The sequence below is a fragment of the Enterococcus ureilyticus genome (assembly GCF_001730315.1).
Classification (GTDB): domain Bacteria; phylum Bacillota; class Bacilli; order Lactobacillales; family Enterococcaceae; genus Enterococcus_L; species Enterococcus_L ureilyticus.
Map to the genome: position 1 here is coordinate 1 of NZ_MIKC01000002.1, position 57,671 is coordinate 57,671.

At 36.3% G+C, this 57,671-nt stretch carries 57 protein-coding genes, 1 riboswitch and 2 other annotated features (1 of these 60 running past the window's edge); of the genes, 42 read left to right on the forward strand and 15 right to left on the reverse strand.

The window, feature by feature from the left end; all coding sequences use genetic code 11:
* The 8 genes from BCR24_RS16335 to BCR24_RS01745 form a co-directional block, all read left to right on the forward strand.
* Window positions 1-179: family 1 glycosylhydrolase (locus BCR24_RS16335; protein WP_141707025.1), on the forward strand; the 179-nt coding region annotated here is incomplete at its 5' end.
* Between the two features lie 15 nt (window positions 180-194).
* Window positions 195-1,007 carry a histidine phosphatase family protein gene (locus tag BCR24_RS01715; RefSeq protein WP_069638839.1) on the forward strand — a complete coding sequence of 271 codons (813 nt, stop codon included), beginning with the start codon at window positions 195-197 and terminating at the stop codon, window positions 1,005-1,007.
* A gap of 127 nt (window positions 1,008-1,134) precedes the next feature.
* A complete protein-coding gene (locus BCR24_RS01720; RefSeq protein WP_069638840.1) occupies window positions 1,135-1,896 on the forward strand; it encodes a tyrosine-protein phosphatase in 762 nt (253 codons plus the stop codon).
* 24 nt (window positions 1,897-1,920) lie between these two features.
* Window positions 1,921-2,403, forward strand: coding sequence for a nucleoside deaminase (locus BCR24_RS01725; protein ID WP_069638841.1), 483 nt, complete (start codon window positions 1,921-1,923; stop codon window positions 2,401-2,403).
* 161 nt (window positions 2,404-2,564) lie between these two features.
* A complete protein-coding gene (locus BCR24_RS01730) occupies window positions 2,565-2,921 on the forward strand; it encodes a cupin domain-containing protein (protein ID WP_069638842.1) in 357 nt (118 codons plus the stop codon).
* Window positions 2,905-4,542 carry a peptide ABC transporter substrate-binding protein gene (locus tag BCR24_RS01735; RefSeq protein WP_069638843.1) on the forward strand — a complete coding sequence of 546 codons (1,638 nt, stop codon included), beginning with the start codon at window positions 2,905-2,907 and terminating at the stop codon, window positions 4,540-4,542. Before BCR24_RS01730 ends, BCR24_RS01735 begins: the two co-directional genes overlap by 17 nt.
* Before the next feature lie 81 nt (window positions 4,543-4,623).
* Entirely contained in the window at window positions 4,624-5,145 is a 522-nt protein-coding gene (locus tag BCR24_RS01740; RefSeq protein WP_069638844.1) for a GrpB family protein, read from the forward strand.
* A gap of 23 nt (window positions 5,146-5,168) precedes the next feature.
* Window positions 5,169-5,603 (forward strand): GNAT family N-acetyltransferase, encoded by a 435-nt coding sequence (locus tag BCR24_RS01745; protein ID WP_069638845.1) that lies wholly within the window; start codon window positions 5,169-5,171, stop codon window positions 5,601-5,603.
* Between the two features lie 74 nt (window positions 5,604-5,677).
* Here BCR24_RS01745 and BCR24_RS01750 read toward each other — a convergent pair whose 3' ends face one another.
* The gene (locus BCR24_RS01750) at window positions 5,678-6,253 is read right to left on the reverse strand and encodes an NAD(P)H-dependent oxidoreductase (protein WP_069638846.1); all 576 of its coding nucleotides are present in this window, start codon (window positions 6,251-6,253) and stop codon (window positions 5,678-5,680) included.
* A gap of 18 nt (window positions 6,254-6,271) precedes the next feature.
* Window positions 6,272-6,712, reverse strand: a complete 441-nt coding sequence (locus BCR24_RS01755; protein WP_069638847.1) for a MerR family transcriptional regulator — start codon at window positions 6,710-6,712, stop codon at window positions 6,272-6,274.
* A gap of 449 nt (window positions 6,713-7,161) precedes the next feature.
* On the opposite strand from BCR24_RS01755, the gene BCR24_RS01760 reads away from it, so the two are divergent.
* A complete protein-coding gene (locus BCR24_RS01760; RefSeq protein WP_069638848.1) occupies window positions 7,162-7,593 on the forward strand; it encodes a hypothetical protein in 432 nt (143 codons plus the stop codon).
* A gap of 152 nt (window positions 7,594-7,745) precedes the next feature.
* On the opposite strand, the gene BCR24_RS01765 is transcribed toward BCR24_RS01760, so the two are convergent.
* Window positions 7,746-8,084 carry a hypothetical protein gene (locus BCR24_RS01765; protein WP_069638849.1) on the reverse strand — a complete coding sequence of 113 codons (339 nt, stop codon included), beginning with the start codon at window positions 8,082-8,084 and terminating at the stop codon, window positions 7,746-7,748.
* A gap of 338 nt (window positions 8,085-8,422) precedes the next feature.
* Between BCR24_RS01765 and BCR24_RS01770 the strand changes: the two genes are divergently transcribed.
* From BCR24_RS01770 to BCR24_RS01825, 12 genes are all read left to right on the forward strand, one after another.
* The gene (locus BCR24_RS01770) at window positions 8,423-9,115 is read left to right on the forward strand and encodes a winged helix-turn-helix domain-containing protein (RefSeq protein WP_069638850.1); all 693 of its coding nucleotides are present in this window, start codon (window positions 8,423-8,425) and stop codon (window positions 9,113-9,115) included.
* Window positions 9,116-9,452: 337 nt separating this feature from the next.
* Window positions 9,453-12,809, forward strand: a complete 3,357-nt coding sequence (locus BCR24_RS01775) for an isopeptide-forming domain-containing fimbrial protein (protein ID WP_069638851.1) — start codon at window positions 9,453-9,455, stop codon at window positions 12,807-12,809.
* Window positions 12,810-12,831: 22 nt separating this feature from the next.
* Window positions 12,832-13,182: an LPXTG cell wall anchor domain-containing protein gene (locus BCR24_RS01780; RefSeq protein WP_069638852.1), complete on the forward strand. Its 351-nt coding sequence runs from the start codon at window positions 12,832-12,834 to the stop codon at window positions 13,180-13,182.
* Window positions 13,179-13,988, forward strand: a complete 810-nt coding sequence (locus BCR24_RS01785) for a WxL domain-containing protein (protein ID WP_069638853.1) — start codon at window positions 13,179-13,181, stop codon at window positions 13,986-13,988. Before BCR24_RS01780 ends, BCR24_RS01785 begins: the two co-directional genes overlap by 4 nt.
* Window positions 13,989-14,037: 49 nt before the next feature.
* Window positions 14,038-14,823 carry a WxL domain-containing protein gene (locus BCR24_RS01790; protein WP_069638854.1) on the forward strand — a complete coding sequence of 262 codons (786 nt, stop codon included), beginning with the start codon at window positions 14,038-14,040 and terminating at the stop codon, window positions 14,821-14,823.
* Window positions 14,824-14,939: 116 nt separating this feature from the next.
* Window positions 14,940-16,010, forward strand: a complete 1,071-nt coding sequence (locus tag BCR24_RS01795; RefSeq protein WP_069638855.1) for a WxLIP family cell surface protein — start codon at window positions 14,940-14,942, stop codon at window positions 16,008-16,010.
* 49 nt (window positions 16,011-16,059) lie between these two features.
* Window positions 16,060-16,722, forward strand: a complete 663-nt coding sequence (locus tag BCR24_RS01800; RefSeq protein ID WP_069638856.1) for a hypothetical protein — start codon at window positions 16,060-16,062, stop codon at window positions 16,720-16,722.
* A gap of 12 nt (window positions 16,723-16,734) precedes the next feature.
* Window positions 16,735-17,436 carry a signal peptidase I gene (gene lepB / locus BCR24_RS01805; RefSeq protein WP_239574276.1) on the forward strand — a complete coding sequence of 234 codons (702 nt, stop codon included), beginning with the start codon at window positions 16,735-16,737 and terminating at the stop codon, window positions 17,434-17,436.
* 150 nt (window positions 17,437-17,586) lie between these two features.
* A riboswitch (SMK box riboswitch) is annotated at window positions 17,587-17,726 on the forward strand.
* On the forward strand, window positions 17,724-18,911 hold the full coding sequence (metK, locus tag BCR24_RS01810) for a methionine adenosyltransferase (RefSeq protein ID WP_069638857.1): 1,188 nt from the start codon (window positions 17,724-17,726) through the stop codon (window positions 18,909-18,911). Its footprint overlaps the riboswitch before it by 3 nt.
* Window positions 18,912-19,740: 829 nt before the next feature.
* Window positions 19,741-21,201 carry an MDR family MFS transporter gene (locus tag BCR24_RS01815; RefSeq protein WP_069638858.1) on the forward strand — a complete coding sequence of 487 codons (1,461 nt, stop codon included), beginning with the start codon at window positions 19,741-19,743 and terminating at the stop codon, window positions 21,199-21,201.
* Window positions 21,202-21,351: 150 nt separating this feature from the next.
* Window positions 21,352-21,984, forward strand: a complete 633-nt coding sequence (locus BCR24_RS01820) for a LysE family translocator (protein ID WP_069638859.1) — start codon at window positions 21,352-21,354, stop codon at window positions 21,982-21,984.
* Between the two features lie 251 nt (window positions 21,985-22,235).
* Window positions 22,236-23,024, forward strand: a complete 789-nt coding sequence (locus tag BCR24_RS01825) for an alpha/beta hydrolase (RefSeq protein ID WP_069638860.1) — start codon at window positions 22,236-22,238, stop codon at window positions 23,022-23,024.
* Between the two features lie 53 nt (window positions 23,025-23,077).
* On the opposite strand, the gene BCR24_RS01830 is transcribed toward BCR24_RS01825, so the two are convergent.
* Window positions 23,078-23,725, reverse strand: a complete 648-nt coding sequence (locus tag BCR24_RS01830) for a TetR family transcriptional regulator (RefSeq protein ID WP_069638861.1) — start codon at window positions 23,723-23,725, stop codon at window positions 23,078-23,080.
* A gap of 218 nt (window positions 23,726-23,943) precedes the next feature.
* On the opposite strand from BCR24_RS01830, the gene BCR24_RS01835 reads away from it, so the two are divergent.
* The gene (locus BCR24_RS01835) at window positions 23,944-25,665 is read left to right on the forward strand and encodes an ABC transporter ATP-binding protein (protein WP_069638862.1); all 1,722 of its coding nucleotides are present in this window, start codon (window positions 23,944-23,946) and stop codon (window positions 25,663-25,665) included.
* Entirely contained in the window at window positions 25,658-27,427 is a 1,770-nt protein-coding gene (locus tag BCR24_RS01840) for an ABC transporter ATP-binding protein (RefSeq protein ID WP_069638863.1), read from the forward strand. Before BCR24_RS01835 ends, BCR24_RS01840 begins: the two co-directional genes overlap by 8 nt.
* Before the next feature lie 630 nt (window positions 27,428-28,057).
* On the opposite strand, the gene mnmM is transcribed toward BCR24_RS01840, so the two are convergent.
* The 5 genes from mnmM to BCR24_RS01865 form a co-directional block, all read right to left on the reverse strand.
* Window positions 28,058-28,621, reverse strand: a complete 564-nt coding sequence (gene mnmM, locus BCR24_RS01845) for a tRNA 5-(aminomethyl)-2-thiouridylate-methyltransferase MnmM (RefSeq protein WP_069638864.1) — start codon at window positions 28,619-28,621, stop codon at window positions 28,058-28,060.
* A complete protein-coding gene (gene mnmL, locus BCR24_RS01850) occupies window positions 28,621-29,589 on the reverse strand; it encodes a tRNA modification radical SAM protein MnmL/YtqA (protein WP_069638865.1) in 969 nt (322 codons plus the stop codon). Before mnmL ends, mnmM begins: the two co-directional genes overlap by 1 nt.
* 14 nt (window positions 29,590-29,603) lie before the next feature.
* Window positions 29,604-30,254, reverse strand: coding sequence for a phosphatase PAP2 family protein (locus tag BCR24_RS01855; protein WP_069638866.1), 651 nt, complete (start codon window positions 30,252-30,254; stop codon window positions 29,604-29,606).
* A 142-nt stretch (window positions 30,255-30,396) separates the two neighbouring features.
* A complete protein-coding gene (locus BCR24_RS01860) occupies window positions 30,397-31,428 on the reverse strand; it encodes a DUF4097 family beta strand repeat-containing protein (protein ID WP_069638867.1) in 1,032 nt (343 codons plus the stop codon).
* Window position 31,429: 1 nt separating this feature from the next.
* Window positions 31,430-32,086 carry a DUF1700 domain-containing protein gene (locus BCR24_RS01865; RefSeq protein WP_069638868.1) on the reverse strand — a complete coding sequence of 219 codons (657 nt, stop codon included), beginning with the start codon at window positions 32,084-32,086 and terminating at the stop codon, window positions 31,430-31,432.
* 296 nt (window positions 32,087-32,382) lie between these two features.
* Here BCR24_RS01865 and BCR24_RS01870 point away from each other — a divergent pair, with 296 nt between their 5' ends.
* The 10 genes from BCR24_RS01870 (at window position 32,383) to wrbA (ending at window position 46,097) form a co-directional block, all read left to right on the forward strand.
* On the forward strand, window positions 32,383-34,473 hold the full coding sequence (locus BCR24_RS01870; RefSeq protein ID WP_069638869.1) for a muramidase family protein: 2,091 nt from the start codon (window positions 32,383-32,385) through the stop codon (window positions 34,471-34,473).
* Window positions 34,474-34,520: 47 nt separating this feature from the next.
* Window positions 34,521-34,797 (forward strand) — a binding site (T-box leader).
* Between the two features lie 187 nt (window positions 34,798-34,984).
* Window positions 34,985-37,498: a leucine--tRNA ligase gene (gene leuS / locus BCR24_RS01875; RefSeq protein ID WP_069638870.1), complete on the forward strand. Its 2,514-nt coding sequence runs from the start codon at window positions 34,985-34,987 to the stop codon at window positions 37,496-37,498.
* A gap of 162 nt (window positions 37,499-37,660) precedes the next feature.
* A complete protein-coding gene (fosX, locus tag BCR24_RS01880; protein WP_069638971.1) occupies window positions 37,661-38,050 on the forward strand; it encodes a FosX/FosE/FosI family fosfomycin resistance hydrolase in 390 nt (129 codons plus the stop codon).
* Between the two features lie 429 nt (window positions 38,051-38,479).
* Complete coding sequence (gene abc-f / locus BCR24_RS01885) at window positions 38,480-40,084, forward strand: ribosomal protection-like ABC-F family protein (protein ID WP_069638871.1); 1,605 nt, start codon at window positions 38,480-38,482, stop codon at window positions 40,082-40,084.
* A gap of 374 nt (window positions 40,085-40,458) precedes the next feature.
* Complete coding sequence (locus BCR24_RS01890; RefSeq protein ID WP_069638872.1) at window positions 40,459-43,104, forward strand: fibronectin type III domain-containing protein; 2,646 nt, start codon at window positions 40,459-40,461, stop codon at window positions 43,102-43,104.
* 10 nt (window positions 43,105-43,114) lie between these two features.
* Complete coding sequence (locus BCR24_RS01895) at window positions 43,115-43,654, forward strand: hypothetical protein (protein WP_069638873.1); 540 nt, start codon at window positions 43,115-43,117, stop codon at window positions 43,652-43,654.
* Between the two features lie 64 nt (window positions 43,655-43,718).
* Window positions 43,719-44,375 carry a hypothetical protein gene (locus BCR24_RS01900; protein WP_069638874.1) on the forward strand — a complete coding sequence of 219 codons (657 nt, stop codon included), beginning with the start codon at window positions 43,719-43,721 and terminating at the stop codon, window positions 44,373-44,375.
* 24 nt (window positions 44,376-44,399) lie between these two features.
* The gene (locus tag BCR24_RS01905) at window positions 44,400-44,723 is read left to right on the forward strand and encodes a hypothetical protein (RefSeq protein ID WP_069638875.1); all 324 of its coding nucleotides are present in this window, start codon (window positions 44,400-44,402) and stop codon (window positions 44,721-44,723) included.
* 275 nt (window positions 44,724-44,998) lie between these two features.
* Window positions 44,999-45,316, forward strand: coding sequence for a rhodanese-like domain-containing protein (locus BCR24_RS01910; protein ID WP_069638876.1), 318 nt, complete (start codon window positions 44,999-45,001; stop codon window positions 45,314-45,316).
* 175 nt (window positions 45,317-45,491) lie between these two features.
* Window positions 45,492-46,097 (forward strand): NAD(P)H:quinone oxidoreductase type IV, encoded by a 606-nt coding sequence (gene wrbA / locus BCR24_RS01915; RefSeq protein WP_069638877.1) that lies wholly within the window; start codon window positions 45,492-45,494, stop codon window positions 46,095-46,097.
* A 140-nt stretch (window positions 46,098-46,237) separates the two neighbouring features.
* Here the strand turns inward: wrbA and BCR24_RS01920 are convergent, their stop codons facing one another.
* The 3 genes from BCR24_RS01920 to BCR24_RS01930 all read right to left on the reverse strand — a co-directional run bounded on the left by BCR24_RS01920 (window position 46,238) and on the right by BCR24_RS01930 (window position 48,477).
* Window positions 46,238-47,056 carry an amino acid ABC transporter substrate-binding protein gene (locus BCR24_RS01920; protein ID WP_069638878.1) on the reverse strand — a complete coding sequence of 273 codons (819 nt, stop codon included), beginning with the start codon at window positions 47,054-47,056 and terminating at the stop codon, window positions 46,238-46,240.
* A 13-nt stretch (window positions 47,057-47,069) separates the two neighbouring features.
* Window positions 47,070-47,705 carry an amino acid ABC transporter ATP-binding protein gene (locus tag BCR24_RS01925; RefSeq protein WP_069638879.1) on the reverse strand — a complete coding sequence of 212 codons (636 nt, stop codon included), beginning with the start codon at window positions 47,703-47,705 and terminating at the stop codon, window positions 47,070-47,072.
* Between the two features lie 130 nt (window positions 47,706-47,835).
* The gene (locus tag BCR24_RS01930) at window positions 47,836-48,477 is read right to left on the reverse strand and encodes an amino acid ABC transporter permease (RefSeq protein WP_069638880.1); all 642 of its coding nucleotides are present in this window, start codon (window positions 48,475-48,477) and stop codon (window positions 47,836-47,838) included.
* A 549-nt stretch (window positions 48,478-49,026) separates the two neighbouring features.
* Window positions 49,027-49,257, reverse strand: a binding site (T-box leader).
* Window positions 49,258-49,511: 254 nt separating this feature from the next.
* Here BCR24_RS01930 and BCR24_RS01935 point away from each other — a divergent pair.
* The 6 genes from BCR24_RS01935 (at window position 49,512) to BCR24_RS01960 (ending at window position 53,750) form a co-directional block, all read left to right on the forward strand.
* On the forward strand, window positions 49,512-50,234 hold the full coding sequence (locus BCR24_RS01935; RefSeq protein WP_069638881.1) for a gamma-glutamyl-gamma-aminobutyrate hydrolase family protein: 723 nt from the start codon (window positions 49,512-49,514) through the stop codon (window positions 50,232-50,234).
* 35 nt (window positions 50,235-50,269) lie between these two features.
* Window positions 50,270-51,916 carry a peptide ABC transporter substrate-binding protein gene (locus BCR24_RS01940; protein ID WP_069638882.1) on the forward strand — a complete coding sequence of 549 codons (1,647 nt, stop codon included), beginning with the start codon at window positions 50,270-50,272 and terminating at the stop codon, window positions 51,914-51,916.
* Between the two features lie 249 nt (window positions 51,917-52,165).
* The gene (gene amaP / locus BCR24_RS01945; protein WP_069638883.1) at window positions 52,166-52,729 is read left to right on the forward strand and encodes an alkaline shock response membrane anchor protein AmaP; all 564 of its coding nucleotides are present in this window, start codon (window positions 52,166-52,168) and stop codon (window positions 52,727-52,729) included.
* A 13-nt stretch (window positions 52,730-52,742) separates the two neighbouring features.
* Complete coding sequence (locus BCR24_RS01950; RefSeq protein WP_069638884.1) at window positions 52,743-52,958, forward strand: DUF2273 domain-containing protein; 216 nt, start codon at window positions 52,743-52,745, stop codon at window positions 52,956-52,958.
* 36 nt (window positions 52,959-52,994) lie between these two features.
* Window positions 52,995-53,465 (forward strand): Asp23/Gls24 family envelope stress response protein, encoded by a 471-nt coding sequence (locus BCR24_RS01955; protein WP_069638885.1) that lies wholly within the window; start codon window positions 52,995-52,997, stop codon window positions 53,463-53,465.
* Window positions 53,466-53,501: 36 nt separating this feature from the next.
* A complete protein-coding gene (locus tag BCR24_RS01960; protein ID WP_069638886.1) occupies window positions 53,502-53,750 on the forward strand; it encodes a GlsB/YeaQ/YmgE family stress response membrane protein in 249 nt (82 codons plus the stop codon).
* Window positions 53,751-53,816: 66 nt separating this feature from the next.
* Here BCR24_RS01960 and BCR24_RS01965 read toward each other — a convergent pair whose 3' ends face one another.
* Both BCR24_RS01965 and BCR24_RS01970 read right to left on the reverse strand, forming a co-directional pair.
* Window positions 53,817-54,137, reverse strand: a complete 321-nt coding sequence (locus BCR24_RS01965; RefSeq protein WP_069638887.1) for a DUF960 domain-containing protein — start codon at window positions 54,135-54,137, stop codon at window positions 53,817-53,819.
* Window positions 54,138-54,299: 162 nt separating this feature from the next.
* The gene (locus BCR24_RS01970; protein ID WP_069638888.1) at window positions 54,300-54,911 is read right to left on the reverse strand and encodes a 50S ribosomal protein L25/general stress protein Ctc; all 612 of its coding nucleotides are present in this window, start codon (window positions 54,909-54,911) and stop codon (window positions 54,300-54,302) included.
* Window positions 54,912-55,428: 517 nt separating this feature from the next.
* On the opposite strand from BCR24_RS01970, the gene BCR24_RS01975 reads away from it, so the two are divergent.
* Together BCR24_RS01975 and BCR24_RS01980 are read left to right on the forward strand one after the other, a co-directional pair.
* Window positions 55,429-56,184 carry a 16S rRNA pseudouridine(516) synthase gene (locus BCR24_RS01975; protein WP_069638889.1) on the forward strand — a complete coding sequence of 252 codons (756 nt, stop codon included), beginning with the start codon at window positions 55,429-55,431 and terminating at the stop codon, window positions 56,182-56,184.
* Window positions 56,174-56,857 (forward strand): YjjG family noncanonical pyrimidine nucleotidase, encoded by a 684-nt coding sequence (locus tag BCR24_RS01980; protein WP_069638890.1) that lies wholly within the window; start codon window positions 56,174-56,176, stop codon window positions 56,855-56,857. Before BCR24_RS01975 ends, BCR24_RS01980 begins: the two co-directional genes overlap by 11 nt.
* Before the next feature lie 122 nt (window positions 56,858-56,979).
* Here BCR24_RS01980 and BCR24_RS01985 read toward each other — a convergent pair whose 3' ends face one another.
* On the reverse strand, window positions 56,980-57,429 hold the full coding sequence (locus BCR24_RS01985) for a GNAT family N-acetyltransferase (RefSeq protein WP_204638615.1): 450 nt from the start codon (window positions 57,427-57,429) through the stop codon (window positions 56,980-56,982).
* A 165-nt stretch (window positions 57,430-57,594) separates the two neighbouring features.
* Here BCR24_RS01985 and BCR24_RS01990 point away from each other — a divergent pair, with 165 nt between their 5' ends.
* Window positions 57,595-57,671, forward strand: the 5' end (the start) of a protein-coding gene (locus BCR24_RS01990; RefSeq protein ID WP_100630402.1) for a hypothetical protein. It continues 403 nt past the right edge of the window; 77 of the gene's 480 nt are visible here — the first part of the coding sequence; its start codon is at window positions 57,595-57,597; the stop codon falls past the right edge of the window.

The following is a 57,671-nucleotide window of genomic DNA, read 5'->3' on the forward strand; positions in this document are numbered from 1 at the left end:
CATGGGGCTGTATCGATCTTGTTTCAGCTGGAACTGGCGAAATGAAAAAACGCTATGGATTCATTTATGTCGATCGCGATAACGAAGGAAATGGCACTTTGAAACGTTCGAAGAAAAAATCATTTGACTGGTATAAAAAAGTCATTGCGACAAATGGGGAAGATTTGACGAACGCATAATGAGGAGACAATCAAATGAAAAAAGCACTAAAATTGTTTGGAATTTTAATGTTAGGATTGTTAGTCGTTGCCGGTTGTGGCAACGAAAAGAAAGAAGAATCATCAACCGCTAAAAAAAGACCAGAAGAGTTGACTCTATATATTGTCCGTCATGGTAAAACCATGCTAAATACGACTGATCGGGTTCAAGGGTGGTCAGATGCAGTTTTAACTAAAGCAGGTGAAGATGCCGTAACAGCTGCAGGGGTTGGCTTAAAAGATATTGATTTCCAAAATGCTTACAGTAGTGATAGCGGTCGAGCAATTCAGACAGCTAATTTGATCGTAAAAGAAAACAAAAAATCATCTGATTTAAAAGTGATTACAGATGAACGTCTAAGAGAATTTAATTTTGGAACATATGAAGGTGACTTAAACTACACAATGTGGCAAGATATTGCCGATGATCAAGGAGTCACATTAGAAGAATTTTTAAAGAATATGACGCCCGAATCGTTTGCCAATAGTGTCGCCAAATTAGATGCTAAAAATGTCGAAGAAGCTAAAGTCAACTGGCCAGCAGAAGACTATAAGACAATTACTACTCGACTTCAAGCAGGGTTAGAGGACATCGTTGAAAAAGAAATGAAAAATGAAGGGTCTGGAAATGTTCTGATCGCATCACATGGATTAAGTATCTCTGCATTATTGGCTACTCTGTTTGATGACTATAAAATTCCAGAGGGTGGATTAAAAAACGCAAGTGTTTGTACTGTAAAGTATAAAGATGGCAAATACACATTAGATAAAGTCAATGATTTAAGTTATGTGGAAGCTGGACAAAAATAAATGCTTGGAATGAAATGATTTTTTACACTTAATTCAGGTTTGATTTATACAAAATTCGATCAAAGAAACATTTTTGATCGAATTTTGTGTATAATAAGAACAAAAAGAAGGAAAAGGGCTAAAAAATATGGTAACTATTACAAATTTTCGTGACATCGGTGGTATAAAAAATAAAGAAGGAAAACAAATCAAAAAAGGGGTGTTTCTACGCTCTGGAGAGTTGTCTAATTTAACCAATGATGACCAAAAACGTTTAGAAACAACCTATCATTTAGGCAAAATCATTGATTTAAGAAGTGAAGCAGAAGTAGAAGAAAGACCAGATATATCTGTCCCAAAAACAGAATATATCCATATTGATATTTTAGAAGATATTCAAGATGAAGGAGCTTCTATCAGTGATTTCGTTAAAATTGGTTCTCCAGAAAAGTCTGCCTCTTACATGGAAAAATTATACGCAGATATTGCGTTGAATACGACTGCTCAAAAAGGCTACAATAAATTTTTTGAAGAAATTTTAGCTTTGCCGCAAAAAGAAAGTATTTTATTTCACTGTTTTGCTGGGAAAGACCGTACTGGAATTGCAGCATTGTTGATTTTAGAAACATTAGATGTACCAAAAGAAGCGATTTACACAGATTATTTAGTAACAAATAATTTAAGAAAAAAAGAAAATGCCATGATTTTAGAGCAAGCTAAAACAGCACAGCTAGAAGAGTCTAATTTAGAAGCATTACATGTTGCTTTAAATGTTGATAGTCGTTATTTAGATAATTTTTATAAGACTGTTGAAAAACAATACGGTGATATCACGACTTATTTAAAACAAGCAATTGGGATCGATAAAACAACAAAAGAAACGTTGAACCATCGTTTTACTTTAGAATAAATGCGATAGAAGTAGAGGTTGATTATGAATAAGAAGCAACATATTGAACGGCTGAATCGGTGTATCGAAATTTCTAGAAAGGCCCGTGAGCATGGCAACACTCCGTTTGGGGCTTTGCTAGCTGATAAAGCAGGAAATATTCTTTTAGAGCAGGAAAATGTCGAAATTACTGAAAATATCTGTACAGGCCATGCGGAAACTACTTTGGCAGCAAAAGCTTCACAAAAATATAGCAAAGAATTCTTGTGGGAGTGTATACTATATACTACAGCTGAACCATGTGTAATGTGTACGGGAACAATCTACTGGGGAAATATAGGAACGATCGTTTACGCAATGACTGAAAAGCGATTACTAGAATTAACTGGAGATAATGATCAAAACCCAACATTCGATTTACCTTCGAAGGAAATCCTAAGCCATGGACAAAAGAATATTCAAATCATAGGTCCATTTCCAGAAGTCGAGCAAGCAGCAGCAGCTGTTCATCACGGTTATTGGAACTAACTAAAAAGTAGAAATCATTCATTTTGTTGAATCATTTCTACTTTTTTATTTCCTTAAACATAAAATGTCAGAATTTTCCGAAAGGTTATTGACTTATTAGCATGTTAAGGCAATAATAGATAAAATCACTTATAAAAAAATAAGAAGGAGTATAGTATAAAATGATTATTAAGCCATCACTACCGCAAGAAATGACGATTTTTTTCGATGCAGAGAATCAACCAAATAAAAATGTTCAGATGGGCGTTATTGTCTTACAACCAGGAGAAAAACGTCCTTTAGAAGGATTTGCTAGACATGACCAAGATGAATATTCTTACGTTGTCTCTGGTAAAGCACATACGATTTTAGAAGACGGCCAAGATTTGATTGGCACACCTGGCGATGCGCAATTGATCGAAGCAGGTGAAGGACACATCAACTATAACAATGGAGATGAGGCAGCAGTTGTTGTTTGGATGTTAGTTGAGCGAATAGAAACTAAATATAAGGGAGAAATGTATGAAAAAAACAATTAAATCGATCATTGGATTAACCGCACTGATGACCATTATTTCAGGATGTTCTGGTGGAAAACAAAAAGAAGTTGCAGAAGCCACAAAACCGTTAAATTTAATGTCACCTTCAGAATTAACGACTTTAGACACGTCGGTTATGTTAGATTTTCCAGATGCAATCGTCCAAACCGCAGCTTTTGAAGGTCTATACGCACTAGACGACAAGGACCAATTGATTCCGGCTACAGCAAAAGAAATGCCAGAAATCTCTGAAGATGGTAAAACATACACAATCAAGCTAAGAGAAGAAGCTAAATGGAGCAATGATGATCCTGTTACTGCAAAGGATTTTGAATATGCTTGGAAAAAAATGATCGATCCTAGCAATGGATTTGTGTATAGCTTCTTGGTCGTAGATACTATTTTAAATGCTGAAGATATTTCCGAAGGGAAAAAACCAGTCGATGAACTTGGTGTCAAAGCATTAGATGAGCATACGTTGGAAGTCAAATTGAAAGAAGCGAAACCATATTTCACCTCAGTTTTGGCTTTTCCAACGTTTTTCCCGCAAAATCAAAAATTTGTCGAAAAAATGGGTACTGACTATGGAACGACAAGCGAAAATGTTGTTTACAATGGACCATTTACTGTAGCAAATTGGAAACAAACCGATTTAAGCTGGGATCTCAATAAAAATGAAAAATACTGGGATCAATCAAATGTAAAGTCTGACAAAATCCATTATGAAGTCGTCAAAGAGGCATCGACTGCACTGAATCTTTTTGAAGATGGTCAATTGGACGTCGCAACCGTTACAGGTGAACTAGCAAAGCAAAATCAAAGTAATCCAGACTATCATTCATATCCGGCCGCTACGATGAACTATATTCGCTTAAATCAAAAGCGTAAAGACAAAGATACACCGTTAAAAAATGAAAATCTAAGAAAAGCCTTAGCCCTTGGAATCGATAAAGAAAACTTAGTAAATAATATTATTGCGGATGGCTCTAAGCCGTTATATGGAGCAATTACAGAAGGCTTTGTCAGCAATCCTAAAACAGGTGTCGATTTCAGAGAAGAAGCTGGCGATTTGATGAAGTATAATCAAGAAGAAGCCTTAAAATATTGGGCGCTTGCTAAAAAAGAATTAGGGGACAAGATTACATTAGATTTGATGGTCACAGATGATGGTTCTTATAAAAAAATGGGAGAGAGCCTTCAAGGGAGTCTCGAAAAACTATTCTCTGGTTTAACGATCAATGTTTCAGCATTACCGACTGAAACGGCATTGAATCTTAGCCGAGAAAGTGATTACGATATGTTCCTGATCTATTGGACTCCTGATTATCAAGATCCAATTTCTACCCTGAACATGTTACGTACAGGAAATGATCGTAATTACTCTAATCCTAAATATGATGCCTTATTAGATGATGCATCACAAAAATATGCGACTGATTTAGAGAAACGTTGGGAAACGTTGATTGCCGCTGAAAAAGAAGGAATTGAGACAACCGCTGGAATGATTATTATCAGTCAAAATCAACAATCCGTTTTGCAAAATCCACAAGTCAAAGGGCTGAGTTATCATACTTTTGCAGCCCCATTAACCTTGAAAAATGTCTATAAAGCAGTAGAATAAAAGTACTAAAAAAAGTCTTTTAAGAAAGGCTTTTTTTAGTCAAATCAATGAATTGAAAGAAAAGAAATGAGTGTGTGATAGATGACAAGAAAGATAGAAGTCATAGCCCCACAAAAAAGATGGTCAGAACAATTTGAACAAGAACAAGACCGACTAGAAAAGGTATTCAACAAACAAATACTAGCAATTCATCACATTGGTAGTACAGCTATCAAAAATAGTAAGGCAAAACCTGTGATCGATATGCTAATGGTGGTAAAAGATATTCAAGTGATTGACAGCTATAATCAAGAGATGATAAAAATTGATTATGAATGTCTAGGGGAAAATGGTATTCTTGGTCGGCGTTTTTTTAGCAAAGGCGGAGATAATAGAAGTCACCATCTCCACGTTTTTCAAGAAGAGCATCCAGAAATTCAGCGACATTTACTGTTTAGAGATTTTATGAATAGTCATTCAGAGGAAGTTTTGGCATATAGCCGATTGAAGCTAGAACTAGCTCAAAAATTTCCTTATGATATTGAATCATATGTTGCTGGGAAAGATGCTTTTATCAAAAAAATTGATCAAAAAGCAAAAAGTTGGTATGGTAAAATGAAGTAAACATAAGGAGTCCAAATAATTATATGAATAATCGGCGAGTAACAGAAAATGATTATCAGAAGCTTGTAGAAGTTTGGGAAAGAGCTGTTAAGAAAACGCATGATTTTTTACAAGTAAACGATTTTCAAACGATAAAAGTGGAGTTACCAACTTATTTTCCTCATCTAGAGATGAATATTTGGCTAATAGAGGAAAGAATAATCGGTTTTTCTGGTATGGATGGAGATAAACTAGAAATGCTATTTTTAGAGCCAAACGATATTGGAAAAGGCTACGGCAAAAAAATCGTAGCAACATTAATTAAAAAAAATCAGCTTCGATTAATAGATGTTAATGAACAAAATCAGTCTGCGAGAATATTTTATCAAAAAATGGGATTTGAAGAATACGCTAGAAGTGAGATAGACAATGCAGGCAGACCTTATCCAATTCTACATCTACAGAAGAACTGTATTTAAAAAAGTCAAGTAAGGTCCTCTGATAGCTGTAAGAGCTATTAGAGGACCTTAGTTTGCGTTGTATAGTATAAAAATTAAGCGGTTAGTTTGGAACTTCGTGTGAACAGCTTGTTTAAAAAAACTTGACGTTGTTTTTCATTTGAATTTTTTAAAGAAGAGAATGAAAAATGCTTGACCTTTTTGATGCCGGACATACGTAGGACTTGTTTTTTTAGTACGGTACCATAATCTTGTTGGAATAGCGTTTTATACACTTTAGGCGCATCTTCAGTTGTTATGATCCAAGCAGATTTGCCAGTTAAGAGACCAATTGGGAAAAGACCTTTGTAACTATAAGCAAACCCTTTACTAAAGACTTTATCAATAAAACCTTTTAAAATAGCGGGCATACCGCCCCACCAAATTGGAAAAATAAAGACAATATGATCTGCCCAGGAAATCTGTTCCCGATATACGGCTGTTTCTTTATCAAATTGCATGTCTCTTCTTCTTTTTGACTTATTAAAAACTAATACAGGATCAAAATTTTCCTTATAAAGATCAATCGTTTTAACGGTATTTTGTTGCTCAATTCCTTGTTGAATCGTATTTAAAATAGCATGAGTGTAGCCAGTGGTATTAGGGTAAGCATAGATAATCAATATATTCATTAGTATTACCTCCATAGTTTAGTTGTGTAAATCAAAGAAAATCGTATCTGCAAATTCTGCTATTTCTCTTTTCATTTGATCATAGTTCGTTTTGCATTCTTCATACGTTTCTGGAATGGGGAGAGATTGTATTGAATGAATAATCATTTGATAATGTTGAATCGTTGTTTCTAGAGTACGAACTTTATTTGCTAAGAATTCTCGACTACGATTATTACAATCTAGTGAAACAGGATGATCAAATAAATTCAGTAATTCTTTCATCTCTTTTAAAGAAAAATGAGCATATTTCATGACAGAGATGTATTTTAATCGTGCCAAGTCTTTTTGGTCATATAGTCGATAGTTATTTACACCTCTTTGAGGATCGATTAGTTGTTCTTTTTCATAATAACGAATTGTATCTTCACTCAAATGCGTTTTTTGAGCAATTTCTTTAATAGTCCATTTTTTTGTCATCTTGATCCCTCCAAAATCATATTAACATTGGAGCATGCTCCAATGTCAACAGCTAAAATATTTTTTCAAGTCTCTGCTCTAGTTATGTTGAGCATTATTGTGTTAGAGGTACTTAATAATGTGTATAATAGAATTAAAGCTAATCTAACTATTTCTATTCCATAAAAATAGAATTACGTTTTATTTATTTTTGTAAAGTTAATTAAATATTTTTGGTACAAAAATTTTATGATAATTATAACGAGAAAAAATAGCTCTAATTCCCTGTGAACACTAGGGAGTGGGGACTTTTTTTATTTTAAAGTAGAAAAAAAATAGACATACGAATGAAAAAAATGACAAAAAAATTCGATTTTATTAGCATATTACTTGATATAAAAGATTGAGAGATACTATAATGGAAGTAAGTCAGCGGTTTTAGCTGCTTAGTTATGGGAGGAGAGAGCATTATGTTTAGTTATACAGATATGATTTTGTCAGTAATGCAACGAGTTGAAGTCTACAATGAGATTTTTAATGCCATTTCTAAGGAAGTACAAGAGAACAGCTGTAATCAAGCCATTAACAGAAGAGGAAAAGATACGTATGTATTTTGCCGAAGCAATGTTAATCGGTTCCTTGTGGAAGAAGCTAACTTTAGAAAAAATTTAGGTTTTTATGGTGAAAAAGAAGCAACCAAAATTTTATTGGAAGGCTTAGATACCTATAAAGAAGGTATCTACTTTTGGCTAGAAGCATTAAATGATAAATGTGAAGTAATTGATGAAATCAAATATAAGCGTGGCTTACATAGTACAGAAAGCTCGTTTAGATTGATCAATCAAGCGTGTAAAGAAGCTTGTGGTGGAATTCAAAGTGCACATAGTGTTCATAAAATGTAAATACGCTATCAGCAAGATGTAACAAAGATACGATGAGTCAATAATGTATGTTAAAAACATTAGTTGAAATAAGTAACAACTCTATTCGATTTTATTCATATTGTAATTTTCATTTTATTTATTCAAAATTCTCAAAATACCAAGGCAATGATTCATGTTGCCTTGGTATTTTTTTTAATTGCACAAACAAATTTATCAATCAAAGCGTCCAATGCTTTATTTAAGGTTTGAGCATTATCAGTATTTCTATTTAAGAATAAAGGTGGACAAGTGTGCATATCGATTAATTTTGTTGCAACTACCTGATAGTCTTCTAAAAAGACGGTAATCTGAGGATGAACAATCGTTTCACCACAAGAACCAGCAATGAGATAAGCTAATTCTATCTCGTTTTCATTTAGCTTGCGTAATCGATAATAACCATCTTTAATAAATTTCTTTTCTTCATTAAATAGAACAAACAAGCTATTAATTTGTGTACTTCTGTCCATAGCAATTCTCCTTTTTTATTAGTGTATCATACATTAAAAAAGTGTTATAAAATATTTTTCCCTTCAATTGACATCTAATGCAAATACTAGATTACTTAATAAAAAACGATATGAAATTCACATAATTCTCAAATATTTGTATTATTTATTAAAAACGTGATAAATAAAACATTGGAATTATGTAGACTTAGTAAATGAAATGAATTAAACTTATTTTAGTTTGATATATATATTAAATAAATATCTATATTATATCTTAATAGAGATGTATAGGAGATGAAAAACAGCTTTTTTAGGGATGAGCTGTTTGATTAACTAAAATATAAAGGGGACACCACATGTATAATATAGGATTTGTTTTGCTTGATGATGATACAAATGAGCAAAAATACATAGACTCACTAAATAGTGCTCAATTACATGTACATCCGATTAATAAAAATGAAGTTATTGAAACAAACGAAAATTATAATGGCATAGTGATTAATGAATACCATATACAAAATATTGGGTTGATTTGCGAGTTAATTTTATCATTAAAGAAAAAGACTGATATTTTTATTTGGGTGATTTCAAAGCGAGAGAATAAAATGAATCATATTGTGTACTTGCAACTAGGTGCGGATGGAATCATCGATCCTGAGACCGACACAGAAGAATCGAAATTACTGATGATAAATACCTTTAATCGATATAGTAGGATGTCTCTAAATGATTCGGAGCAGATAAGTAAATCAGAAGGGAATACAGAACTTCAATTACGCCCATGTAATTTTAGCGTCTTAATGAATGGCGAAGAGATTAGTTTGACTAAATTGGAATTTAAAACAATCGAATTTTTACAAACACAAAAAGGTGTAGCTGTTTCCTATGAAGAAATCTATAAAAACGTTTGGGAAAATGACGGAAACGACAAACAATATCGAGTCTCAAATCTGATTTTCCATCTAAGACAAAAAATTGAAAAAGATGCAGCACATCCTAATTATATCAAAACAGTTCGTTCAAAAGGATATAAGCTGACGCTATAAGCAATCACGTTAATTATAATAAAACAAATAGTCATGGCGGTTGATCTATTAGGAGACGAAAGACAATGACGGTGACAAAAAAACAAGTAAAAATGTTTTCTCTTTTTCAAGCCGATTGTTGAGCATAAACAAAATAGAGAAAATCAGTGCATGTTTGCCAACATCCGCTTAGAGAACTGCCATTCTCAAAGGATTTGTAAACAAAAATTCAGCACTAATTTCCCCCTGCATTGTGAATGTATCAAAAAACGAAACAATTGGCAAGGAAAATAGAAATAGATTGTGCATCTTTTAAGACAGATGTGTAAAAAATTGTTAAGGGAGGAGTTGAGAAGATATGAAAATCGGAAAAAAGTCTTATTTTATTGGACTAGTTATTTTTCTGTTCAGTATTTTAGCGGTTATTTTATTTAATAACTCTAACAAAATTGAAGCAGCTGAGGAACCTTTGATAGGAAACGTGGATTCTTCCACTCTATTAAAAACCGAAGAGGATTTGCATAATCAAGAAACGATCACTGTTCCTCAAATGGAAGCTTACATGGATGGAACTAATTATCAACCAGCTCAGACCAAAATTGAGAATAAAATCACTGGAAGCATGACAAATGAGCAGTATCAAACACAATATGCTGATTTGAATGCTCAGCAAAATCAAGCATGGAATACTCAATATAATTTCCGACCTGATACCAATGCGGTCCATGTAGGAACTTGGGCTGAGTTTAGAGCAGCTTTTGAGAATAATCAAGTCTCAAAGATCATCCTTGATGCAGATATTTTTTATGGCACTGCGATTGCTATCTCTAGAGCAGAATCAATTGAAATAGATGGTCAAGGGCATCTCCTTGAGATGCGAAATGGTTCAATCAATGTTGATGATCTAAATTCTTTGGCAAGTTTTGGCAAAGCGTTTTCTGACGTACCAGTATTCCACATGCATGATATTCAAATTGCGAATAATACTGGGTATGGAGCGCTAGAGGGGAATCTTGGAACTGCGTGGTCATTTGTTAATGGTAAAGGACAATGGGGAACTGGCGGTTCAACCGGCTCAAATAGAAGATTATGGCGTTACAGAATTGGGAATGTTTATACTCCTTATGACACTAGTAAAAAAAGTGATAACCAACGTGTGGGTGGCCGCTTAATCAGTGCTCCTCGTGCTGAAATTAGCATGTATGGATACAATGTCATCGTAACAGGTGCTGAAAATTTCTATACCGGTGGAATGACATTTGAGCCTAGTACCTTTTATAAAGGCACAAACGCTGAGTATGATTATTCAGTTGTTTGGTTCATGGATAATACTGGTAAAAATGGGGACACTGATTCAACAGGGACCAGGAAATTTGATATTGGAGAAGGCAGTTTTGTGTATTTAAATTATACTGCTAATGGCACCAATTATCCTGCAGTGTATAACTTTTTCGATGAGCTAAGAGTCGGGAAAAATGCAACTTATAATGCGAACATGCCAGGATCAGCTGCCTATTTTAATGTGGACGATGCAAGCTTTATAGCGGAAGAAGGTTCAACAGTCAATTTACTTTCTCGTGCTGGCAGTCGAGCTACTGTTCAATCTGGTGCAGTGAATGCTACAAATGCTGGTTCACAAGCAAACCCTAAAAACACTAAATATGAATTTAAGCCTAAATCAAATGTGTTCATTGTTGGGAATAATAATGGTGGAGTTCTTGCATATAACTCAACAAATGGAGGCAATCAGTTCATATTTGATAGTCCAGAGTCATTTGACATTCGTAATTCGTTTAATAGTACAACGACAACCAATGCCTTTTTGGGAGATACAACGTCGAATAGAGGAACCAACAGTTTCACTATAAAAAATTCTGATATATCTATTTGGAATAATCAAGTAGACATTGATGGTGCGCCAACCTATGATTATTCGAATGTGACAGACTTCACTGTAACAAATTCATCTGCAAATGGAGGAGTGACAAGCTCCGATCCGGATCTTCAAAGTCAATATCTTCGTCCAAATTATAAACGTATCTCAGGAATGAATAGTATACCTGAACTAACTTGGACACCCGTAACTGATGCGGATTTCGACCAACAATCACGTATTTTAATAGGATATACAGCAGTTGGTGGTAGTGACCCGTTTGATGAGGATGGTAATGCAAAAACAAAGCCAGTTTATGCAGATAGTATTCGTAAAGCCTATGTCGACTATATAGATACTTTAGGCAACACTTTTACTGGAACTAGTACCGATGATAACTATGTACATTGGAAAAAGGCAGATCATACGATACCAGGATTTCAACTTGCCGAGCAAAATATGTTTGGAACACCATATCGTGCATCCTTTGTTAATAATGTCCTGACCCCTTATAGAACAGGGGAAAAGACACCTACAACAGTAATTGATGTCACGCCACCTGAACCAGCAGTTGTTACAGGGGATAAAGTGACAAATGGGATGAAACAACTAATCGGTAAAGATGCTGAACCAAAAGCTAAAATCTATGTTGATATCAACGGTACACGTCAATCAGCAGTCGGAACAGTGAATGAAGATGGTACGTGGGCCTATAACTTACCTCGTTACTTAAATACTGGTGAGACTGTCCAAATCTTCCTAGAAGACAATGCTGGCAAGATCACAGAAGTTTTAGATCCAGCAGCACCATCGACCAACAGTGATAATGGAAATATCAATCCGGCTACTGAAATGAAATACCGCGATGCCACGTTTAAAGCGGCAACAAAGTATACAGTCGAAGATGCATTACCAGATAAACCACTTATGGAAAAAACAGTTGTTTCTTCTGGCGGACAAACAACCCAAGTTGGGGACGTGTTGACGTATACGTTAACTGCTAAGAATAATAAAGCAGCAACATTTACTACAAATTGGGCAAAAGTTGTGATTACGGATACACTTCCTGCTGGTTTAGACTTTGATCCAGCAACAGCAGATATCAAAATTAATGATGTTACAGCTGTAAGTCCAGCTGATTATACGTATGATTCTGATTCCCGTGTATTAACAGTCAATGTTGGAGATTTAGCAACAGGAGCAACAGCTAAGGTGACATTTAAAGCAACAGTTGCTGCCAAAGCTGTCGGAACGATCATTACGAATGAAGCTGAAGCAATCGGTGATTCTCCAAGAGAAACTCCCTTTGTCGAAGGTCCAAATGATCCAAACGCTAAACATGAAACCTATTCAGCGAAATCACTTGCTGTAGATAATCCTGGCGGCACAGTTTTTGGTGTCTTAGAACTAGCGTCTGCGCCAACGGAAATTGATTTTGGTAGTGTGAAATATCAAGGAAAGAAAACCCGCCTAAATACTGCTGAACATCATGGTGCTGATCTTATTGTTAAAGATAGCCGGGCGAATAAAAAAGGCTGGTCATTAACAGCTAAAATGACGACTCCAATGACAAGCACAACGCCAGATGCTCCTGTCTATACACTAGATGGAGCAGTGAAGTACGTTTACAAAAATCGTGAAATCACGTTAAATGGCGGTGCACAAGATATCATGGTGCAGGATGCTGTTACTGGCGGATCAATCGAAGGCGCGACCTATAACATTAGTGATACATGGTCTGAGTCTGGTGACGGATTCAAATTTGAGGTTTCTGCCCAAGATGTGAAAGCACTTGGTTCTTATCAAGGAGAAATTCTTTGGGAATTGGGCGATGCTCCATAACAGTAAAGGAGATTCTTAATCTATGAGAAAAAAAATCAATATTTTAGTCTTCTCCTTTACTTTGCTATTAACGTTAGTAATCAGTTATCCTTTGACTGCTGCGGCTAATAACAATGGAGGAGAAGTGCAAACAGATGGTGTGATTCGTTTTTATGAAGATAGTTCTTCAACGGAGCCGCCAACAAGCACACAACCATCAAGTAGCACGTTAACAAGCTCAGCCCAAGTTGCTAAACCTGTTGGACGTTATCCGAGCACTGGTGAAATGGTAAAAACAAGTCTTGTATTTACCGGAGCAGCCTTGGTTATTATCGGATTACTTCTGTTTTTCTGGAAACGCAAGAAGGAGAAAGAAGGGCGGGATAACACATGAGAAGATTGAAAAAAACAATTAAATTTCTCGTTATGCCAATTGCTGTGATTTCTTTATTAGTGCTTATCAGTGATACTGCATTCGCAGAAACAGACGCAATGAGCGGACCTGGCAAAATCGAATTTTCAGGTGAATATCCGCAAGACATCGTTGATCCAGAAAAACCGGGTGAAATTGTCGACCCAGGAGAAACACCCCAACTTAAAGGGGATTTGAGAATCGACTTTGTTCCAAAACTAGATTTTTACCAGAATAAAATTTCCGATAAAGATGAGACGTACTACGGAAATGCACAAAATTTCTTTGGTGCAACCAAGCCTAGAGGAAACTTTGTTCAAGTCACTGACTTGAGACAAAAGCCGACTGGTTGGACGTTACAATTGCGTCAGGAAATGCAATTTACCAACAAAGATACAGAACACAGCGAAATCAACGGGGCAATGTTATCACTAGATAAATCCTGGGTAAGTTCTACTCGAGATGCTAGCGGCGCGCCCCAACTCTCAAAAGAGATCATTAATATAGACAATGTCGGTGCTTCGTATAACTTAGCACAAGCAAATGCTGGGCAAGGTGCAGGGACCTGGACGATTTCCTTTGGTGCATCTGAAGAAAATCAGGATAACCAAAAAAACACACTGGAACCTAGACTAGATCATACTGGTCAAGCAGTTTTAGATCCAGTATTTGATAATAAACCTGTCTACTTGAATAAAGCTGTTTCACTATCGATTCCGGGCACAACGATCGTTGATCCGGTACCTTACACTACGGTGTTAACTTGGATATTAGCCGAGTTGCCATAAATAGAAACAACAACACACACTAACACACACAAACTAGGAGGAAACACACATGAAAACAAAAACATTATGTTCAGTAGCATTATTAACTTTAGTAGGAGTAAGCTTAGCGGCACCAGCTGCAGCTAACGCTGAAGCAAAATCATTACCATCAAACGGTAAAATCAAATTTACTGAAGACAACGATCCTAAAGATGTTGTTGATCCAGAAGATCCAGAAAAACCAATTGTAGATCCTAAAGAACCAATCATCGTTAACCCAGATCGTGGTTCATTCAGTATCGATGCTGTAACTGAATTAAACTTCGGTGAAGATAAAGTGAAAGCTTTCGCTTCAAATCCAGAATACTTTGCTGCAGCAATTCCAGTAACAACTGGCACTGGTGAGGATGCCCCACAGGTTACTCGTGGGAACTTCGTACAATTTACAGACGTACGTGGTGTTGCAAATCATAAATACAAAGTAAGCGCACAATTATCTAAACAATTTGAAGCCAATGGTAATGCTGGAACGTTCTTGAAATCAGCTACGATCGATTACTCAAATGCAGCAATCACATCTGCTGACCCAGCAGCACAATGGCCAGCAACAACTGTTGCCGGATTCCAATTAGCAGCAAATGCAGCTGGAACAGGTGCTGGTGATTCAGTAGTAGTGTTAGATAACAAAGAAGCGTCTAAAGGAATCGGAACTTACACAATTGAATTTGGTCAATATGGCGACGGAAAAGCAGATACAACTGCTGAATCTGTTAAATTAACTGTACCAAACACAAACGTTTTACTAGCTGATGAATACACAGCTGAAATCACTTGGACAATCGCTGAAGTATTATAATTTAAACTGAATAAGTAGGTTAAATTATATCGCATACTTTAAGTAGTTATGTTCAAATAAATGGCGAGACAGAAATAATTATTTCTGTCTCAGCCTTTTTAAAGAGAGGGATAGCGATGAAAAAAAAGCATCTATTATTTTTAGTAGTGACATTTATGATAACAATGCTTATGCCAATCAAGACATATGCAGAAGAAAACAGCGGTGGTAACGCAACTGGTTTTACATATGAAACAATTAAACCTGACAATCAGAAGAGTCAAGACACTGGCTACTTTGATTTAAGGATGACACCTGGGCAAAAACAAACTGTAAAAATCAAACTGAAAAACTTGGCTTCAGAAGAAGCAGAAATTTCAGTGAAATTAAACGGTGCTAAGACAAACGCCAACGGAGTTATTGAATATGGTCCGACAACGATTAAAAAAGACAATTCATTAAAATACGATTTTGAAAGTATCGTTAAAGCTCCTGAAACAGTTAAATTGCCAGCCAATGGCGAAAAGGATGTCGACATAGAAATTACGATGCCAGAAGCTTCATTTGATGGAGTGATTTCAGGCGGAATCCAACTGCAAAAAATTGAAAAAGAAGAAGCGGCAAAACCGAAGAAAACGGGCGTTATCAATAAATATGCTTATGTCATTGGGATGTTGCTTTCTGAAACAGACAAAGAAATTCAACCAAACTTAGAACTAAATAAAGTTTATGCAGAATTGAATAATTTTCGAAATACATTTTTTGTGAATTTTTCTAATGTACAACCTGCTTATTTAGAAAATATGACAACACAAGTTCAAATCATGAAGGACGGCAGCGATGAAGTTTTATATGAAACAAAGCGTTCGGGTATGAGAATGGCGCCTAACTCATTGATCAATTTCCCTGTAAGCATGGAAGGTGACCGTATGGTTCCTGGCGACTATCGTGCTAAAATTTTAGTGACGTCTGGTGATAAGAAGTGGGAATGGGACGAAAAATTTAAGGTAACAGATGAAGAAGCAGATAAATTCAATAATCAAGATGCCGGGTTAGAAGACGTTCAAACGTTCAACTGGCAGTTGATTGCAGGAATTGTTGGTGGGGTACTAGTCTTAGCAATCATCATCTTCTTCGTAATCAGAGCAGTGAATAAAAAGAAGCAAACTAAGAAAAAAAAGGCTAGAAAAAAGAAATCCAAAAAGTAATAACTAGTTTAAAAAACTAGCGACATTTTTAAATGAAGGAGGTAAACAAATGACTATATTAGATTGGTTTTTTATTGTTTCTTTGTCCATAGCCAGTGTAGGATTATTATTTGCAGGGACCTCCTTTTATCTGATGATTCAAACTAAAAAAGCTTTAAACAAAGTAAAAAGAACAAAAGTCAAAAAGAAAAAAAAGAAACAAAAAAGACGGAAAATCAGAGAACTAACGAAAAAAAGCAAAAAGCAGCGAACGTTTGGAATCGTACTTAGTATTCTATTTTTACTGTCAACGTTAAGCGCAGGTTATTCATTGTATTATCAATCCATGCATTTAAGCCAAAAAGATTCTAAAGCTGTCATTCAAGGCTATTACCTAGTAGACAATATCGAAAAAGAGCTACAAGCAGCAAAAACGACAGATAATGATGTTAAAGCAGGAAAAAATATTAAATTATTAGCAGGGCAGCTTTCGAGTTATGGTATTTATAAAGCAACGATCAGAAATACCGAACAAGGGCAAAAAGCGTTGAATAAGTACTATAAGTCAATGAAAGAATTAGGAATAAACTTATCCTCTCAAACAGATGGTTTTTTCAAGGATGAGACGCTCTTAAATGAGTTCGAAGCAGACGTTGCAGCAGTTAAGAAAAATCAAGAAGCAGTTGTCAGCTACTTTAAAATCAATGAAAAAGCGTTGGTAAATAAAAAATAACCTGGTGATTTGATGAAAAAAGCAACTCATAAAAATAGAACGAAACGAAAGCCCAAAAAACAGATTACCCAAACAACATCAAATGCTAAAAAAGCAGTCAAAAGAAAAGTTCCCACCAATTCAAAGAAACCGACTAAAAAGCGTAAGAAGAAATTAAATAAGAAAAAGAGCAGAAAAATGAAGCTTCTTTTTTTTGAAATAGGGTTAACTATACTTCTGACAACTGGCGTGGTCTATCTATTATCACTATTTACCTTTTCTCTTACAAAAGTTGAAGGTTATTCTATGAGTGACACTTTGGAAGATAAAGATGTAGTTGTTATCAATAAACTCACGGATATCAAGCGTTTTGATCTTGTCTATATGCGAGTTCCTAACTCTAAAGATAAATCAATTCGAAGGATTATCGGTCGTCCTGGAGAAAATGTATATTATAAAAATGGACAGTTGTATATTAACGAAGTGGAAAAAGACGAGCGTTTTATTGCTGACTACAAAAATCAATTTGAAAAAGATGGTATGATGTTTACCGAAGATTTTACATTAAAGAATTTGACAGGAAAGCCTACGATACCTAAAGGAAAGTATTTAGTTTTAGGCGATAATCGACCCTATGCAACGGATAGTCGTTATTATCAGCTAGTGGATGAAAAAGACATCATTGGGACTGTGGAAATGAGAGTATTACCGTTACATAAGTTACAGAAATTTTAATGAAATATTGAAAAAACACCACGATTTTATGGATTCGTAGGTGTTTTTATTTTATAAATCAATTGCTTATCTATCCAATAATAAAACAAAAATGTTTTGCTTAGAAAGTATAAAAAGTAAGTTTTTTCCTTGGAAATCTGTTATACTAGTAAGCGTTACAAGTTCCCGAAAGGATTTGTTGTAAAATAGTAGGCTTTTCGATGAACTATTCATTTTGGATATGACCGAGTGGTGCTACATTTTGACAAAGATGCCTTGTAACCGAATATAAATAGGGGGAATACATTATGACAGAGAGACATTTATTTACATCAGAATCTGTTTCTGAAGGACATCCGGACAAAGTTGCCGATCAAGTGAGTGACGCAATTCTGGATGCGATTTTAGAACAGGATCCGTTGGCCCGTGTGGCCTGTGAAACAAGTGTAACAACAGGTTTGGTTTTAGTTTTTGGAGAGATTTCTACTACAGCTTATGTCGATATCCAAAAAGTTGTGCGACAAACATTGAAAGATATTGGCTATACACGAGCTAAATATGGGTTTGATGGGGATACAGTCGCAGTTCTTGTTGCAATCGATGAGCAATCACCAGATATTGCACAAGGTGTGGATGATGCACTAGAAACACGTGGTGAAAAAGACACTAAAGATGACATTGGTGCTGGAGACCAAGGCTTGATGTTTGGGTTTGCAGTTGATGAAACACCAGAACTAATGCCGTTACCGATTTCTTTAAGTCATAAACTTGTTCGCCGTTTGACACAACTTCGTAAAGAGGAAAAACTTCCTTATCTACGTCCGGATGCAAAATCACAAGTGACTGTAGAATATGATGAAAATGGCAAACCGCAACGTGTCGACACAGTCGTGATCAGCACACAACATGATGAAGAAGCAACGCTGGAACAAATTCAAAAAGACGTGAAAGCCCTCGTCATTGATGAAGTGATCCCAGCCGAATTACTAGATGAAGAAACAAAATATTTTATAAATCCAACAGGCCGTTTTGTCATTGGCGGACCGCAAGGAGATGCCGGTTTAACTGGGCGTAAAATCATCGTAGATACTTATGGTGGCTATGCCCGTCATGGTGGCGGTGCCTTTTCTGGAAAAGATGCGACAAAAGTCGATCGCTCTGCAAGTTATGCGGCACGATACATTGCAAAAAACATCGTTGCAGCGGGCTTAGCTGAAAAAGTCGAAGTCCAATTAGCTTATGCAATTGGCGTAGCACAACCTGTCTCAATTTCCATCAATACTTTTGGAACAAGTGAAGTATCTGAAAGTAAATTGATTGCAGCGGTTAGAGAAAACTTTGACCTGCGTCCAGCAGGAATTATAGAAATGCTTGACTTATGTCGTCCAATTTACAAACAGACGGCAGCATATGGTCATTTTGGTCGTACAGACATTGAACTACCTTGGGAGCAGACAGATAAAGTCGAAGCAATCAAGAAAAGCTTGATGGAGTAAACGAGGCGGCGCTACTAATGAAATATTAGTGGCGCCGTTTTGCTGCGAATCACTGCGACTGCTGCGCAGAGCAGATGATGAGCAGTACTTGGCGAACGAAGAGAGCGAAGTAACCTATAAAAAAGAAACGCCAAGCATCATCAAGCCAAAGTAGACCGCCAAAAACATCAAGTACACTGTAGAGTACTATCCAAACAGCAGAGCAGATGATGAGCAGTACTTGGCGAACGAAGAGAGCGAAGTAACCTATAAAAAAGAAACGCCAAGCATCATCAAGCCAAAGTAGACCGCCAAAAACATCAAGTACACTGTAGAGTACTATCCAAACAGCAGAGCAGATGATGAGCAGTACTTGGCGAACGAAGAGAGCGAAGTAACCTATAAAAAAGAAACGCCAAGCATCATCAAGCCAAAGTAGACCGCCAAAAACATCAAGTACACTGTAGAGTACTATCCAAACAGCAGAGCAGATGATGAGCAGTACTTGGCGAACGAAGAGAGCGAAGTAACCTATAAAAAAGAAACGCCAAGCATCATCAAGCCAAAGTAGACCGCCAAAAACATCAAGTACACTGTAGAGTACTATCCAAGCAGCAGAGCAGATGATGAGCAGTACTTGGCGACCAAAGTAATCTAACTAGTGAATCACCAAACGTTGCAATCATGAAAAACAAAGAGCAGCCATTTACAAAATTTATCATGAAATAAATTACAATAAACTTAAAATTTCTACTATTCAATGTAAAGTCTCACAACACTACCAACAAAACTCTGTAAATGAATTTATGCGTAACTTTACTTAACTAAACTATCAAAAGGACGGAGATACATGGAAAGAAAAACAAACGTCAAACTTGTAACAATCAGTGTTTTCGTTGCAACGTTTATGACAGCAATCGAAGGAACAATCGTTTCAACAGCCATGCCCACGATTGTAGGATCACTACATGGAATGGAAATCATGAACTGGGTATTTTCTATTTATCTATTAACAAATGCCATGCTAACACCGATTTACGGAAAATTAGCCGATAAAATCGGACGTAAACCAATTTTTATGATTGGAATTATTATTTTTATTATTGGTTCTTCTCTGTGTGGATTGGCTCAAAATATGATCACATTGATTATTGCTCGGGCGATTCAAGGGATTGGTGCAGGAGCCATCATGCCCGTTGCGTTAACGATTTTAGCAGATATTTATTCAATTGATAAACGTGCAAAAATGTTAGGATTGAACAGTGCTGCTTGGGGGATTGCTAGTATTTTTGGCCCACTTGCGGGTGGCTTTATTGTAGATACAGTTGGCTGGCATTGGATATTCTTCATCAATGTACCGATTGGGCTTGTCTTGATGGGGTTGATTGCTTACTTTTTAGTGGAGCCGAAAAGAGAACAAACTAAGGTGCCAATGGATATTTTAGGCAGTATTCAGCTGATGCTGGTCTTATTAACACTATTATTAGGATTCCAATTAATTGGTGATGGCGGCTTTAGCTTAAAAGTATTCTTGTGCTTAGGGGCATCTGTTTTATTTTTTATTGGCTTTATTTTTGTGGAAAAAAGAGCAAAAGATCCAGTAATTGATTTAATGCTGTTTAAAAATTCTACTTTTGTGATTGTCAATATCGTAGCTGCTTTGATCAGTGGCTTTTTGATGGGCGTAGAAGTTTATATTCCAATGTGGATGCAAGGGGTCCTAGGAAAAAGCGCCGGAATCGGTGGACTTGTCTTAGCGCCGATGTCTATTTTATGGATGGTTGGTTCTTTTATCGCAAGTAACTTGATGGAGAAACATTCGACTAAAAAAGTGTTGACGATCGGCTTGAGTATTACTTTGTTGGGTGGTATTTTCTTAGTCTTAGTTCCAGCCTCAATTTCCTTTGTTTGGTTCTTTGCCATTTCCTCTGTTTTAGGTGTCGGCTTTGGGATCACGATCACAACTACTACGGTTACGGCACAAAGTAGTGTAGATCCATCGGAAATGGGTGTAGCAACATCGTTCAACACATTAGCCAGAACGATTGGACAGACGTTGATGGTTTCTATATTTGGTGTGATCATCAATGCTGTCACAACGTCAGAATTAGCGAAAAGTTCACTACAGGTTGATCCTGATGTGATGAATCAGCTAGTTAATCCACATACAGCAAATACGATTCCACAAGATCTATTAACGCCGTTACGCGGGATGCTGTATTCAGGACTGCATAATGTTTATTTAGTCGGAATCGGTCTGATTCTTGCGGCGATTATCTTAAATGGTGTTGTGAAAAAGAAAGTTTCTTAATGCCTTAGATGTCTATTTTTAGGCAAGGGTTTTTGGCAGAAAAACGATTTTCAAATTTGGAGTGTGAAATAAAGCGATGCTCGTTTTATTTCACACTCTTTTTCTAAGAGTAATAGTTTGCTATACTGAAGAAAAAGGAGTGCGACGGAAATGGGAATTATTAATTATGGCACGTTTATTGTTTCTGCGATTGTCTTAAATTTGATCCCTGGATCAGATACGATTTTCATATTGAGCAAATCAACATTAGGGAGTAAAAGACAAGGCGTTATTTCCGTTTTGGGGATTTCATCAGGTATTTTAGCGCATACTTTTTTAGCTGCCTTAGGCTTGTCAGCCATTTTAGCTACATCAACCTTGGTTTTTAATAGCATTAAATTGTTAGGGGCGACGTATTTGATTTATTTAGGGATTACGACTTTTCTAAGAAAAGAGGCGTTAACAACTGAAAGAGCTGAATTGACCGTTAATGATTGGCAAATATATAAGCAAGGCTTACTTACGAATCTTTTAAATCCGAAAGTCGCCTTATTTTTCTTATCATTGCTTCCACAATATGTTGATACACAGTCTCAAGCTGGTTCATTGCCATTTTTTATATTAGGAATTACCTTTGTTTGTACGAGCACAATTTGGAGTTTAGGGATTGCCTATGGTTCTTCTTTTTTTGTCGGTCTATTTAAGAAGAATGAGCGGACTAAAAAAATGACCAATAAAATTGCAGGCTGTATTTATATTGGACTGGGGTTAAATTTACTTAGAGCAACAGCTAAAACTAGCTAGAAGAATAAAACGTGTAGTTTTCTTTATAAAAACGACGTAAATAATGCATTTTTTTGACATGAAAAGTTCATATTCATTTTGTATTATAGAAACATACCAAGAGAAAACAACTTAGGCAAAAACATTTTTCATTTTCAACTCCTCCTCCGCTCGTTCTTTTATGAAGAACGAGTTTTTTATTTGTACATTTAGTCAAAAAACAATGAATTTAATGCTACAATAATAAAAAATAGAAAAAGAGGGATGCTTAGATGGCTTTTTTGCAAGCAAATATTTATTCAAATGTTTTAGAAATGGAAGTGTCACTGAATGTAATTTTACCGCAAAAAACAGAAAAAAAGATTGGTACAACAACCAAAGGAAATCTTACTGACGTCCCAGTAATGTATCTACTTCATGGCATGGGCGGCAACCATAGCGTTTGGGAACGCCGTACATCAATAGAACGATATGTAACAAACTTAGGGCTGGCTGTGATTATGCCGTCTACAGATCTAGGGTGGTATACAGATACCCGTTATGGAATGAACTACTGGACATTTATTTCTGAAGAATTACCTACTATTTGCCATGAATTATTCCCACAATTAACAACTAAAAGAGAGAAAACATTCGCTGTGGGACTCTCAATGGGTGGTTATGGTGCCTTGAAACTTGGGCTGGCTAAACCAGAGAAATTTGGAGCCGTAGCTTCTTTATCTGGTTCTGTGAATTTGGCCGAAAGAGTGGATGATCTTTTGGCGATTAGGGGAAAAAATTTTTGGGAAGGTATTTTTGGTCCGCTTGAGCATATTCAAGGCTCAAACAACGATCCGATGTATTTACTAGAGCAGTTAGTAGCAGAAGGTAAAAAAGCTCCAGCTATTTTTCTGTGCTGTGGAGAAGAGGATTTTCTCTTACAGGGAAATAAAACTATGGCAAAAGCATTGTCTGCTCAGAAGATTGATCATACATTTGAAACAGGTCCAGGTAGTCATAGCTGGGACTTTTGGGATATGTGGATTCAACGAGTTTTAGAATGGTTACCGCTAGAAAAATAAGTCGAAAAAGCTTGAACAGGTATAGTTGTTCAAGCTTTTTCTCTATCAATTTTTTAAATAAGAGAATCTAGCCCATTTAAAAAGACACGCAATGTTTTCATGAAAAAATCTTTTTGCTTTTCTTTTTGCCGATACTGAATACTCTTGCTGATATTGTCCAATTCATGCTCTTGAACGGATTGTTTCATTAGAATGATTTGTGTTTTCAAATAGTCATCCCCAGCCATCACTTTATTATAGAGCTTTTTTTCTTCATTAGAGTCCATCAACATACCAAACAATAAATGCTGTAAAGAGGTGATGGTCATATAACTTAGCTCAATGGAAAAACCTGCTTCATTGAGGATGCCAAGAATTGCATCAAGATTTTTCAAACGAGAGGAGTAGGAAGGGATCGTTTGAATTTCGATTTCAATAGCGCAAGGATATTGCTGATAGAGCTCATAATAATTTTCCATATAAGCATAAATCGTTTCTTTCCAATTGTCTTTAGGTGTAGGTGAAATAAAATGATTCTCTATTTCTTCTGCCATACGTTGAAGTAAAGCTTGTTTATTTTCTATATGCCAGTAAATAGCAGGTGCCTGAACACCGAGTTTTTTCGCCACTTTGCGCATAGATAATTTTTCAAGTTCAGGCGTTTCTTTTAATAGTTCAAATGCGGCTTGAACGATCGTTTCTTTTGATAATTTTGGTTCCAAATTTTCTCATCCTTTTATTTCAAAAATAGAAGCGAACTGCTTGAATTTCAGTTCTAAAAATGGTAAATTGTTATGCAGCCTTATTTTACAGCGTTAAGTTTGTGAATTTTATTGAAGGCAATCGTGTCTTGCTTCTATCACATCATAACATTAATTGATCGTTGAAAGTTGCACAATGAATCAAATTAGGCTAGTTTTACAAAGGAAGTTGGGATTATATGAGTATTATTATGAAGCATGTCAAAAAGTACAAGCTGGAAGTCACCATAGCATTGTTTACGGTTGTTATCATGGTCATGTCGGCATTATGGCAGCCTAAATTATTACAAAAAGTATTAGAAGCAATTATTAAAGATGATAAGAGTCAAATGAAAGAACTAGGCTTGTATTTGATTGGGATTGCCGGACTTGGATTGATTGCAGGGGTTTTTAATACAATTTATTCTGCCAAAGTAGCACAAGGTGTGAGTGCAGACATTCGTGAGGCAACCTTTCGTAAGATCCAAACCTTTTCATTTGGAAATATTGAAGAATTTTCAGCAGGGAATTTGGTTGTCCGTTTGACCAATGATGTAACTCAAATTCAAAATGTTATCATGATCGCACTACAGTCGCTATTTAGGATTCCGATTCTTTTTATCGGTAGTTTCATTTTAGCGATGATGACCTTACCTCAATTATGGTGGGTGATCGTATTATTAGTGGTTGCAGTGTTTATTATTACAGTTTTATCCTTTTCACAGATGGGCAAACACTTTATGATCATCCAAACCTTGATTGATAAAGTGAATGGCTTAGCCAAAGAAAACCTTCTAGGAATTCGTGTAGTAAAATCATTCGTGCAGGAAAAAAATGAGTTGAACCGTTTCAGCAAGGTCAGTGATGAACTGACAAAACATAACCTAATTGTAGGGACTTTGTTTTCAGTGATGATTCCATCGTTTATGCTAGCTGCAAATTTAGCAGTCGTAGGCTCAATTTTTCTTGTGGGAAACTTAGTGAAAGATGATCCAACTTTAGTCGGTAGTATCGCATCATTTATGAGTTATTTGATGCAAATTATGATGGCGATCATTATCGGCGGAATGATGATGATGATGACTTCACGTGCGGCAGTTTCGATCAAGCGTATCAAAGAAGTCATGGACACTGTTCCAGCACTTAGCTACAAAGAGGTTCCTGAACAAGACTTGGATGGTAGTGTGGTGTTTGATCACGTTAGTTTCCGTTATCCAGGAGATGATACCGATACACTGAAAGACCTCTCGTTTTCAATCAAGCCTGGTGAAATGATCGGGATCGTAGGGGCAACTGGGGCAGGTAAATCAACCTTGGCACAATTGATTCCTCGATTATTTGATCCATCACAAGGAACTGTGAAGGTCGGCGGTGTTGATTTAAAAGAGGTCAATGAGCATAGTTTACGTAAGACGGTTTCATTTGTTCTACAAAAAGCGATTCTTTTTTCCGGAACGATTTCGCAAAATTTGCGTCAAGGGAAAAAAGATGCTAGTGAATCGGATATGAGTCGGGCAACTGAAATTGCGCAGGCCAAAGAATTTATCGAAAAATTAGCCTTACAATATGAAGCGCCAGTAGCGGAGCGAAGCAACAACTTTTCTGGAGGACAAAAACAACGTTTATCTATTTCTAGAGGCGTGATCGGTGATCCTAAAATCTTGATTTTAGATGATAGTACAAGTGCGTTAGATGCTCGTTCAGAGCGTTTAGTTAGAGAAGCGTTGGATAAAGATTTGAAAGATACAACAACAATCGTGATTGCTCAGAAGATTTCTTCAGTCGTTCACGCAGACCGTATTTTAGTTTTGGATAAGGGACAATTAGTAGGCGCGGGGACGCATGACGAATTAGCAAAAACGAACCCGACCTACCAAGAAATCTACGAAACTCAAAAGGGAAAGGATGAAGATAATGACTGATTTAATAAGAGCGAGTAAATTCTTTTTTCATTATTTAAAACGCTATAAACTTTCCTTCTTCTTTATTTTTGTGACGATTATTATTGCAACTTATCTCCAAGTAAAAGCACCACAGTTTGTGGGAGAAGCCATCCAAGAGTTGGCTAATTATGTTAATGCATTGATGAAAGGAACGGATGATAAAAGTAAGTTTATTGATATTGTCTGGAAACTATTGATCTTTTACGTACTAACAAGTGCAGCGAACTTTATCTATAGTATTTTATTTACACAAGTTGTTGGGAAGTCGACGAATCGAATGCGTATTGGTTTATTCAATAAGCTAGAAAAATTGACGATTCGTTTCTTTGATTCTCATCAAGATGGTGAGATTTTAAGTCGTTTTACAAGTGACTTGGATAATATTCAAAATAGCCTGAATCAAGCATTGCTTCAAGTGTTGACGAATGCTGCATTATTTGTGGGCATCTTGATCATGATGTTCCAACAAAATGTTCAATTAGCTTGGGCAACAATTGCTTCAACACCTGTTGCGTTAGTGATTGCAATCGTTGTTATTAGTAAAGCACGTAAATACGTCGACATCCAGCAAGATGAAGTTGGAAAGCTGAATGGCTATATGGATGAAAAAATCAGCGGTCAACGCATGATCATCACCAATGGCCTGCAAGAAGAAACAATTGACGGTTTTCTTGAACAGAATGAAACGGTGCGTAAAGCAACGTTCAAAGGACAAGTGTATTCAGGTCTGTTATTTCCAATGATGCAAGGAATGTCTCTTGTGAATACAGCAATCGTGATTTTCTTTGGCGGTTGGCTAGCATTGAATGGCGATCTAGAGAAGAGTGTTGCGTTAGGCTTAGTTGTTACCTTTGTTCAGTATTCACAACAATATTACCAACCATTGATGCAAATTTCATCTGGTTACAGCATGATCCAACTTGCGATCACTGGTGCTCGTCGTCTGAATGAAATGTTTGATGAACCAGACGAAATCAATCCAAATGATGGAAAAGAAATCGATGGAATCAAAGAGTCAGTGACACTGCAGCATGTTGACTTTGGCTATGATTCTGAAGTACCAATCTTAAAAGATGTTTCGATCGATGTAAAAAAAGGCGAAATGGTCGCTTTAGTTGGTCCGACAGGCTCAGGGAAAACGACAATTATGAATTTATTGAATCGTTTTTATGATGTAAATAATGGCTCTGTGACATTTGATGGAACAGATATCCGTGAAATTGAATTAAGCAGTCTACGTTCTCATGTGGGAATTGTGTTGCAGGATTCTGTGTTATTTTCTGGTACGATTCGAGCAAACATAGCGTTTGGTAAACCAGAAGCGACAGAAAAAGAAATTATTGAAGCCGCAAAACAAGCCAATATTCACGAGTTTATCTTAGAACAAGAAAATGGGTATGATACAGAAATTACTGAAGAAAACAACATTTTCAGTACAGGGCAAAAACAATTAATCAGTATTGCCCGTACAATCATCACAAATCCATCATTGTTGATCCTAGATGAAGCAACAAGTAATGTAGATACTGTAACAGAAGCGAAAATTCAAAAAGCAATGGATGAAGCAATCAAAGGCAGAACAAGCTTTGTGATCGCTCACCGCTTAAAAACAATTCTAAATGCAGACCGGATCGTAGTCTTAAGAAATGGTGAAGTAATCGAAGAAGGAAACCATCATGAACTCTTGAAACAAGATGGGTTTTATGCAGAACTTTATCATAATCAGTTTGTATTTGAATAATAGTAGAGGTTGGGACAGGAGTGTTTAATCCCGAGAAATAAGAAGGAATTCACGAAAATTGCTCTTCAAATTTTTGTGAATTTCGGCTTATTTCCGAAGCCTTCAAATCTTAGTGCTTTAGCACTTAAAATTTGATGTGATCGAAGCGAAGCGTAGTGATTGCTTCTGCTCCCACCGTTTATACGGATTCTTTGAGTCTGAGATATAACTCGTAGAGTTATATCCCAGACTCTTTTTGTTCATCCATAAAAATTGGCTAAGGGTCAAAAGACGGGGAATTAGATGAGGTGCGTTAGCGAATTAATCTGATTGCCCTCTATTCTCATCATGGAATTGTTTTCTCATAGTTGTAGTATATGATGAACCAAATAAGACAATATGATAATGAAGGAGGCACAAAATGGCTATTAATAGTGATTCAAGTAATGTCTCTGGTATTCCACCATGCTTGGAGTACCAAACTGCGCATCATTAGCCCGTTCATTTAATAAGCGTTTATTACTTCAAAAGCTAAACGATCGATCAACCTACACCTATTTTATGTTTGAATAAAACAAAAGAACAACCCTATATTTTTAAGGATTGCTCTTTTCATTTAGTATATAGGTAAAAAATACAGCCGTTGACTCCCTACTTCTTCTCAATACAAAATAAAATAGGTGGGTTGTTCTTCTGATTAATAAACTGATAAGTCAAGACATTATACATTTCTTGCGGTAACTGTTGACAATACTCTTGTACAAGTTTCAGTTCCGCTTGACCACCAAAATGACCATAATAAACAACTAAAATAATTCGTCCCTTAGCTAGTAATCTAGGAAGCAAAGCGTCTAAAGCTTGTTCCGTAGTATCTGGTTTTGTGATAATCTGTTTATCTCCTTTAGGAAGATAACCGAGATTAAAGATCGCGGCTCTTAAAGAAGTTTCTGTTGAAAGCTGTGTATCGATCATTTCATGCCCCTGTTGGAATAAAGTTACTCGTGCTTGGTATCCTAACTCAATCAGTTTTTTTTCCGTATTGGCTAAAGCTTGTTCTTGTACATCAAAGGCATAAACTAATCCCCTAGGTCCAACTAACTCTGCTAAGAACGCTGTATCATGACCGTTGCCCATCGTGGCATCTACCACACAATCCCCTTCATGAATAACGTCTCTTAAAAGAGTGTGACTAAAATGTAGCGCGGTTTGTAGCATTAAGTGTGAACCTCCTGACTGTTTCGAACATTATAGATTCCCTGCACGCTATTTCGGCGTTTCATCTCATTGTCAATAGCATTTAAGACTTCCCACTTCTTAAGGCTCCACATTGGCCCTACTAAAGCATCTGTCGGTGCATCTCCAGTTAAACGATGGATCACGATCTCTGGGGGAATCATTTCCAATTGGTCGCAAATCACATTGACATAATCGTTCCGAGTCATTAATTGCAAGCGACCTTCATGATAATCCCGCAACATGCGAGTATTGGTCATTAAATGTAGTAGGTGTAGTTTAATCCCTTGGATATCGGAATCAAGGATCGTCCGCCGAACATTTTCCCGCATCATCTCCAAACTTTCACCTGGTAAACCATTGATCAGATGAGTACAGACTCGAATATTATGCTTTCGCAATTTCGCGACACCATTTAAGTATGTCTGATAATCATGTGCCCGATTGATTGTATTACTTGTATGTTCATAAGTTGTCTGTAAGCCTAACTCTACCCACAGATAATAACGCTGATTCAATTCGGCCAAATACTCAACCACATCATCTGGAAGACAATCGGGACGTGTTCCAACTGAAATACCTACAACACCTCGTTCGTTCACCACTTGTTCAAAACGATGCCGAATCACTTCTACTGGTGCATGTGTATTCGTGAAATTTTGAAAATAGACAATATACTGGTTCACTTGAGGCCATTTTTTGTGCATCATGTGTACTTCTTTTTGAAATTGGATGGGTAAAGGCTCAGAAGGTGCTACGATCATATCGCCTGAGCCAGAAACGCTACAAAATGTACACCCTCCTTTAGCCACCGTTCCGTCACGATTAGGACAGTCAAATCCACCATCTAAAGGTACTTTGAAAATCTTCCCACCAAACTGCTTACGTAAGGCGTAATTCCATGTATGATAGCGTTTGTTTGGATCTTCTGTATAGATAAATTCAACCATAATTTTTCTTCTTTCTATTGTTGTTTACTTTTAAAGCGCCAAACAAAACGTTTTTCTAAATAAATCGGATACGTCATCAACAACCACGCAAGCCCAAAACAAAAGCCACCTAAAACATCGCTAGGGAAGTGAACACCTGCATAGATTCGACTGATACCGATCAGGAAGATCCCTAAACCTAAGAGAATCTGTAACAAGAGACAAAGCTTTTTTTGTTTGATAAATTGCGGTAATAATAAAATAATCGTACCGTACAGCAGAACACTTCCGGTGGAATGACCACTTGGAAAACTGTAGCTATGCTCTGTAACTAAATGGTTTAAAGTTGGACGTGGTCGCATGAATAATAATTTGATCAATGGGTTTGCGACACCGGCGATTAGGCCAGTATTAATCAACAACCAAAGCATCTCAGCATAATATTTCCCTCTAAATAGTATAAACGCAATGGCTAGAGAAAGAATGCCTACCGTTAAAGGATCAGCAAATCTTGTATACCAAATAAAAAATTGATTTGCAGAAGGATAAGGTGTCCGTACTAGTGTTGTAATTGCTTGATCGAAACCGTTCAACCAACTAGGATAAAAGCGCACTACATAACCTAAAAACATAAAAACAACTAAAAAGCAGCTGCCAGCAAATTGATAGTATAATTTATTTTTCATGAAAATTCCTTTCCAAATTAGATAAAGTTTATTATAACATCAAATAATTAAGAAGACAGCTGAGATTCTCGAAAAAAAATAAGCCTATAGGAAAACTTTAAAAAGTTCTCCTATAGGCTTAAAAAATTAGAGGAATAGAAAATTATTCATCCTCGCCATCTTCATAATCGGAGGGACCTTCAACTGAAATGTCTCCAGAGTCTGTTCGAAGTTCAAATGATTTTGTTCCTTTTCCACGTTTAAAAGAAGTCCGTTCTTTTCCGAAAATCGTACTGTCTCCTAATTTGGTTTTTGTTTTGATCGTGACATCATACAGAATTTCTTCTGTATACAATTGAATGTCTCCTTGTTGTGTTTCAACGCGTAATTTCTTTGGAATTTCTGTTCCATACAGGGAAAAACTACCATTGACACTAGTCACTTCAGCTTCTCCTTTAAGATCAGTTGCTTCGATATCGCCATTTGTTGTGTCTAGTTTAGCGATGCCTTTAGCTGTATTTATATGAATATCTCCAGAAGTACTAGTAGCAGACCAATTAGAGGCTGCGAAATCATTTAGCTGAATATCACCGTTTTTCGTCTGAAACATCGCTTCGCCAGTTCGAACGTCATTATAAACATTAAGATAGCCATTCGCTGTCTCTACCGCTAATTTTTCTGTATCGATACTAGTAAGGTCGATATCAGCGTTCCCCATTGTGATCGCTAAATTTTTTGCGGTAACTTCTGAAATATGGATCGAGCCTTGGGCATTACCGTCAATGATTAAACGCTCAACAGAATCTGGTATCGTTAAACTAACAGCTGAACCTCTATTAAAAATATCTAACTTCATTCCGTCAAGTTCCTGTCTTTTCTTATCACTTTTTGCGGAAATCGTTAACTGGTCATTTTTTTCCTCAACATCTAAAGAGCTGTTCAAAGAAATCGGAAGTGAACTTCTAGAATTCATTACCACCTTATTTGAATTCTCAGTTAGAATATAAAAATTTGCATTCCCAGAAAGATTAAGGTGAATCTCTTTGGTATTTTGTTTGTTTTTTATCTCATAACTTTGTCTTTTCGTATCAGTCATCGAATGTTCAGCACGTCTGTAATAAACAGCACTGCCAATCCCACCGATGATCATAGCTAAAACGCCAATGGTCAGAAAAAAAGCAGTCGTCTTTTTCATATTAAATCTCTCCTCTTAAAACGCGAATATTCCATTGTAGGTAACGTTTTAAACATTTTCCAAAGAATTTTGTTAGTGGTGCTAAAATCACTAGTCCGATAATACCAGCACCAGAAAGGAATAGGCTAAGGAATAACTGGAACATTGTACCATCATTAAATCCAGCAACGAGCGAGATTCCTCCTAAAATTGGTGAAAATAAGAACACAACAGCAACGAGCCAACAGGCGAAAAAAACCATAACAATAGCAAAAATCATCCAAAACATAAACATAAAATTAAATGCAAGGACGCCTGCAACCTGACAAAAACGCATAAAACCACTACGATGAGGACGTTCATAAGAATGGTAGGTGTCATCATAAGGATGCTCAGGTATGTCTTCATAATAGTACTTATCATTGACAATTGGCTGAATCTCTTGCCAGCCATCTCGTTCGAGTCTTTTTTCAGGGACAGTAATATCAAACTCTTGTAAAATTTCTTCTGCAATCCCTCTTGGTTTTCCAAGACTTTTTGCTATTTCCTCTTCTGTTTGACCATCAGCTAATCGTTCTTCAAAAATCGTTTCATATTTATTTAAGATAAAAACTTGCTGTTGGTTAGTCAGAGGTTTTAAGTAGATTTTCAACTCAATTAAAAAATGCTCTTTATTCATTTTTTTCCCCCATTTCATTTTACGATCAGATTACTTCTTCTTCACTATAATTTTTTTTAAGAGCAATAACAAGTACTTCGTTAAAAAATCAGCCTAAGGTAAAGAGAGACATCAGACTTGAGACCGAGTTCTAATTAAAAAAATAATAAGAAAAAATAGCAAACAAGAAAGAAAAAAATTACACTTTTATTTGTATAATGACAAAGAAAAAAATAAAAAATATTTCTATTTTGTTTGAAAAAAGGGTATACTATAAATCAAGGAATACTTTTTTTAGAAAATTCGGAGGATATAGCATGGAGAAGTATAAAACATCTAGAAAAGAACGGAGGAAAGCTGAACAGAACAAGCTAGCTTACGATCAGTTCAAAAAAGGAACGACTGTGCTTAGCTCTGTGATTGTAGTTTCCTCAATTGCTGCACCGATCGCTGTACCAAAAATAGCAGAAGCCACAGAAGATCAAAATTCAAGCGCGCACGTAAGTTACTCGGAGATAAATACACATACAGAAGACGTTCAAAGACAAAGAACGGTAACTGACACGAACGATTCGATGATGCAAGAAAATCAGACCACAGCACCTGAAGAAGCTTCAAGTGAAGAAACATCTGAAACACAAGAATCATCAGAATTGAATACATCAGAAACAACTGAGAGTACTGAGACAACTGACGTTACGACAGACTCTAATGAAACAACGGATTCATCTATAACTGAAACAAAAGATACTGAGGCGCCAGAACTTACGATGCGTTCAGCGTTTGCTGCACAATCTAGAAGTATCAGCCCAAGTACCTTTATTGCTGATATAGCAGGACACGCTCGTTCTGTTGCAGCCGCAAATGATTTATATGCGTCAGTGATGATGGCTCAAGCGATTCTTGAAAGTGATTGGGGTAGAAGTACGTTATCTGCTGCACCAAATCATAACTTGTTTGGAATCAAAGGAAGTTATCAAGGGCAATCTGTTACAATGAAAACGTGGGAAGTTATTAATGGTCAGTGGATTCAAGTAGATGCTGCGTTTAGAAAATATCCGTCCTATTCAGAATCATTTAGTGACAATGCCTATGTGTTGAGAAATACATCATTTCAGTCTGGTGTTTATTATTATTCAGGAGCTTGGAAAAGTAATACGAATTCTTACAGAGATGCCACTGCTTGGTTAACTGGACGTTATGCAACAGATCCAAGTTACAATACAAAGCTTAATACGATTATTACAACCTATAACTTAACTCAATATGACACGCCTTCATCAGGTGGCGGGAATACTGGTGGTGATACCGGTGGCAACACAGGTGAGAGTAATACTGGTGGTAATACCGGTGGGTCAAACAACACTGGCGGCGATACTAGCGGTCAAAATGTGACGCACACAGTAAAAGCTGGAGATAGCCTATGGGCCTTATCGGCGAAATATGGCACATCGATCGCTACTATTAAAAGTTGGAATAACTTATCCAGCGATGTCATTTATGTCGGTCAAAAATTAATCGTGAAAAAAGGTTCTAGCAACACAGGTGGCGGTAGTACTGGTGGTAACACTGGCGGTTCAACGGGCAATACCGGAGGTTCCAGTAATACAGGGACTAATTCATATTACACAGTAAAATCAGGTGATTCTTTGTGGGCGATTGCTAATGCAAACGGGATAAGCATTGCGAACTTGCGTCAATGGAATAACTTGAGCGGAGATATCATCCACCCAGGACAAAAATTGATCGTGAAAAAAAGCTCTGGTAGCACTGGTGGTAGTACTGGAGGAACGACAGGCGGATCGACAGGTAGTACTGGCGGCTCAGGGAATACAAGCTCTTCAAATGCATATTATACTGTAAAATCAGGTGATAGCTTATGGGCAATTGCTAGTGCAAACGGCGTAAGTATCGCCAATCTACGTCAATGGAATAATATAAATGGAGATATCATTTATCCAGGTCAAAAGTTGATCGTGAAAAAAGGTGGTTCTAATGCTGGCGGCGGCAGTACCAGTAATGGCAATAGTGGTTCAACTGGTAACACTGGTGGATCAAGCAATGCAGGAGCCGCTACTGGTCATTATACGGTGAAGTCTGGGGACTCTTTATGGGCGATCGCTAATGCAAACGGGACAAGTATTGCCAATTTACGTCAATGGAATAATATAAATGGAGATATCATTTATCCAGGACAAAAATTGATCGTGAAAAAAGGTCAAACAGGTTCAACCAATTCATCCAATACTCAAGGAAGCATCCAAACAGCCGGATCTCACACTGTAAAAAATGGTGATACTTTATGGGGACTGTCTCAAACATATGGAACAAGCATTCAAAAAATCAAACAATTAAACGGATTATCTGGTGATACAATTTATATTGGTCAAAGATTGAAAGTTAAATAAAACGATTGAAATCCGTTAAGAAGTTTGGTAGTATGATAGCACATGATAGATAAACAGTGAAAAGGAATAGTAGAAAGAACCATGTTTTAGAGAGCGTATGGCTGGTGAAAATACGCACAGAAGCTTTCGAACTCGCCTTTGAGTTATTTTACTGAACAAGCGATGGAATGTAGAGTTTTCGTTTTCTGATTTAGGAAATCAAAAAAATGCCAACAATCCTTCAATCTTCATTAAGTAAAATCGGCGACGGTCGTTAAAACGTTGAGGCTTGTTTTATACAAGTGAAATTAGGTGGTACCACGTTGTCAGTCACACGTCCTATAGGAATTTTTCCTGTAGGGCGTTTTTGTTGCAAATCACAGCGATTGCTTGCAGAGCTGATGAAGCGCAATACTTGGCGACCAAACTAGTAAATCATCACCAAGCCAACACGTTAACAAAGTGAAAAGATTAACCTAAGAAATAGGCAGAAATCATCAATAAATAGTTACCGAAATAGGAGGACAAAAAAGTGAGTTACGATCACAAGAAAATCGAGAAAAAATGGCAAAAATATTGGGCGAAACATAACAGTTTCACGACTTATGATGATCCAAATAAAGAAAAATTTTATGCTTTAGACATGTTTCCATATCCATCAGGACAAGGGCTACATGTTGGGCATCCAGAAGGGTATACAGCAACAGATATCTTATCTAGAATGAAACGAAGCCAAGGCTATAGTGTTTTACACCCAATGGGCTGGGATGCCTTTGGATTACCTGCAGAGCAATATGCCTTAGATACAGGAAATGATCCAGCAGAGTTTACGAAAAAAAATATTGAAACCTTTAAACGCCAAATCAACTCTCTAGGATTTAGTTATGATTGGAATCGCGAAATCAACACAACAGATCCAGAATATTACAAATGGACACAATGGATTTTTACGAAATTATATGAACATGGTTTAGCTTATGAAGCGGAAGTAGCTGTTAACTGGGTACCAGAACTAGGAACAGTGATTTCTAATGAAGAAGTGATTGATGGTAAAAGTGAACGCGGTGGTTACGACGTTGTCAGAAAACCAATGCGTCAGTGGATGCTTAAAATTACTGCATATGCAGATCGCTTACTAGATGATTTAGATTTAGTGGACTGGCCTGAAAGTATTAAGGATATGCAACGCAATTGGATTGGCCGTTCTGAAGGAGCAAATGTTGATTTTAAGATTAAAGGAAGCAATGACACGATAACAGTTTTTACAACTCGTGCCGATACCCTATTTGGTGCTAGTTACTTAGTTGTTGCACCCGAGTTAAAAATTGTTGATGAAATCACAACGTCAGAGCAAAAAGCTGCAGTTACGGCTTATCAAGAAGAAGTAAGTAAAAAATCTGATTTAGATCGTACAGATTTATCTAAAACAAAAACTGGAGCTTTTACAGGTGCCTATGCAATCAATCCAGTGAATGGCAAAGAAATCCCAATCTGGATTGCAGATTACGTTCTAGGAAGCTATGGAACAGGTGCTGTTATGGCTGTACCAGCACATGATGAAAGAGACCATGCCTTTGCTAGTAAGTTTGACATCGAAATGATCCAAGTCATTGAAGGTGGGAATATCACCAAAGAAGCATACACTGGGGATGGTCTTCATATCAATTCTGGTTTCTTAGATGGTCTAACAAAAGAGGAAGCAAATGAAAAAATGTATCAGTGGTTAGAAGCTAATGGCTGTGGCAAAAAAGAAGTCACATACCGCCTACGTGATTGGCTGTTTTCTCGTCAACGTTATTGGGGGGAGCCGATTCCTGTGATTCATTGGGAAGACGGTACGACAACAACCGTGCCAGAATCTGAACTACCATTGAAATTACCTAAAACAGATGATATCAAACCAAGTGGAACTGGTGAATCTCCACTTGCGAATATTACTGAATGGATCAATGTGATCGACCCTGAAACTGGTAAAAAAGGTAAACGTGAAACCAACACCATGCCACAATGGGCAGGAAGCTCATGGTACCATTTACGCTATATTGATCCTCATAATAAAAATGAACTTGCTAACTATGAAAAATTAGAACGCTGGTTGCCTGTGGATATTTATATCGGTGGAGCAGAGCATGCAGTATTGCATCTACTATATGCACGCTTTTGGCATAAATTTTTATATGATATCGGCGTAGTTCCTACAAAAGAACCTTACCAAAAACTATATAATCAAGGAATGATCCTAGGTCAAAGCTTCCGAGATGGCCGTGGAGCATTAGTTCCTACGAATATGGTCGAAAAACGAGATGGTGTTTGGGTAAATATCGAAACGGGTGAAGAGCTGGAAGAAGCACCAGCTAAAATGAGTAAATCATTGAAAAATGTCGTAAATCCTGATGATGTTGTTGAAAAATTTGGTGCAGATACTCTTAGAATGTATGAAATGTTCATGGGACCGTTAGATGCCTCTATTGCGTGGAGTGAAAATGGACTTGAAGGCAGTCGTAAATTCTTGGATCGTGTTTGGCGCTTGATCGTTGATGAAAATAACAAGATGCGTGATCGAATCACGACGATAAATGACGGTCGTCTAACGAAGGTTTATCATCAAACTGTGAAAAAAGTGACAGAAGACATGGAGAATCTCCACTTTAATACCGCAATTTCACAATTGATGGTCTTTGTTAATGAGGCAAATAAAGTTGATGTTTTACCATATGAATATATTGAAGGCTTTGTTCAACTACTAGCACCGATCGCACCACATATTGGGGAAGAGCTATGGGCAATCCTTGGCAATGAGGAAAGTTTAACAAACGCACCTTGGCCGACCTATGATGAAGCCGCATTAGTAGAAGATGAAGTCGAAGTGGTTTTCCAAGTGAATGGGAAAGTTCGGGCGAAATTAAATGTAGCACGAGGTTTAAGTAAAGATGAATTAGAAGCACAAGCATTAGCGACAGAAGAAATTCAAAGTTTTGTTGAAGGGAAAACAGTTCGTAAAGTAATTGTTGTACCTGATAAATTGGTGAATATTGTCGCAAACTAGAAAAGTAAAACAGACTGAGACAAAAGCATTTATTTCCGAAGAAGCTGCTTTTATCTTGTCGTCTATTCAAATTTTGAGCGCGAAACAAAACTGACTTTTAGTTTTGTCTCGCGCTCGTTTATTATACGCATCTAGATAGGAGGAAAGATCGTGATTAGTCATATGACATTTATTGTTCATGATTTGATAAAAGCTAGTTTATTTTTTGAAACAATATTTGATGCAAAGGAAGTCTATAATAGTGGAATGGATACATTCTCAGTGGCGCAAGAAAAATTTTTCTTGATTAATAATGAGCTTTGGATTGCAATCATGCAAGGAGAATCTTTACCTACAAAAACCTACAATCATATTGCTTTTAAGATTGAAGAAAGTGAATATGACAGGTATTTAGAAAGAATAAAGGCCATAAAATTAGAAATCAAACCTGGACGCTCACGAGTTGTTGGTGAAGCAAGATCTCTTTATTTTTACGACTTTGACAATCATTTATTTGAATTGCATACAGGAACACTAGAGGAACGCTTAGAATGTTACCAGCAACTAGGATAAAAAACTCATTTTGCACAAATGAAAACATCATGATACAATGGTAAGCAAGAAATGACGAAGGTGGTGAATAAGTACAATGGTCAGCATGCCAAAAATAACAGTAAGCTTTTCATTTATAATAGCGTATTTAGCTTTTTGTCATGTGATTATTTCCAATTTTTTAACTCAAGGGACAAGTGTGTCCAAAAAGGGTTGGAAAATTAAATAAAACAGACCATTCAGACTTATTTGCTTAAAATATCTAGTCATAAAATAACAAGAAAAACGCTAAAATATTTCACTTGTAGGAGACAACAAGAATATGGATAGCTTAGCCAGAGTAAATAATGAAGGTTGAACGAAGAACGTTGTTCAGCTTTTTTGTGTACGCTAAAATAAATGGTACTTTTTATTACTGTTGATCTGTCTGAATGGCAGAAAGAGGAAGAGATGTTAGTACAATTACAAAAAATAACTAAGAATTATGGAACAATACCGCTATTTGAAGAATTAAATTTACAAATCAACAAAGGTGAAAAAATTGGACTGATCGGAACCAATGGCTCAGGAAAATCAACGATTTTAAAAATAATTACTGGGCTTGAAGGGGTAGAATCGGGAACTATCAGTTGCAAAAAGAATGGACGTATTGGATATCTAGAACAAATGCCAGAAGCCAGTGAGCAACGAGTAAGAGACTATCTTTTAGAAACGTTCACATTTTTGAATGCCATTCAGAAACAATTGACACGTTTGGAAGAACAAATGACTGCATCAGAATGCAATTTAGAAAAAACATTAGCTCACTATGGACAAAAGCAAGAAGAGTTCCAGCAAGCTGGCGGTTATGAAATGGAAAATAAATTAGAGATGATCAGTAATGGTTTGATGATCAATTACTTGTTAACAAAAAAACTATCCGAATTAAGCGGTGGAGAGCAAACGATTGTCGCTTTAGCGAGAATTTTACTCCAAGAAAATGATCTAATCTTATTAGATGAGCCAACGAATCATTTAGATACTAAACGAATCACTTGGCTTGAAGGCTACTTAAGACATGAAAAAACAGCTTATTTAATTGTTTCTCATGACCGTTTATTTTTAGATCATACAATCGACAAAATTGTAGAACTAGAAGATGGATGCTTACAAGAATATAAAGGGAATTATTCAGCCTATAAAAGACAAAAAGAAGAGCAATTAGAAAAATTAAGAAAAGATTTTGCGGAACAACAAAAGGAAATTCAAAAAATAAAATTAGCGATTCGTCGTTTTCGACAGTGGGGACATGAAGGGGATAATGAAAAATTCTTCAAAAAAGCAAAACAACTTGAAAAACGGTTAGAAAAGATTCGAAAAGTACCGAAACCCAGAGAAGAAGGGAGAAAAAAATTAGGGAAGAAATTTAAAGAAACACGTCGTTCAGGTAAAGAGGTGCTTCAATTCAAGGAAGTGAGTAAAGCTTATGCAGATCGAATCGTGTTTGATAAGGTAGAGTTCTCGTTATTTTGGCAAGATCATTCAGCAGTCATAGGCGAAAATGGTGCTGGTAAAAGTACCTTACTAAAACTTGCTTTAGAAGTGGAGCCATTAGATGGTGGACAAATCAAGCAAGGTACGAATATTCAAGTGGGCTATCTTCCTCAAGTGATTGAGTATGGAAACCCTAAGCAAACAGTTTTACAATCATTTAGTCAAGCTTGCTCACTTGCTGAACAAGAAAGTCGTCGCATATTAGCGAAGTATTCGTTCTTTAGTGATGATGTGATGAAGCAAGTGCATTTTTTAAGTGGTGGCGAAAAAATTCGCTTAGAATTAGCAAAACTGATGCAAAATGAAGTGAACTTTTTACTACTAGATGAACCAACCAATCACTTGGATATCGAAACAAGAGAAGAGATAGAGGAAATATTAGAAGAGTTTAAAGGGACGATGCTTGTCGTATCTCATGATCGATTCTTTTTACAAAAAATGTTTGACACATTTTTAATTGTTGAACATCAAAAAATCAAGAAAAAGACAGGACCTTATTTGGAAATACTGATGTCTAATTAAATATTTATATAGGTAGAAAAATAGAAAACACGTGTTGTTTTAGCGCTATTTTTCTATCTTTTTTTACTTTCTAATGGACAAATTAGAAAGAATGATGACGATTATTAAATAGGGAAAAGCCATAAAAACGTAGAAAAAAATATAAAATTTGAAGAACTTTAAAAAAACTTAATATTTGTGAACGTTAAAAAAATATAGAAAAAAGCTGTTAAATATATAAAAAGTAAAGGAAATGTTACTAAAAAACAAATATTAAATAAAAGAAATGAAAAAACATATGTTATTAAATTGAAATTACACTAGAATTACAATACAATAATATAAGTAATAAAGATTATTATTTAAGTTCTATTAAAAAGTAGGGGAGGACGGTCATGAAAAAAATTTTTCGTTTAATTTTTATCAGTATGATTATTTTAATGCTTTTTCCGATTGATTGGTCCTATGCTATAGAAATAGAACAATTAGACGAAGAAATGCAAACGACAACTGAAACGTCTGAAGAGGGTGTTTTGGATTCGACAGAAGCATCAACTACTGATTCATCCGTAACGCAAGAAACGTCTGAAGAAGAAATAGAGGAAGATGAAAAAATAACAGATAGTAATGATATAAAATATTCTTCTGATGATAATGGAGATGAAATAAATAATAAAAACATATTGAGAGCGACACCGACACAAGCAGATGATGGTTTTTGGTTAGTTGACTCAGCAGCTACTTTGACGGAATACTTAAAAGATAGCCAAAAGTTAAATTTGCGTTTAACAAATGATATTGATCTTGGAAAAGGAGCCTATCAGCTCAGAACCAATATGATCATCGATGGTGCGAACCACATTATTACATACGATAAAGAAGGCTATTCTGATAGAGGGTTGTATATTAATCAGAAAGATGCAGTAGTAGAGATTCGAAATACACAATTTGGAAATAGTGATGGCACTGGAGCTGTTGGATACTATGGTTTCTTATCAGGCGGTTCCGCAATAAATATGACCTTTATTTTTGACGGTGTCGATTATTATTCAAATAATGGACAAATGATACATAACGTAAACGGCTCGGTGATTATGAGAGGTCAAAATACAATTGATCAAAGAGGAACAGGTGGCTATTCTCAAGAGTGGGCAGAAGTCAATTCCGTAGAAATTCAAAATGGTTATACATCTATTAAACATTCTTCTAATCAAACCCTAGCTTTTATCTGGTCAACGAGTACTTATCTAGCCAATCCTTATGCAGGAAAATCTCAAATTGCGGTAAGGGAAAATGCAAGACTTGATATACAGACAAATAGCAATATGACCTATGGAACATTAGCACCAAGTTACATTGTTGAGAAAAATGCTGTATTCAATTTGGATAAAGTCACGCTTGCAACTGGTGGCTCAAGAAATCAATTTTTCGCATCAGCTCAAACACAACCAGTCACATTTGATTTTCAAGAACAGTCTCAAGTTGATTTTAAGCTACCAGAACCAATTAATCTTTATACGGCAAAAGGTGGTATGACGATTGGAGCTGCTGCAGATGTTTCAGTCGATGTTGCTAGTGGAACGATTTTCTCGACTGCGTCATCTAGTCAATTTGTAATCAATATGAACAAATCAAAAAGAGTTTCATTTGCAGGAACAAGTCCAGGAACACTAGGACTAAATGGTGTCTCTAACGGCGTTAATCTATCTTTTGCAAGTAATTATTTACAAAAGATAGAGACGTTTTCAAATAAAACAAGTAGTACACCTACGCAAGAAATAATGAAAGAAGCATCAGATCTAACTGTTCAAGGGGCGAACTTTGTGAATGCATCAAGCTCAAGTGATCCGTTTACTGCCCCTGAATTACTTGCGTTAAAAAATTCACAGAAAATGGTCTTTAGTGAGTTTATCGATGTTCCAGATCAATTAGGATTATTTACACATGATGCAGAAGATACATCTGTTTCGTTATCGGGAAATTCAGTGAATAATGGGAGCCCGGCGACAGAGGTGAAGTTCTTTATATTTTCTGATGAAGAAGATACAAATGATCTAAGAAATGCAAGACAGATTGTTACATTGGACTCGTTTGATGGACAAACAAATACAGCACTTAAGTCCTACTACAGTGTCTTAGTAGATGGCTTAAATCCTAATACACTTTATTGGGCTCAAATGGTCGTCACCAATCAAGCAGGAGAAAGTGAATTTTCTGAGGCTGAAGTGTTTGCTACCAAACCTCAATTAAGTAACATAACAGCTAATGTCACTACTACTACAGCAATCATCAGCGGTGAACTAGCAAGTGATACAGGAAAATGGACAGATTATTCAAATGGAGAAGCTGCCGCAATACCTGATCAACAAGCTTATTTTGGCAGTAAGTATAATCAAGTTACAGTAGAATACAGTAAAAATAAGACCTTTCCAGCAAATGAGACTAATGCTCAAGTTGCAGATCTTTCAGGAGACAAGAATCAAAAGTTTAGTACGAAATTAAAAGGACTTGATGGGGAAGCGACTTATTACGTTCGGGTGAAAGTTGCAGGAGTTTATGGAGAAGAAGTTATTTTGGTCATGTCACCTTTGACAGAATTTCAAACAGTGACTGAGATCATCAATGTGCAAGTTCCTATTGAGATGGCCTTTCAAACGAAGAACCAAGACATTGGAACGGCCAAAGAAGGACAGCTAACCTCAGCTGATTATCCAATTATTAATAATGGGAATGTAGCAACAAAAATATCGTTAACAAATCTAACGAAAGAAAATGCAGATGCTAATCAATTACTACTGCTGAATCATCTTTCAGGGAATCAAGGACAAGATGCATTAGCCTTGCAGCTACTTGTTGATCATGATCAGTCGAATCCTTTATTTCTGACGAATGGACTATCAAGTGTTCCATTGTCTCTAGGGATTTTAAATACGAATGAGCAAAAGAATCTTACGCTAGCAGGAAAATATTTCAATCCAACTGGATCAGTACTATTTCCTACTTATAAAATGACGTTCAAAGTTGAAAAGAATGAAGAATGAGAGGGAATCTATGAATAAACCAACGCAAACAAATGAAGAAAAAAAGAAAAAGAAACGACTATTACTTCTACTATTGCTGCTCTTATTTGCAATAGCGGCAGGTGGTATATACTATTATTATTCGACTAAAACCGAACCTGTTCAGGTTGTTTCTGGGGACTATCTGCCCGAGACAAAAGACGCTAAAAAAATGAGTGACAAAGAGCTCAAAGCAGCTGAACAAAAAGCAGTTGATGCAAGCAAATTTAATATGGTTATCAAATCGGAAGCCGTATTTGAGACTAGTGATAGTGAAGGGAGTCTTTATATTCAAAATCCAGTCGAAAATGGCTATCCTATCAATGTAGTGATTCGTTTAGACAGCAACAATGAACAAGTTTATTCCTCTGGTGCAATTCAGCCAGGTTATGAAATAAATGGAGCAAAGCTAGAGCAACAACTTCCTAAAGGAAAGCATCCTGCAACTGCCACCTTTGATATTTACGATGCGAAAACAAATAAAAAACGTGGGCAAGTTCAGGCAGGAATTACGATTCAGATCAACAACTAACATAGTTATTTGACAGATTTTCTGTTAAAAATAAATCATCTTACACATAAGAAGGAGAAACGATATGAAAAAAACAAATATTTTACTTACTACAATGATGTTAGGCCTAAGTGTATCAGGACTAACACAATTTGCTTCAGCTCAAACAGTCGATGGAGAAAATTCTGCAGATGTGATCATCAACGGAACAATCGGTAAATTAGATAATACAGATCCAGATGCAACAATTCCAGAAGGGTCTGATGAGTGGATCAATGTTACTGTGGATACTGCAACGGCATTCCATACAACAACAGCAAGTGCCCATAAAAATATTGAATCAGCTGATTACAGTATTGTGAACAATTCAGGTCGTGGTGTAGCTGTGACTTTGAATAAAATGGAAGGTACACCAACATATGTTGATACCTTGACAATCAATGCCAAAGGAAATGGTCTCGCTACCACACCAGCAGCGACTAAATTAGTCAATGGCAATGCGTTAGTTGATTTAACAAGTACATCTACTTGGATGACATTGGCAAATAAAGATGGTCGTTTAAATATTGATACAGATGCTGCTTCAGCGTATGCTAATGCTGCAACGTTTTATTATACAGGTACGACGGTTGCCAACTTACCAGCCGATGCCAATGAAAAAGCTACAGCAGAAAACTATACGCTAACATTAAAATTCACATCGATTCAAAAAGATGGTACAACAATTGGTGTAACGCCATAATTTCACAAAAGGCTGTGATAAGCAATGAAACAATTTAATTGTCACATCATCACATTTATTCTTTTACTCGGCTGTATTGGCTTTTATCAAAAAGCTGCATACGCGGACACTGCTGAGGTAGAGATTAATGGACAAATCGGCGGCAAGACAGTAAATGAACAGGCACCAAAAGAACCAACCGGAAAACCGAATACCAACTTAGCAAAACCTAAGCAATCCCACATAACATTAAGAAAATTTCCAAATAATGGTAGTATTATTGACACACTTACCCCAATAGGGATATTGTTGCTGTTGATTTATATACTGCTCCTCAGATGGAAAGCACATAGAAATAAATATTCGTGAAAAACGGAAACAAGACGATCAACGTTTTGTTTCTATTTTCTTTATAAAAGAGAGTGATGAAGAATGAAGGAAACGAAGTATTCGATCATTCTGGAAAACAGACATTTTGGTGGTATAAAAAAATTGCAGCAAATATCTTATATTTTTAATCGAACTCATAGAAATGTCAAGTCAAGGGTTGTTGTATGAACAAACAGTGGTATACTGCTAATGAGACGAATTCGGTGATAAGTTAATCGAATGATATGAAAACCTGCAGGAGGCATAACAAATAGATGAAAAGAGTATCGATCAAGGAATTAAAGGAACTAATCGAGTTAACGGTCAAGGAGCCAGTTTCGATCATCGATGTTCGCGAAGTAGAGGAATTTGCTAAAGGGCACATTCTTACAGCGAAGAACTATCCATTATCTACTTTACCAGAAGCAATGTCAGAAATTAATCGAGAGCAGCCGCATTATGTTATTTGTCAACATGGTATTCGCTCAGAGCATGCCTGTTCTTTTCTCGAAAATTATGGTTATAATGTTGTTTCTGTTTCAGAAGGAATGTCAGTTTGGGACGGAGAAGGGCAAGAAAAGAGCTATAGATAAGAAAAGTCGTGATAAGTATGATACTTATTACGGCCTTTTTTTATAGAAAATAAGCTTAAAATGAGAATTTTTGAATAAACTTATTTTTAGTAAGTAAAAACACTTGTAAGTTCACTTACTTTTTGTTAGTATATAAATGTAGACAAGAAAACAACAGTTATTGGAGGAAAATATCATGACAACAAAATTATTGATCGCCTATTACAGCTCAACAGGAACAGGAACACAAATGGTAAAATGGGCAAAAGAAGCAGCAGAAGCAAATGGGGCTGAAGTTCGTTTGAGAAAAGTCCACGAATTGGCACCAGATGTAGCGATTGACTCAAATCCATTATGGCGTAAAAATGTAGACGCTAGTACCGATATCCCAGAAGTGACAAGTGATGATTTACTATGGGCAGATGCTTATATCTTCTCTTCACCATCTCGTTTTGGTGTAATGGCTAGCCAATTAAAACAATTTTTTGATTTACAAGGTGGACTTTGGGCGCAAGGTAAATTAGCAAATAAATTTGTAACAGCTTTCTCTTCTGCACAAAATCCAAATGGTGGACAAGAACAAGTAATTCAAGGAATCTATACTGTTATGCAACATTGGGGCGCAATTATCGTGCCAGCAGGATACGTTAATCCATCAACTTTTGCAGCAGGCGGTAATCCTTATGGAACGAGTGCTTCAATTGATGGCGAAGGAAATATGTTGAAAGCAGATGAAGTGAAAGCAGCGATTCAAGATCAAACAAAACGTTTGGTGGATGTGACAACTAAATTTTTAGGGTAGGAAGCAGCGATTAATAACTATCCTAGTGTTTGATGTTTTTATAAGTATGTGTTTTGATTAGAAAAATGACGTGATGAACACAAGAACAAACACCCCTCAAGGGAGCCGAGCTCTCTTGAGGGGTGTTTGTTTAAAGTAGTCTATTTTGTAACATCTTCGCCAAACCATTTCGTTGAGATTCTAGCTAATTCTCCCGATTCTCGAAGCTTTTCAAAACCGGCATTGATTTTCTCAGCTAATTTTTTGTCAGATTTTCTCAAACCGACAGCAAATGCCTCACTTTCAAAATCACCACTGACAATAGAATAGTCGGCTAAATTATCTTCATGAGAAAGATAATAGTTTGCATAAACCCGATCGATCAATAACCCATCGATTCGTCCAGATTTTAAGTCCATGAAAGCTTCGTTGAAGCCATCGTACAAAATCGCGGTCTGATCTTTAACTAGATTTTTTAGAATAGTCGGCTGCTCTTCAAAGCTATTGATACCAGAAGAGCCATTTTGAGCACCTAAAATTTTGCCTTTCATATCAGAAAAATGATTGATATTGTTCTTCTTTAAAGCGACAACAACTTGTTCATTTTTCATGTATTCATCACTAAAAAGGACTTTTTCTTCTCGTTCAGCACTTTTAGAGTAACCATTCCAAATCAAATCAATCGTTTGATTCTGTAATTCGTTTTCTTTCATTGACCAATCAATCGGCTGAAAATCAACGGTGATATCATATAAATCAAAAACTGCACGGGCTAGATCAATATCAAAGCCGATGATTTCGCCAGATTTGTTTTGAAAACCCATTGGCACAAAAGAATCATCCAATCCGACAATCACTCTTTTTTCATCATTGATGCGCGTCCATTGATCTGTATCTGTTTTTTTTCTACCACAACCAGCTACAGATAAGACAGCAAATAAAATTGTCATGAGAAAGAATAAATAGCTTTTTTTCTTCATATAAATGTCCTTTCTATTGAACAGGTGTGACTGTCAATAAGTTATCAGCAATATTTTCAGCAAAATTCATATCATGAGTTACAACGATTTGGGTCATCCCTTGTGCCTTGAGGGTTAAGATGACTTCTTCAACTTGTTGGCGAAGTTCAGGATCAAGCGCACTCGTTGGTTCGTCATAACCTAACACTTTAGGCTTCATTGCTAGGGCACGTGCGAGAGCCACTCGTTGTTTTTGACCGCCAGATAATTGATAAGGATATAAGCGTTCTTTTCCGCTGAGACCAAATTTTGTCAGTAAATCGATTGCTTCAGATTCACTAGCCTCTTTTGATTGTTTCAAAGAAAGGATCGGTGCTAAAGTTATATTGTCTAAAACTGAAAGATGAGGGAATAATTGGAAATCTTGGAAGACAATACCGACGACTTGATCTGCATTATCCATTTCCACAGGATTAAAAGGCACACCGTCCATCGTCAGTTCACCCGAATCAATTGTCTCCAAACCAGCTAAACAACGTAGTAGAGTTGTTTTTCCACCTCCGGAAGGACCAACGATCGTTAGAATTTCACCATCTTTGATTTCTAAATTTAATTGGTCAATGATTCGACGACCATCGAAACTTTTGGTTAAGTTTTTAATAAGTAGCATGTTATTACCTCCTAATAGTAAATACTGAAAATATTTGTTCAGGCCTGTCAAAAAAATAGAGTAAATGAATTGATCTTTTGTCAGATGCTATTTCTATTTTTTCCTGAAATGATAACCCGAATGGGATTACTTATTTATAATACTGATAATGTTTTTCAAGTTTTTTCGATGCAAGTGTTAAGATTGCAGTTAGTAACAAATAAATAATCCCCACTAAAACTAAAGGCAACAGGCTTACATCACGGCTCATCGCAATTTTTCCAGCGCGTAGTAAGTCTCCTAAACCAAGGACATAAATCAATGAGGTATCTTTTACTAAATTGATTACTTCATTGCCGATGGAAGGCAATACGACTTTGATGACTTGAGGTAAGATAATTCTTGTGACTGTTTGAAAGCTAGTTAAACGCAGTACCTTAGCAGCCTCATATTGTCCTTCAGGAATCGATTGAATCCCACCACGAAAAATTTCTGCAAAATAAGCTGCATAATTTAAAATAAAAGCGAACAACGCAGCATCATATCGTTCAAAGACAATCCCAATCAATGGGAGACCATAAAAAACAAAGATAAGTTGCAATAATAATGGTGTTCCCCGCATTAGCCAAATGTAAATATTGATTAGAAAATTCAAGGGTTTAAAATTTGTCTGTAAGCCAAACGCAACTAAGATCCCAAGTGGAATCGACCCCAGTAGTGTAAAAATAAATACTTTTAATGTCATAAGTGCACCGTCTAATAAAGCCGGCATGATTTCTAAAATGTAGTTCATAATTTTTCCTCCCGTTTTTTTATTTTTTTTCTAAGAGTAAACAAAAAGCCCTCCTGGCAAAATCAGCCAAGAGGACGAAATAATCGTGGTTCCACCTCAATTTGTTACTACCTCACAGTACTAACCTCATAAAATCTTTAGTTTAACTAAAGATTTTTTCTGATAACGGAGAAGACCGCAAATTCCTACTTGATTCAGAAGTTGACTAAAACAGATGTGTTCATCAAAGGTTTCCAGCTTTTTCTCTCAGCAAAATAAAAAAGTCTCTGTCAGGAAATGATCAGTGATTACTTGTTCTGTTTGTGTGTGTTGGTTTTATTAGAATGGTTGATGGATATTTTTTTACAATTTATTTATGTCAGATGTAAGCTGTTTGGAGATTTACTAGTAAGGAAACTGCTCTCTTGTTGGTCACCAAGTACTATTCATCATTTACTCTGACAAAGCCAGACGCAGTCCTCTAATTCTTAGAGCTTTAGCTCTTAGAACTTGATGAGATCGAAACGAAGTGACGTGATGAATCGTAAAAAAAATCCTTTGGCAATAAAGCCAAAGGACGCAAAATTCGTGGTTCCACCTTTTTTTATTATCGCCTCACAACGATAACCTCATGAAGTCATAGACTTCCAATGCTGTAACGGGCATTCCCGAACTTTCCTACTTAGTTGTTCAAAAAGTTAACTCCCAGATGTGTTTCGCTTTATCTTTTTGTCTTTTTCCACCAAGCAAAGACTCTCTTCAATAAAAAAATAAAGGTACTCTTCTGTTCTTTGTTTTTTATTACTTTACCATCAGTTTTTCCACTTGTCAACAACTCTTTGTTTGGAAAATTCAGAAAATAGCTTATTTTAAGCATAAAAGTAACCGATTAAGGAAAATTGAGGTAAAATAGAAATAGTTATTTCCTATTAAAAAGTAAGTAAATTGTGATAGCCAAAAACTATCGCACCTTTTCTATTTGTACTATCCTTTCATATATATATCTGATAAACTATGTACAATTATTATCGGAAAGTAAAAAGGAGTGGTGTCGATTGAGTCGGCCAATTATTGGAATTGCAGCGAATGAAATTGAAGATGCAGGAGCGCGGTTGTACCATTTACCAATTAGTTACACTCCTTGTGGTTATATTAAAGCAGTTCAACATGCTGGAGGTTTACCGCTGGTTCTGCCAGTGGGTTCTCCTGACTTAGCTAAGGATTATATCAAACAGATCGATAAGTTGATTTTGGCTGGGGGACAAAATGTTTCACCAGGATTATATGGCGAACCAATCCAAGTTGAAGAAGCCTCATTATCTGAAGACAGAGATCGCTTTGAGTTAGCTTTGATTAAAGAAGCTATTGCACAAAAGAAACCGATTTTTGCCGTTTGTCGTGGTCTCCAACTGGTTAATGTAGCGCTTGGCGGTAGTTTATATCAGAATATCAGTCATTTTAGTGATATGAACATTGCTCATATGCAAGTACCGGTATCTAGAGAAATTCCAACACATCAGATTCACACAGAAGACAAGAGTATTTTACGTGAAATTTATGGAAAAAAAACGGCTGTTAACTCATTCCATTTTCAAGCGGTAAAAGAATTAGCAGAAAAACTAAAGGTTACAGCGTTTAGTGAAGATGGGATCATTGAAGGTGTGGAAAGTAACGATCCAAGTATAGTCTTTTTAGGTGTACAGTGGCATCCTGATTTTGCTTATGATCATTTAGAACAAGAAATGGCTGTTTTTCACTATGTGGTTAAAAAATTATAAAGTATCTAGTTTTTAAAAAGAGGAGGATTTTGATAATGAAGAAAAAGTTTGGTGTTTTTGTATTAGCAGCGAGTTTATTGTTGACTGCTTGCGGTGGAGGTAAAGGGACAAGTTCATCTGGCGAAAAACCGGATGGTGGTAAAACAACTCAGACACAAGTAATCAAAGTGGCCTCTGGTGGAGAATTATCAACATTAGATAGTGCGCATTATACGGATGTCTACAGTTCTGATATGATAGGTCAAGTTGTAGAAGGACTTTATCGGATGGATAAAAATCATGATCCAGAACTGGCAGTGGCCGCTAGCGAGCCAACTGTTAGTGATGATGGACTTGTTTATACGTTTAAATTAAAAGAAACAAAATGGAGCAACGGTGATCCAGTTGTAGCAGGGGATTTTGTGGCGTCCTTTAAAAATGTTGTAGATCCAAGCTTTGGTTCAAGCAGCAGTAACCAAATGGATATTTTCAAAAATGGTCGAAAAATTCGTGAGGGACAAGCCCAATTAGATGAACTTGGGGTCAAAGCACTGGATGATCAAACCTTAGAAATGACACTTGAATACCCAATTCCCTATTTAGCACAAGTATTGGTGGGCACACCATTTATGCCTAAAAATGAAAAATTTGTCAAAGAAAAAGGCGAAGCTTATGGCACGTCAGCAGACAACTTTGTTGGAAATGGCCCATTTGTGATTTCAGGTTGGGACGGTAATACAGAAAACTGGAAATTAGAGAAAAATAAGGATTACTGGGATCAGGAAAATGTTAAATTAGAGACGATCGATGTTCAAGTGGTGAAAGAAATTGGGACAGGGACGAATCTTTTTGATGCAGGAGATTTGGATTATACTGTATTAGCGGATACCTATGCCCTACAATACAAAGACTCACCACAAGCTAATTTTGTGCCTAAAGCAATGGTTGGTTATTTAAGTCCAAATCATAAACGAGAAGTAACAGGCAATATAAATGTTCGCAAAGCGATTCTGCAAGCAATCGATAAAGAGACTTTCGCTAAAGATATTCTAGGAGATGGTTCGACGGCAATCAATGGTTTTGTACCAAAGGATTTTGCAAAAAATCCTGAAACCGGCGAAGATTTTCGTAAAGAAAATGGTGATTTTCTTCCGTTTGATTTAAAATCTGCTCAAAAAAGCTGGGAAACCGCTAAGAAAGAATTAGGGAAAGAAGAAATCGAATTAGAATTACTTTCAGCTGATTCCGCGCTTGCAAAGAAGACAATTGAGTATGTCCAAGGGCAATTACAACAAAATCTACCTGGATTAAAAATTACATTGAAATCAGTTCCATTACAAAATCGTTTGGACTTACAAACAGCTAGTAATTTTGATCTAGTTTTCGGTACATGGACACCAGATTATGCGGATCCGATCAACTTCTTAGAATTCTATGATTCTAAGAGCGGTTTGAATACAGCGGGTTACGACAATCCCGAATATGATAAAGGATTGAATGATGCCAGAATTACTTTAGCCAACGATCCAGAAAAACGTTGGGATAAGTTGAAAGAATTAGAAGAAACATTGATTGAAAAAGACGCCGCTGTATTGCCTCTATATCAAGGTGCGATTGGTTACCTTAAAGCGGATCGATTAAAAGAACTACAAGTCTTTCCATTTGGACGAACAGTTTCATATCGTTTGGCCTATGTAGAATAACTTAAAAGAATACGAATCAGTTGAATGCCAATTTTCTCATCTTGGTATTCAACTTTTTTTATTGTGAAAATAGCTGCGAGAAATACTGATATAGCAATCTTTAGTCAGGAAAAACAGTTTCAATCAAATGAGAATAGTGATAAGAAGTATGCGTATCTTTTGTAATTGTTGAATAATGCGTTTAACATAAAATATAGAAATAAGAAAAATTATTTGAAAAAGAAAAAACAATGTTGGAGGGGAAATTCTATGCGAGTGCTTAAAGGTCTTATTTCTTTATTACTAATAGCAGGTATTTTTGGTATCGTGGGTTTGTATTCCCAAGTGGAAAACTTAGGCGTTGTGAGTACCTTTTTTGAGAACTTGCTATTTGAAGGAGAGTGGCTCTTTTATTTTTACCAAGTTGTTCTTTTTACCCTCTTAGCGGTATTAACCTTAGCGTTTTTAATGGTGATTTTTAAACCAATCACTAAAAAAGAAGTGCACATAAAAAAAGACATGGGGCAAATCAATTTACCACTGCATACGTTGGAGTCTATTGCTAAGTCTGCATTAAATGGGATCGTAAATGCCGATAACGCACAAGTGAAAGTTAGGCTAACGAAAAAGCAACTGGCGAATGTAGAAGTAATAGTCGCAGATGAGAATCAAAAAGAATTGCTAAGCAAAGGCAAAAAAATCCAAGAACAAATTCCACAAGCTTTACAACAGATGGCAAGAATCGAAACGAATAAGACGAAGGTAATTTTCAAAAAGAAAAAAACAGGAGCTTCGTTGTTGCCGATTAGTAAAAAAGAATCCCGTGTGGTTTGAAGGAGGCGGAACAGTGAAAAAACTAAAAAAACTCGAACCTTACCGCAATCAAATTCTATACACGAGTCTAGCTGTTCTAATCGCTATTCTTTTGATGACAATTGGCTTTTGGAAAACAATTTTATTGGTTCTTTTAATCGGGATCGGTTATCTTATTGGGAAAATGCAAGATGAAAAACGCTCTATCTCTTCAATTTTAGCTTCTATACAAGCTTTTTTTGAAAGATAAAATAAATTGAATCAAAATCAGAAAGGTTGAGAGAAAATGGATAACAAAACAAATGTAAACACAACTGAAGGAAAAAACACAAATGGCGTTAAAACAAAATTAACATTTGACGATCAAGTCGTGAAAAAAATTGCTGGTATCGCCGTATCAGAAATTCCTGGAATTTTAGGGTTGAGCGGAAATGCAATCACCAACTTGACTGATAAATTTACGAACGGAAATAATCCAACCAAAGGAATCAGTGCCGAAGTAGGAACGAAACAAGTGGCGATTGATTTAGATGTCATTGGAGAATATGGAAAAAATATTGCACAAGTCTTTGATGCCGCAACGAAAAAAGTTTCTGAAGAAGTAAAAAATATGACAGGCTTAGATGTTATTGAATTTAACATGAATGTCGACGATGTTATGTCAAAAGAACAATACGAAGAAAAATTTGAAAATAAGAAAAAAGATGATAGTGACAACGATAAAAAATCAGATGATAATACCCGGGTATTGCAATAGGGTATGACTGATTTCGATTAGAGGAGGAGAAGCATTATGCTAAGTTTTATTTGGTCATTGATTGTCGGCGGGGTGCTAGGTGCCATCGCTGGAGCAATTTTAGGTAGAGATGTTCCAGGTGGTGTGATTGGAAATATCATTGTTGGATTTATTGGTAGCTGGGTCGGTACTATGTTATTAGGAAACTTTGGTCCAATTATCGGTGGATTTCCCATCATCTCAGCGTTGATTGGGGCAGTGATTTGTATCGCAATTTATTCTTTCATTGCCAAACGCATGGCTTAAGTGCAAAATAATAAAACCAGTTCCGATTAGCGATCATAGGCTATCGAAACTGGTTTTTCTAATTATTTATTCATACATTTCTGCGGGTAGTAAAATTGTTTCTTTATTGCCATCATCAAAAGCAAAGACTTGAGATGGATAAGCATCAGAATAAGGGAATGGTAAATCAATGGCCATTTGGACATCACTGATTTCTTGTGAAAAATGAACAGTTACTTTCCCACCATTGTCGATTAAATCAAAATACAACATATTCGTCAGCGGAATCACACCTTTTAAATCCAAATCAATAATCAGCCAGATACTGTCGATCAAGGCTGCAGGCAAGCTCTCAACTACACCTAAAGAAGCATAACGATTACGTGCGCTATCAAAACTTTCAACCATCAATTTGACCTCCTTTGTTTACCTACTAATAGTATACCTTATTTGTATAAAACTCGCTTCTGTTGTGTTTGAGAATAACTGCAAGTAAAAAGCTCAATAAAAGAGCAAAAAAGAGATAAAGTCAAAGACCTTATCTCCTTTAAGTTCTATTCAATCAATGCTTTATTCTGGTTTTTCACCAATCACAGTAGGCTCAGCTGCTTCGCCAGTAGATTCTTCTTCAGCTGCTTTAGCTTCTACAACGGCTGCAATTTGTTCTTCACCATCAGTAATAATATCGTAATCTTTATTTTTGGGTAGATCAGCCACAGTGATGGCATCGCCAATAGCAAGTTTAGTAATGTCAACTTCTACACGCTCTGGTAATTTATCTGGTGTAGCGGAAACAAGCACATTATATAAGTTTTGGTTTAATTCTCCACCAACTTTGACTCCAGCAGATTCACCAACAAGAACGATTTCAGCTTCAACTTCAGTTGTTTCTTTCATGTTTACAGCAAGAAACTCGACGTGTTTCATTTGGCTGGTGAATGTATCTAATTGTGCTTTAAACATCAATGTATTGATTTTTTTTCCACCAATAGTCATTGTGATTACAGCGTTGGCGCCATTATCTCGTAAAATTTTTGTTAATTCTTTTTGATCAACTGAAATAGGCGTACTTTCAATTTCAAATCCATAAACAACGGCGGGAACTTGACCAGTGTGACGTAGTTGATTTCTTAGGGAACGTGGACGGACAGCTCTTTCTTTAACTTCTAATGATACTGACATAACCAAAATCCTCCTTAAATTTAAAGCGTAATGGGGCTCATTGAGTTCTAAAGAACTAGCCCAATAGCTTGATAAATCAAAATGAATTTATATTTGGTTATCTGCAAAAAGCAAAATAATGTAAAAAAGGAGTTTTACTGACGCTTCGTGTAAATGGATAAAAGTTGGAACTTAGCTAAAGCTCTTCGGTTCATTTATGAAACGAACAAGCAACTTCTATCAAGAGGACAGCAAAGACAAAAAAATCCCGAATAATTGTGCACAATTATCCAGGGGAAAATTCCATATGATATCTTATTCTCTCCCAGGTCATTACGCTGTTTTTGAGAAACCTTATTCACTTTCTACATCAACCATAACGCGAATTCAAATTTAAGTCAAGGGAAGAGAGCGAATAGCGGGTGTCTTTTAATTTTTACTTAAAGATTGTTTTGTTACTTGTAAAATAAAATTAGTCGTGTTTTCTTTCCATTCGTTGCACTTTGTACTAAACTATTAAGTGAAATGAGGAAAGTACATGCGTTTAGATAAATTAATGGAACAGGAAAATTTTGGTTCTCGAAGGAAAGTCAAAGCCCTGATTCGTAGTAAGCAAGTGAGAGTTGACGGACATATCATTATGGATGAAAGTTTAAATGTAGATGCAGCTTTGCAAGAAATTTTTGTTGGGGAGCGGCAAATACTGCAAAAAACACATGTCTATTATATGCTGAATAAGCCTCAAGGTGTTGTGACCGCCGTCAGGGATGTCAAACACCAAACGGTTATCGATTTAATCGAGAAAAAAGATCAAAGAGCAGGATTATATCCTATTGGCAGACTAGACAGAGATACAGAAGGACTATTACTGCTCACAGATAATGGTCAACTGGGTTACCAGCTTTTGCAACCACAAAAAAAAGTACTAAAACGCTACGAAGTGATCGTTAATGAACGACTGACGAAGGAAGATTGCGTAGCATTTGCACAAGGAATTGTGTTTTCGGATGGCAAAAAGTGCCTAGCAGCTAAACTTCAGATTTTGTCCGCTGAAGAACATCAAAGTCAGGCTTATCTTGATATTACAGAAGGAAAATTCCATCAAGTGAAAAAAATGTTTTTAGCTGTGGGCAAAAAGGTGATTTACTTGAAACGGTTATCAATGGGACCAGTCGTATTGGATCCAATGCTTAGCTCAGGTGAGTATCGTTCTTTAAATCCAGAAGAATTACAGGCATTGTTGCCTTATTTCACTATACATAAAAAAGAAACGAGTGTGAAGCATGAAATTTAAAACACTACTATTTGATGTTGATGATACATTATTGGATTTTCAATTAACGGAGAGAAAGGCGTTACAAGCGCTATTTCAAGAAGAAGAATTGACGTTGACAGATGAGATAGAAGCGATTTACAAGAAAATTAATAGCCGATTATGGCGAGAGTTTGAGCAAGGAAAAACAGACAAAGCCACTGTGACAGATACCCGTTTTAGTTTATTGTTTCAACAATTGAACAAAAAAGTCGATGGCAAAAAGATGGGAGAGCAATATCGCTACCATTTAAGCCAAGGACATGACTTGTTAGGGAATAGCAAAGCTGTCATCGAAAAACTTAATTTCGATTACGAGTTGTATATTGTCACAAATGGGGTGGCAAAAACCCAGTATCAACGCTTAAATGATTCTCAAATGACGAAATTTTTTAATGATATCTTTGTTTCAGAAGAAGTTGGTTATCAAAAACCGATGAAAGAATATTTTGATAATGTGTTCGAACGAATTCCTAATTTTGAAAGGGAAAAAACAATGATCATTGGGGATTCGTTAGCCTCGGACATTCAAGGCGGGCAGTTAGCTGGAATTCAAACGCTTTGGCTTAATCCAACAAAACAAGCAGCATCAGCAACAATTCAACCTAATTATGAAATCAGCCGGTTAGATGACATTTTTGATATATTAGATTAAAAAAGAGGTAGAGGCAAAATTGTGTAGCACTGAGAAATAAGAAGGAGTTACCTTCCACTCCATACTAGGGTTAGAGGGTAAACTTATCGACAGATGAGTTTACCCTCTAATCTTAGTATGTTTTATACGTCTTGGCTTAAACGAACCATATCTTTCAAAATTAGCTTGTTTTCAACAATTTCATCTTTGTAGTGACGAACAAAAAAATCGCGATCAATACCACTCATACGAAATCCACATTTTTGATAGAGATACAATTGGCCTAAGCTAGTGCTGCCAGTTCCGATTTCTACTGTTTTATAGTGATTTTGTTTGGCATGATCTAGTGCAAAATGTATCATTGTTTCACCAATTCCTTGCCCCTGGTAGTGATCAGAGACGGCGATATTAATGATTTCCAGAGTTTCTGGGCGTGTCGGCAATAAGACTAAGATACCTACAATCTGCTCATTTAAAATAACCTCAAAACATACTCCGCGTTTTACATACTCCGTGACTAAACGATGATCTGGATCAGCTGATTGCAATAAGTCATAGTGAAGTGACTGGATTTCTTGAATTTTTCTAATCATCATCTGGATTTTTCCTCTCTAGGTGAAGTGAATGAATGAAAGAATAGTTTATCAAAAATGACAGTTTAGAGCAATAAAGGAAAAGAGGTCTTTTCAGAGTGTGTTGACAGAATCTGAAAATATATGATTAAATAAATAGGTTCAAAATTAAGGAGGAAATTAACAGTGAGAGAAAATTTAAAGGGTGCAAAACAAGAAATGAAAGATAAGGTTAGGCCGTATCAAACTTATGGGTATTATTT

What these genes read in the sequence shown, in the direction of transcription:
- BCR24_RS01905 (WP_069638875.1), top strand. Translation starts at nt 44,400, where the DNA reads ATGAAACAATTTAATTGTCACATCATCACATTTATTCTTTTACTCGGC.
- BCR24_RS01785 (WP_069638853.1), top strand. Translation starts at nt 13,179, where the DNA reads ATGAGAAGATTGAAAAAAACAATTAAATTTCTCGTTATGCCAATTGCT.
- BCR24_RS01775 (WP_069638851.1), top strand. Translation starts at nt 9,453, where the DNA reads ATGAAAATCGGAAAAAAGTCTTATTTTATTGGACTAGTTATTTTTCTG.
- amaP (WP_069638883.1), top strand. Translation starts at nt 52,166, where the DNA reads ATGCGAGTGCTTAAAGGTCTTATTTCTTTATTACTAATAGCAGGTATT.
- BCR24_RS01795 (WP_069638855.1), top strand. Translation starts at nt 14,940, where the DNA reads ATGAAAAAAAAGCATCTATTATTTTTAGTAGTGACATTTATGATAACA.
- BCR24_RS01900 (WP_069638874.1), top strand. Translation starts at nt 43,719, where the DNA reads ATGAAAAAAACAAATATTTTACTTACTACAATGATGTTAGGCCTAAGT.
- BCR24_RS01930 (WP_069638880.1), bottom strand. Translation starts at nt 48,477, where the DNA reads ATGAACTACATTTTAGAAATCATGCCGGCTTTATTAGACGGTGCACTT.
- BCR24_RS01920 (WP_069638878.1), bottom strand. Translation starts at nt 47,056, where the DNA reads ATGAAGAAAAAAAGCTATTTATTCTTTCTCATGACAATTTTATTTGCT.
- BCR24_RS01800 (WP_069638856.1), top strand. Translation starts at nt 16,060, where the DNA reads ATGACTATATTAGATTGGTTTTTTATTGTTTCTTTGTCCATAGCCAGT.
- BCR24_RS01750 (WP_069638846.1), bottom strand. Translation starts at nt 6,253, where the DNA reads ATGAATATATTGATTATCTATGCTTACCCTAATACCACTGGCTACACT.
- mnmM (WP_069638864.1), bottom strand. Translation starts at nt 28,621, where the DNA reads ATGCTACAAACCGCGCTACATTTTAGTCACACTCTTTTAAGAGACGTT.
- BCR24_RS01985 (WP_204638615.1), bottom strand. Translation starts at nt 57,429, where the DNA reads ATGATTAGAAAAATTCAAGAAATCCAGTCACTTCACTATGACTTATTG.
- lepB (WP_239574276.1), top strand. Translation starts at nt 16,735, where the DNA reads ATGAAAAAAGCAACTCATAAAAATAGAACGAAACGAAAGCCCAAAAAA.
- mnmL (WP_069638865.1), bottom strand. Translation starts at nt 29,589, where the DNA reads ATGGTTGAATTTATCTATACAGAAGATCCAAACAAACGCTATCATACA.
- BCR24_RS01760 (WP_069638848.1), top strand. Translation starts at nt 7,162, where the DNA reads ATGTTTAGTTATACAGATATGATTTTGTCAGTAATGCAACGAGTTGAA.
- abc-f (WP_069638871.1), top strand. Translation starts at nt 38,480, where the DNA reads ATGTTAGTACAATTACAAAAAATAACTAAGAATTATGGAACAATACCG.
- BCR24_RS01715 (WP_069638839.1), top strand. Translation starts at nt 195, where the DNA reads ATGAAAAAAGCACTAAAATTGTTTGGAATTTTAATGTTAGGATTGTTA.
- BCR24_RS01940 (WP_069638882.1), top strand. Translation starts at nt 50,270, where the DNA reads ATGAAGAAAAAGTTTGGTGTTTTTGTATTAGCAGCGAGTTTATTGTTG.
- BCR24_RS01755 (WP_069638847.1), bottom strand. Translation starts at nt 6,712, where the DNA reads ATGACAAAAAAATGGACTATTAAAGAAATTGCTCAAAAAACGCATTTG.
- BCR24_RS01960 (WP_069638886.1), top strand. Translation starts at nt 53,502, where the DNA reads ATGCTAAGTTTTATTTGGTCATTGATTGTCGGCGGGGTGCTAGGTGCC.
- BCR24_RS01855 (WP_069638866.1), bottom strand. Translation starts at nt 30,254, where the DNA reads ATGAAAAATAAATTATACTATCAATTTGCTGGCAGCTGCTTTTTAGTT.
- BCR24_RS01965 (WP_069638887.1), bottom strand. Translation starts at nt 54,137, where the DNA reads ATGGTTGAAAGTTTTGATAGCGCACGTAATCGTTATGCTTCTTTAGGT.
- metK (WP_069638857.1), top strand. Translation starts at nt 17,724, where the DNA reads ATGACAGAGAGACATTTATTTACATCAGAATCTGTTTCTGAAGGACAT.
- BCR24_RS01840 (WP_069638863.1), top strand. Translation starts at nt 25,658, where the DNA reads ATGACTGATTTAATAAGAGCGAGTAAATTCTTTTTTCATTATTTAAAA.
- BCR24_RS01925 (WP_069638879.1), bottom strand. Translation starts at nt 47,705, where the DNA reads ATGCTACTTATTAAAAACTTAACCAAAAGTTTCGATGGTCGTCGAATC.
- fosX (WP_069638971.1), top strand. Translation starts at nt 37,661, where the DNA reads ATGACATTTATTGTTCATGATTTGATAAAAGCTAGTTTATTTTTTGAA.
- BCR24_RS01730 (WP_069638842.1), top strand. Translation starts at nt 2,565, where the DNA reads ATGATTATTAAGCCATCACTACCGCAAGAAATGACGATTTTTTTCGAT.
- BCR24_RS01735 (WP_069638843.1), top strand. Translation starts at nt 2,905, where the DNA reads ATGAAAAAAACAATTAAATCGATCATTGGATTAACCGCACTGATGACC.
- BCR24_RS01790 (WP_069638854.1), top strand. Translation starts at nt 14,038, where the DNA reads ATGAAAACAAAAACATTATGTTCAGTAGCATTATTAACTTTAGTAGGA.
- BCR24_RS01825 (WP_069638860.1), top strand. Translation starts at nt 22,236, where the DNA reads ATGGCTTTTTTGCAAGCAAATATTTATTCAAATGTTTTAGAAATGGAA.
- BCR24_RS01820 (WP_069638859.1), top strand. Translation starts at nt 21,352, where the DNA reads ATGGGAATTATTAATTATGGCACGTTTATTGTTTCTGCGATTGTCTTA.
- BCR24_RS01770 (WP_069638850.1), top strand. Translation starts at nt 8,423, where the DNA reads ATGTATAATATAGGATTTGTTTTGCTTGATGATGATACAAATGAGCAA.
- BCR24_RS01835 (WP_069638862.1), top strand. Translation starts at nt 23,944, where the DNA reads ATGAGTATTATTATGAAGCATGTCAAAAAGTACAAGCTGGAAGTCACC.
- BCR24_RS01895 (WP_069638873.1), top strand. Translation starts at nt 43,115, where the DNA reads ATGAATAAACCAACGCAAACAAATGAAGAAAAAAAGAAAAAGAAACGA.
- BCR24_RS01980 (WP_069638890.1), top strand. Translation starts at nt 56,174, where the DNA reads ATGAAATTTAAAACACTACTATTTGATGTTGATGATACATTATTGGAT.
- BCR24_RS01970 (WP_069638888.1), bottom strand. Translation starts at nt 54,911, where the DNA reads ATGTCAGTATCATTAGAAGTTAAAGAAAGAGCTGTCCGTCCACGTTCC.
- BCR24_RS01815 (WP_069638858.1), top strand. Translation starts at nt 19,741, where the DNA reads ATGGAAAGAAAAACAAACGTCAAACTTGTAACAATCAGTGTTTTCGTT.
- BCR24_RS01910 (WP_069638876.1), top strand. Translation starts at nt 44,999, where the DNA reads ATGAAAAGAGTATCGATCAAGGAATTAAAGGAACTAATCGAGTTAACG.
- BCR24_RS01745 (WP_069638845.1), top strand. Translation starts at nt 5,169, where the DNA reads ATGAATAATCGGCGAGTAACAGAAAATGATTATCAGAAGCTTGTAGAA.
- BCR24_RS01865 (WP_069638868.1), bottom strand. Translation starts at nt 32,086, where the DNA reads ATGAATAAAGAGCATTTTTTAATTGAGTTGAAAATCTACTTAAAACCT.
- BCR24_RS01720 (WP_069638840.1), top strand. Translation starts at nt 1,135, where the DNA reads ATGGTAACTATTACAAATTTTCGTGACATCGGTGGTATAAAAAATAAA.
- BCR24_RS01955 (WP_069638885.1), top strand. Translation starts at nt 52,995, where the DNA reads ATGGATAACAAAACAAATGTAAACACAACTGAAGGAAAAAACACAAAT.
- BCR24_RS01975 (WP_069638889.1), top strand. Translation starts at nt 55,429, where the DNA reads ATGCGTTTAGATAAATTAATGGAACAGGAAAATTTTGGTTCTCGAAGG.
- BCR24_RS01740 (WP_069638844.1), top strand. Translation starts at nt 4,624, where the DNA reads ATGACAAGAAAGATAGAAGTCATAGCCCCACAAAAAAGATGGTCAGAA.
- wrbA (WP_069638877.1), top strand. Translation starts at nt 45,492, where the DNA reads ATGACAACAAAATTATTGATCGCCTATTACAGCTCAACAGGAACAGGA.
- BCR24_RS01780 (WP_069638852.1), top strand. Translation starts at nt 12,832, where the DNA reads ATGAGAAAAAAAATCAATATTTTAGTCTTCTCCTTTACTTTGCTATTA.
- BCR24_RS01860 (WP_069638867.1), bottom strand. Translation starts at nt 31,428, where the DNA reads ATGAAAAAGACGACTGCTTTTTTTCTGACCATTGGCGTTTTAGCTATG.
- BCR24_RS01765 (WP_069638849.1), bottom strand. Translation starts at nt 8,084, where the DNA reads ATGGACAGAAGTACACAAATTAATAGCTTGTTTGTTCTATTTAATGAA.
- BCR24_RS01870 (WP_069638869.1), top strand. Translation starts at nt 32,383, where the DNA reads ATGGAGAAGTATAAAACATCTAGAAAAGAACGGAGGAAAGCTGAACAG.
- BCR24_RS01725 (WP_069638841.1), top strand. Translation starts at nt 1,921, where the DNA reads ATGAATAAGAAGCAACATATTGAACGGCTGAATCGGTGTATCGAAATT.
- BCR24_RS01890 (WP_069638872.1), top strand. Translation starts at nt 40,459, where the DNA reads ATGAAAAAAATTTTTCGTTTAATTTTTATCAGTATGATTATTTTAATG.